Below are 57,109 nucleotides of genomic sequence, written 5' to 3'. Positions count from 1 at the left end.
GTGGCCACGCAGGCCAGCGCGAATGCCCCACAACCGGCCAGCAACAAAGGACGTCGACCGTAACGATCGGCCAGCGGACCGATCAGCCACTGCAGGACCACGCCGCCCAGCAGGTACAGGTTCAACGCATGCGGAATGTATTGCGGGCTGGCATCCAGGTGCTCGACCACCACCGGCATGGCCGGCATCACAGCGTCGCTGGCGAGGTACGTCAGCAGCTCGAACAGGGCCAGGGTCAAGCCGAACAGCAGGGCTCGCAAGGGAGTGATGTACAGCAGTGGTTTCATGGCGGCGTTTGGGGTGAAAGCAGGAGGGGTCAGGGTATATGCCAGAAATGGCGGAGGGTTACTGTGAACAAGTGTAAAAAGTCGGAAAAAGTCGGGGCCGCTCTGCACCCCTTCGCGCCGAAACGCCGCGAAGGGGTGCAGAGCGGCCCCGACCTGGAACAGGCGTTACTGCGCGGCAGTCTCCTGCACCACGCGGATCACCCGCTGCGGGAACGGAATATCGATGCCTTCGGCCTTCAGACGATCACGGGCCTGCTCGTTGAGCATGAACATCACGTCCCAATAATCGGCGGTCTTGGTCCACAGCCGCAGCGACACGGTGATCGAGCTGTCGCCCAAGGTCGACACCACTGCCTGGGGCGCTGGATCGGCCAGCACGCGTGGGTCCTGGGCCAATTCCAGCAACACATTGCGGGCGGTCTGCAGGTCGGCCTCGTAGTCCACGCCGACATCGAAGATCACCTTGCGCGTGGGCTGACGGTTGGTGTTGGTGATGATCCCGTTGGACAGCGTACCGTTGGGCAGGATGACGGTCTTGTTGTCACCGGTGCGCAGCACGGTATGGAAGATCTGGATACTGTCGACGGTACCGCTGACGCCCTGCGCCTCGATCCAGTCGCCGATGCGGAATGGACGGAACAGCAGGATCAGCACCCCGCCGGCGAAGTTCGCCAGACTGCCCTGCAGCGCCAGACCGATGGCCAGGGTGGCACCACCGATGGCCGCCACGAACGAGGTGGTCTCGATGCCGATCATCGAAGCCACGCTGATCGCCAGCATGATCTTCAGCACGACATTGGCCAGGGTGCGGATGAACCCTTGCAGGGCCGGATCTTGCACCTTCAAGCCGACCAGACGGGCCAGACGGTCGCTGACCAGGTTGGTGATCCACCAACCGATGGCCAGAGTCAACAACGCCAGCAACACACGGCTGCCGTACTCCATGATCAAGGGAACCCAGGTCTGTGACTCGCGAACCAGCTGGTCGACCTCAGCGTTCAAATCCATATCCATCTCCTGATGCGTTACGGCAACTGCGGGTGAAAACCGGCCGCGGGTCTAGCAGCGGCCTCGGAACCGGTGGACAGTGCCAGCGCCAGCTCGGTTCCGGAGTAAACCTGGCTCAGTCGCGGAAGTTGTTGAACTGCAGCGGCATGTCGAATTCCTTGGTGCGCAGCAGGGCAATGGCCTCCTGCAGATCGTCACGCTTCTTGCCGGTGACCCGGACCTGCTCACCCTGAATGGCCGCCTGAACCTTGAGCTTGGCGTCCTTGATGGTGGCGACGATCTTCTTGGCCAGATCCTTGTCGATGCCTTCGCGGAACTTGGCTTCCTGCTTCTTCTCTTTGCCGGAGGCGTAGGGGTCCTTGGTTTCCAGGCACTTGACGTCGATCTTGCGCTTGACCAGGGCCAGGCGCAGGATCTCCAGCATCGCCTCGAGCTGGAACTCTTCCTCTGCGGTCAGCACCACGGTCTGTTCCTTGTCCTTGAACTCGAAGCTGCCCTTGCCCTTGAGGTCGTAACGACGATCGAGATCCTTGATGGCGTTGTCGACTGCGTTCTGTACTTCGTGCTTGTCCAGTTCCGATACCACGTCGAACGACGGCATGGCTATCCTCCATAAAATGAGCGCGCGCTCGGACTGAAGATGGAGCGCGTCAGGGTTAGGGGGTTAAAATGCGAACTCATTATAACGGGTTGCGAAACGCAGATGAGCAGCACCTGGCATATTCTCGGCGCCGGTAGCCTCGGCAGCCTCTGGGCCTGCCGCCTGGCAGCTGCGGGCAAGGCCGTGCGAATGATTCTGCGCGACGATCGCCGCCTGCAGGCCTACCAGCGAGCCGGCGGCCTGACCCTGGTCGAGCACGATCAGGCGCGCCAGTACGCCATCCCCGGCGAAACTGCCGACGCGCCCGGACCGATCCACCGTCTGTTGGTAGCGTGCAAGGCCTACGACGCCGCCCCGGCCCTGGCCCGACTGGCCCCTCGCCTGGCCGAGGGCGCCGAGCTGGTATTGCTGCAGAACGGTCTGGGCAGCCAGGACGAAGTCGCCGACCAGGTTCCCCACGCCCGCTGCATATTCGCCTCCAGCACCGAAGGCGCGTTCCGCGAGGATGACTGGCAGGTACGCTTCGCCGGGCATGGTTTCAACTGGCTGGGTGACCCTGCCAACCCGACGCTGCCCGAATGGTTCGACGACCTGCAGGACGCCGGCATCCCTGGCCAATGGACCGTGGACATTCTCACTCGCCTGTGGCGCAAACTCGCACTGAACTGCGCGATCAACCCGCTGACCGTGCTGCACGAGTGCCACAATGGCGGGTTGCTGGAACATCTGGGCGAAGTCGAGGCGCTGTGTACAGAGCTGAGCCAACTGCTGCATCGGTGTGGCCAGCCGGAAGCGGCACAGGATCTTGGCGAGGAAGTGCAGCGGGTGATCCTCGCCACCGCCGCCAACTACTCTTCGATGTACCAGGACGTGCGCGCCAACCGCCGCACCGAAGTGCACTATCTGCTCGGCCATGCCTGCCGCGCCGCTGCCCGGCACGGCATGCACCTGGAGCGGCTGGAACGCCTGCACCAGCGCCTGGTCGATAATCTGCGGGCCCGTGGCTTGCCCAGCGACTGACGCTGGCACCTTGAATCGGATACGGACATTGCCTTGCCCATGACCTTGCGCAAACGCCTGGAAAACCTCCCGGTCGGGCAGAAGCTGCTGGCAGCCCTGTTGGTATTGCTGGTAACCATTCTGCTGGTGGCCAACCTGGCCTTTATCAGCGCCGCCTACTGGATCACCCAGGAAAGCATGGCGCCCCAGGCCCTGCAAACCATCGGACGGCTGGTCTCCAATCCTCAGCTGTCGGCTCGTGCCGGCGACACCCCCGAGTCAGCCACGGCGCTGCTCAGGGAACTGGATAGCTATACCCCATTGCGTGCCGCGGCCATCTATGGCGGTGACGGGCGACTGTTGGCCCAGTTGCAGCACGGCGAGCCGCTGGCGCTGCCCAAGCGCTACCGCAGTATCGATGGTTGGCGTCTGATGGAGTTTCGCAGCACCCAACTGGTGCGCCTGCCCCGCGATGCCAACCCTCCGGCCCATCTGCTGCTGGTGGCCAGCAGCGAACTACCCACCGCCTTCTACACCGGCACTCTCACCGCCAGCGCTGCGATATTGGTGTTCAGCATCCTGTTGTGGCTGCTCATCGCCCGGCAGATCAAACGCCTGATCACCCAGCCGATCAACCAGCTCGAAGAACTCAGCCGCCAGGTCACCCGCGAAGAAAGCTATGCCTTGCGCGCCACCCGTGGCAACGACGACGAGATCGGCAGCCTGGCCGAGGCGTTCAACACCATGCTGTCGCGTATCGAAGCCCGCGAGCAGCAGCTCAAGCGTACCCGCGACGAATTCCAGAATGCCTACGACCAGGCTCAGGGCCTGGCCGAGGAAACCCGCCACACCAACCGCAAGCTGGAACTGGAAGTCCAGGTCCGCAGCAAGATCGAGAAAAAACTCACGGGCTTCCAGAACTACCTCAACAGCATCATCGACTCCATGCCCTCGGCGCTCATCGCTCTCGACGAGCAGCTCTACGTCACTCAGTGGAATCACGAGGCCACGGTGCTTTCCGGCACTCCTCTGGACGAAGCGCTGAACCAGCCGATCTTCATCGCCTTCGAACCGCTCAAGCCTTTCCTGCCGCAACTCAAGGAAAGCGTCGAGAAACATCGGGTAGCCAAGATAGAGCGGGTCACCTGGCCCAAGGACGAGGATCTGCGGCACTACGCCCTGACCTTCTACCCGCTGATGGGCGGGGGCGGCCGTGGCGTGGTGATCCGTATCGACGACATCACCCAGCGCCTGTCGCTGGAAGAGATGATGGTGCAATCCGAAAAGATGCTCTCGGTGGGTGGCCTGGCCGCTGGCATGGCCCACGAGATCAACAACCCGCTGGGAGCGATTCTGCATAACGTGCAGAACATTCGTCGGCGCCTGTCACCGGAGCTGCCGCGCAACCAGGAGCAGGCTGCCGAGCTGGGCATTGACCTGCCCAGTGTCAACCGTTACCTCGAGAGCCGCGAAGTGCCGCAGTTGCTCGACGGCATCCAGCAGGCGGGGGCCCGGGCGGCCAAGATCGTCACCCATATGCTCAGTTTCAGCCGACGCAGCAACCGCCAGCTGGCCCCCTGCGATCTGCCCGCGCTGATCGACCAGGCGGTGGAAATCGCCAGCAACGACTTCGACCTGACCATTGGCTTCGATTTCAAGGGCCAGGCCATCGTTCGCCAGTTCGACCCCGAACTGGGTCCGGTACCGTGCACCGCGAACGAACTGGAACAGGTGCTGCTGAATCTGCTCAAGAATGCCGCCCAGGCCATTCATCAGCGCCCCCAGCCTAGCGAGCCCGGGCGTATCATCCTGCGGACGCGGCTCAATCCGCCCTGGGCGGAAATCCAGGTCGAGGACAACGGCATCGGCATGCCCGAAACGGTGCGCAAGCGGACCTTCGAGCCATTCTTCACCACCAAGGAAATCGGCCAGGGCACCGGGCTCGGCTTGTCGGTTTCGTACTTCATCATCACCAACAACCACAAGGGGCAGATGGAAGTGCAGTCCACGCCCGGCCAGGGCACTTGCTTCACGCTGCGCCTGCCCCTTGGCCAGCCGGCACCTGCAGTGACCGGCCAGACGGAGGCATGACCATGGGCTATCGCCTGTCGAAAATCTACACCCGCACCGGCGACCGTGGCGAAACGGGCCTGGGCGATGGCCGGCGGGTGCCCAAGGACCACCCGCGCATCGAGGCGATCGGCGAGGTCGACAGCCTCAACAGCCAGCTCGGGCTGCTGCTGGCCGGGCTGGCCGAACACGGGCTGGATGAGGTCAGTGAGGTATTGGCGCCGTGCCAGCATCGCTTGTTCGACCTTGGGGGCGAGTTGGCGATGCCCAGTTACCAGGCGTTGAACCAGGCCGAGGTGGAACGCCTGGAGATGGCGATCGATGTCTGGAATGAGGAGATGGGGCCGCTGAAGAACTTCATCCTCCCCAGTGGTTCGGCTCTGGTGGCCCAGGCCCATGTGTGCCGCAGCCTGGCGCGCAGCGCCGAGCGACGCTGCCAGCAACTGAATGCGCTGGAGCCGCTGGAGGGGCTTGGGTTGGCGTATATCAACCGGCTTTCGGATCTGCTGTTCGTCGCGGCGCGGATCATCGGGCGGCGGCAGGGGGTGGCTGAGGTCTTATGGCAGCCTGCGGATAAGCCTCAGGGCTGATATCGCTGGGGCTGCTTTGCAGCCCATTCGCGGGGCAAGCCCGCTCCCACAGGGGCTCTGCAAGCTAAAAGATCAAGGCGATATCTGTGGGAGCGGGCTTGTCCCGCGAATGGGCCGCAAAGCGGCCCCAGATACTCAGGTCTCAGGCCAGAATGCGCGAATTCCGGCAACCCCCTGGGCTCCGGCATTCCAGGCCTTCTCCCGCTCACCCGGCCCAACCCCTCCCAGCAGGTAAACCGGCTGGTTGAAGCCCGAAATCAAGCGCTGCGCCTCATCCCACCCCAATGGCACTGCCTCGGGATGAGTCTGGGTCGCCTGCACCGGCGAGAGGGTGACGAAATCGACGCCCATCTGCTGCGCAAGCGCCAGTTCCTCTGCGTTGTGGCAGGAGGCCGCCAGCCAGCGCGCGGTCGGAAATGGTCTACCGTTGGCGGCGTATTTGCGCAACTGCGCGGCGGTCAGGTGCCAGCCGGCCGCCGGGAAGTCCCCCAACCACTCCAGCGGCCCCTTGAGCATCAGTTGCGCCTTGCCCGCGCACAGCCCCACCGCATCCACCGCGACATCCCGATACTTGGGATCGTACATGTCCGGCGCCCGCAACTGGATCAGGCGGATACCACTGGCCACCGCCTTCTGGATGCCCTTGAGCAGTGCGGGCGTTTCCAGGCCATCGGGTGTTATCAGATAGCTATCCGGCAAGCGAGCAGCGGCGACGATGGGCTTGTTAGCTTCGGGAAAATCGTACTGGGCCAGGTCACGAGGCGCCACCCAGGCCAACGGCTGGCCTTCGGCGCCGTGCGGCTCGCCGCTGAATGCCTCGACCTCACGCACCTCCAGCAGTACGTGTTTGTCCGGGTAATCATGGCTGACCGCGATCAGCGGCCGCGACCGACTCACCTCGATCCCCAACTCCTCGCGCAGCTCACGGGCCAGGGCCGCCTCGACACTTTCTCCCGGCTCCACCTTGCCCCCGGGAAACTCCCAGAGTCCCCCTTGGTGTTGAGTATCGGCACGCCGAGCAATCAGGATGCGCCCGTCGGTGCCACGGATCACCGCGGCCGCTACATGAATCCGCTTCACCCTTCACGCTCCGCCAAGCCGGCTTTTTGCCAGACCTGGAAGGCCGGCCACTGGTAGATGGTCTCGATGTAGGCCGCGGCCTCGGCCGGTACTTCGACACGATAGGTACGCAGGCGCACGGCTACGGGGGCGAAGAATGCGTCGGCCAGGGTTGGTTTGCCGAACAGGAACGGCCCACTGTCCTTGGCCACCAGACGGCATTCGGACCACAGCGCGACGATCCGGTCGATATCGATCTGCACGTCCAGGGGTACCGATTCCAGCCCCTCGTCGCGTGACAGGTCGAACGGCATGGCACCGCGCAGGGCGAAGAAGCCGCTGTGCATCTGCGCGCACGCCGAGCGAGCCTGGGCTCGGGCGGCGACGTCCGCCGGCCACAGCTGGGCGTCGGGGTGCTGCTCGTTGAGGTATTCGGCAATGGCCAGAGAGTCGGCGATCACGCCATGCTCGGTCTTGAGCAGCGGCACCTTGCCGCTGGCGGAGAATGCGAGAAGGCGCTGGCGAGTGTCGGGCTGGTTGAGTTTGATCAGCGTTTCTTCATAAGGCACGCCGGCCAGCTCGAGGGCCAGCGCACCGCGCAACGACCAGGAGGAATACAGCTTGTCGCCGATGATCAGGTGATAGGTCATGGTTCGGCTCCATTTCCGAGGGTATTCGGGCTGCTTCGCAGCCATCGTCGGCGAGCCGGCGATGGCCGGGAAGCGGCTCTAGGATGGCATCAGGTACGGTATTCGGCGTTGATCTTCACGTACTCGTGGGACAGGTCGGTGGTCCAGATGGTTTCGCTGCACTGGCCACGGCCCAGCTCGATACGGATGGTGATTTCCTCCTGAGCCATCACCTTCGAACCCTGCTCTTCGGTGTAGCTCGGGCTGCGGCCACCCTGGCTGGCGATGCAGACGCTATCGAGGTAAACATCGATCAGGCTGACGTCCAGCGCCGGCACACCGGCACGGCCAACGGCAGCGAGAATGCGGCCCCAGTTCGGATCGGAGGCGAACAGCGCGGTCTTGATCAGCGGCGAGTGAGCCACGGCGTAACCAACGTCCAGGCACTCCTGATGGTTAGCACCGCCGTTGACCTGCACGGTGACGAATTTGGTAGCGCCTTCGCCATCCCGGACGATGGCCTGGGCCACTTCCATGCACACCTCGAACACCGCTTTCTTCAGGGCTTCGAACAGTGCGCCGCTGGCTTCGGTGACTTCCGGCAGGTTGGCCTTGCCGGTGGCGATCAGCATGCAGCAGTCGTTGGTCGAGGTATCGCCATCGATGGTGATGCGATTGAACGACTTGTTGGCACCGTCGAGCATCAGATCCTTGAGCACCTGGGGCGCGACCTTGGCGTCGGTGGCGATGTAGCCGAGCATGGTGGCCATGTTCGGACGAATCATGCCGGCGCCCTTGCTGATGCCAGTCACGGTGACGGTCACACCATCGTGCTGGAACTGGCGGCTGGCACCCTTGGGCAGGGTGTCGGTGGTCATGATGCCGGTGGCGGCCTCTGCCCAGTTGTTTTCCGACAGGTTGTCCAGCGCAGCCTGCAGCGCACCTTCGATCTTCTCGACCGGCAGCGGCTCGCCGATCACGCCGGTGGAGAACGGAAGCACCGACTCCGCCGGCACGCCGGCGAGCTCGGCCAACTTGGCGCAGGTGCGTTCGGCGGCAGCCAGGCCAGGTGCGCCAGTGCCGGCGTTGGCGTTCCCGGTGTTGGTCAGCAGATAACGCACGGTGCCTTGCACACGTTGCTTGGAGAGGATCACCGGTGCTGCACAGAAAGCATTGAGGGTGAACACACCCGCGACGCTGGAGCCCTCGGCACAACGCATGACCACCACATCCTTGCGCCCTGGACGCTTGATGCCGGCAGAAGCGATACCAAGTTCAAAACCCGGCACCGGGTGCAGGGTGGGCAAAGGACCAAGACCAACAGCCATTAGAGCGCTCCTAGAAATACGGTGAACAGTCGAAGGAAGAGCGGGGCCGCTTCGCGCCCCATTCGCGGCACAAGGCCGCTCCCACAGGGACCGCGCCTCATGCAAGGGGCGATTTCCCAGTGGGAGCGGCCTTGTGCCGCGAATGGGCCGCCCAGCGGCCCCGATGTTGTCAGATTACAGCGGATGGATCAGATCACTCAATCTGACCATGGCAGTGCTTGAATTTCTTGCCCGAACCACACCAGCACGGCTCGTTGCGGCCCAGCTTGAGGTCGTTGCGCACCGGTGCGGTGGCCACCGCTACCTCAGCACCCTCTTCGGCTTGTGTCTCGCTCTCCAGGCCAGGGGCTTCGGCATGCTGGAACTGCATGCGGCTGGCCAGCTCCTCGGCCTCGCGGCGCAGACGGGCCTCCTCCTCGACCGGATCTTCGCGACGGACCTGAACGTGCGACAGCACGCGAATGGTGTCGCGCTTGATCGACTCGAGCAGTTCCTGGAACAGGGCGAACGACTCGCGCTTGTACTCCTGCTTCGGGTTCTTCTGCGCGTAGCCACGCAGGTGGATACCGTGGCGCAGGTGATCCATGGTCGACAGGTGGTCCTTCCACAGGTCGTCCAGGACACGCAGCAGAATCTGCTTCTCGAAGGTACGCAGGGCTTCGATGCCGGCCTGGTCTTCCTTCTCGGTGTAGGCGCTGGTGATTTCGTTCAGCAGCTTCTCGCGCAGGGTCTCCTCGTAGAGGTGATCGTCCTCGTCGAGCCATTGCTGGATCGGCAGCTTGATGGCGAAGTCGCTGGCCAGCGATGCCTCGAGGCCGGCCACATCCCACTGCTCGGGCAGCGACTGCGGCGGAATGTGCTGGCTGATGGTGGCATCGAGCACTTCCTTACGGAATTCGACGATGGTGTCGCCGATGTTCTCGGCCGCCAACAGGCTGTTGCGCATGTGGTAGATCACCTTGCGCTGCTCGTTGGCTACGTCGTCATATTCGAGCAGTTGCTTACGAATATCGAAGTTGCGGCCTTCGACCTTGCGCTGGGCCTTTTCGATGGCATTGGTGACCATGCGGTGTTCGATGGCTTCGCCGGACTGCATGCCCAGGGCCTTCATGAAGTTCTTCACCCGGTCGGAGGCGAAGATACGCATCAGGCTGTCTTCCAGGGACAGGTAGAAACGGCTGGAGCCAGGGTCGCCCTGACGGCCGGAACGGCCACGCAGCTGGTTGTCGATACGGCGCGATTCATGGCGCTCGGAGGCGATCACGTGCAGACCACCGGACTCGATGACCTGCTGGTGACGCTTCTGCCAGTCGGCCTTGATCTGGGCGATCTGCTCGGCGCTGGGGTTCTCCAGAGCAGCCACTTCGGCTTCCCAGTTGCCACCCAGGAGGATGTCGGTACCACGGCCGGCCATGTTGGTAGCGATGGTCAGCGCGCCTGGGGCACCGGCCTGGGCGATGATCTCGGCTTCCTTCTCGTGGTACTTGGCGTTCAGTACCTTGTGGTCGATCCCTTCCTTCTTCAGCAGGTTCGACATGTGCTCGGAGGTTTCGATGGTCGCGGTACCCACCAGCACCGGACGGCCAACCACCATGCTTTCCTTGATGTCGGCGATGATCGCGGCGTACTTCTCGTCGGCGGTCAGGTACACCAGGTCGTTGAAGTCCTTACGCGCCAGCGGCTTGTTCGGCGGGATGACCATCACGTTGAGGCCGTAGATCGACTGGAACTCGAACGCCTCGGTGTCAGCGGTACCGGTCATGCCGGACAGCTTGGTGTAGAGACGGAAGTAGTTCTGGAAGGTGGTCGAAGCCAGGGTCTGGCTCTCGGCCTGGATGTTCAGGTTCTCTTTCGCCTCGATGGCCTGGTGCAGGCCTTCGGACAGACGGCGGCCTGGCATGGTACGACCGGTGTGCTCGTCGATGAGCAGGACCTGGCCGTCCTGGACGATGTACTCGACGTTGCGATGGAACAGCTTGTGCGCACGCAGGCCAGCGTAGACGTGGGTCAGCAGGCCGAGGTTGTGCGCCGAATAGAGGCTCTCGCCTTCGGCCAGCAGGCCGGCCTGGGTGAGCATTTCTTCGATGAACTGGTGACCGGCTTCGTTGAGCTCGACCTGGCGGCTCTTCTCGTCGATGGTGAAGTGGCCTTCCTGGGTGACCTGGCCTTCGACTTCCTCGATGTGCTGGGTCAGACGCGGGATCAGGCGGTTGATCTCGATGTACAGCTTGGAGCTGTCCTCGGCCTGGCCGGAGATGATCAACGGGGTACGGGCTTCGTCGATGAGGATCGAGTCGACTTCGTCGATCACGGCGAAGTTCAGCTCACGCTGGAACTTCTCTTCCTGGCTGAACGCCATGTTGTCGCGCAGGTAGTCGAAACCGAATTCGTTGTTGGTGCCGTAGGTGATGTCGGACGCATAGGCAGCGCGCTTCTCTTCCGGCGGCTGGAATGCCGAGACGATACCTACGGTCAGGCCGAGGAATTCGTACAGCGGGCGCATCCAGTTGGCGTCGCGGCGGGCCAGGTAGTCGTTGACGGTTACCACGTGCACGCCCTTGCCGGACAATGCGTTGAGGTAGACGGCCAGGGTACCGACCAAGGTCTTGCCTTCACCGGTACGCATTTCTGCGATCATGCCCTCGTGCAGGGTCATGCCGCCGATCAGCTGTACGTCGAAGTGGCGCATGCCCATCACACGCTTGCCGGCCTCACGGGCCACGGCGAAGGCTTCAGGCAGCAATTGGTCCAGTGTCTCGCCTTTGGCCAAACGCTCCTTGAACTCTGCGGTCTTGCCCCGCAGTTGCTCGTCGGAGAGGGCCACCATCTTCTCTTCGAAGGCATTGACGATAGCTACCGTCTTGAGCATGCGTTTGACTTCACGCTCGTTCTTGCTTCCAAAAAGTTTTTTTAACAAAGGCGCAAACATATCGGCAGGATCTTCCACACTTAGGGATGGAGGGCGGCCCCATGAGTCGCCCGTGCAGCCCTGAGGCCGCATGCGAACGAGCATTCTACCCGGAAACGATGGTGAGGAAAGTGGTGGATTTCCACGATGCTGGCACAGCGCTTTGGCAGGGGCTTTTCTAAGATAGGGGCATTTTGCGGGAGTTCAACCCGCTGTTTCATGAAAGGTAGCAAGAGTGACTCGTAACCTGCCCACCGAGAGCCAGTGCAGACTACAGAGGTGTTAGACTGCCAATCTTGTAATCTCATGCATACCTCCATGGCCTTCAAACCGTCCCCCGCCCAGCCGCCATCCGCCTTGTTGCGACAGGTTCGCCCGCTGCGCCTGCTGCTCAACCAGGCCGAGCGCTTGGAGCACTTGCAGCGGCTGCTGGAAAGCCAGCTGCAGCCGGCCGCACGTGCCCATTGCCACGTGGCCTCATGGCGCGATGGCACCTTGCTTTTGGTGGTTACCGACGGCCACTGGGCCACCCGCTTGCGCTACCAGCAGAAGCGACTGATGCGTCAACTGCAAGCGCTGGAGGCTTTCGGCAATCTGCAACGGATTCAGTACAAGGTGCAGCCGCCGCTGGTGCCGGCCAAGCGGGGGAGCAACATGACCGAGCTGTCCCAAAACGCCGCTGAAAGCCTGCGCGACACCGCCGAAGGCATCGCCGACCCCAAGCTGCGCGCCGCTCTTGAGCGCCTGGCTGCACATGGCAAGGGTAAGGGTTAGGGGGCTGGCTATGGTTTTGTGGTGGGGCGGCGCTCGATATCCGCTCCACCACAAAACCCAAGCCAATACCCATAAAAAAGGCCACCCGAAGGTGGCCTCAATGAACTAGAGAGTGTTCGAACTTACACGGCCGCAACAGGGCGCATGTACGAGATCGGTGCCGTACTGGCATCTTCGAAAGTGACCACTTCCCAAGCGTCTTTCTCGGCGATCAGCTTGCGCAGCAGCTGGTTGTTCAGCGCGTGTCCGGACTTGTAGCCCTTGAACTCGCCGATCAGGCTATTGCCCAGCAGATAGAGGTCGCCGATGGCGTCGAGGATCTTGTGCTTGACGAATTCGTCTTCGTAGCGAAGACCGTCTTCGTTGAGCACGCCGTCTTCGTCGACGACGATGGCGTTCTCGACACTACCGCCCAGCGCGAGGTTGTGCTTGCGCAGGTACTCGATGTCACGCATGAAACCAAAGGTCCGGGCGCGGCTGACTTCCTTCACGAACGAGGTGCTGGAAAAGTCGACGCTGGCACTCTGGGTCCGGTCGCGTAGCACCGGGTGATCGAAGTCGATCTCGAAGCTCACCTTGAACCCGTCGAACGGCAGGAAGGTAGCGCGCTTGTCGCCCTCCTCCACTGTCACTTCGCGCAGGATACGGATGAACTTCTTGGCTGCGTCCTGCTCTTCCAGGCCGGCAGACTGAATCAGGAATACGAAGGGACCGGCGCTGCCATCCATGATCGGCACTTCCGAGGCGGAGAGCTCGACGTAGGCGTTATCGATGCCCAGGCCCGCCATGGCGGAGAGCAGGTGCTCGACCGTATCGACTTTGACGTCACCGTTGACCAGGGTCGTCGACATGGTTGTCTCGCCGACGTTGGCCGCGCGCGCCGGGATTTCGACCACAGGGTCGAGGTCGGCGCGACGGAAGACGATGCCGGTGTCAACAGGTGCAGGCTTGAGGGTCAGGTAGACCTTCTCCCCGGAGTGCAGACCGACACCTGTGGCACGGATGGTATTCTTCAGGGTGCGTTGTCTAATCATGGCATTGGCCGCTTCAGCGCAAATTGCGAACAGGTATCAACAAAGGCTGGGGATGATAACAGACCCGGCCTTTGCTGAACACCAATCACCCCTATACCCCTGATAAATTCCATCAATCGGCCTGACGACGCAGGAAAGCCGGGATATCCAGATAGTCCAAGTCATCCTGAGGATTGAGTTTAGCTGCTGCTGCGGCACCTGCATGGGCCTGGTTGCGCATCACGGTCGGACGCTCCAGGTCACGGTAGTTCACCGAAGGCTGCTCCTGACGCGCCGGTGCCGGGTTGGATGCCTCGTAGGCCTGCTGGGCGGTCTGCAGGGTGTTGTCGACCACTTTCACCGGCTTCTCGATACGTGCGCCCAGGCCGGTCGCGACCACGGTCACATGCAGTTCGTCGCGCATGTCCGGATCGATCACGGTGCCGACCTTGACCATCGCGTGGTCGGAGGCGAAGGCTTCGATGATGCTACCGACATCGGAGTATTCACCCAGCGACAGGTCTGGACCTGCGGTGATGTTCACCAGGATGCCGCGGGCGCCCTGCAGGTTGACGTCTTCGAGCAGCGGGTTGCGGATGGCCGCCTCGGTGGCTTCGCGCGCGCGGTTCGGACCGCTGGCGCAACCGGTGCCCATCATCGCCATGCCCATTTCACCCATGACGGTGCGTACGTCGGCGAAGTCGACGTTGATCATGCCTGGGCGCTTGATGATATCGGAGATACCACGCACGGCGCCGGCCAGCACGTCGTCGGCCTTGGCGAAGGCGGACAGCAGGCTGGCATCCTTGCCCAGAATGGTCAGCAGCTTCTCGTTGGGGATGGTGATCAGCGAGTCGACGCTCTCTGCCAGCATACGGATGCCCTCGTCGGCGATCTGCATGCGCTTGCGGCCTTCGAACGGGAACGGACGGGTCACCACCGCGACGGTGAGAATGCCCATTTCCTTGGCGACTTCGGCGATGATCGGTGCAGCACCGGTTCCGGTACCGCCACCCATGCCAGTGGTGATGAACACCATGTTGGTGCCCTGCAGCACCTCGGCAATGCGCTCACGGTCCTCCAGCGCGGCCTGGCGGCCGACTTCCGGATTGGCGCCTGCGCCCAGGCCCTTGGTCACGCCGGTACCCAGCTGCAGAATGGTGCGCGCGCCAATGTTCTTCAGCGCCTGGGCATCGGTGTTGGCGCAGATGAACTCCACACCTTCGATGTTGCTTTTGACCATGTGGTTGACGGCATTGCCGCCACCACCGCCGACGCCGATCACCTTGATGACCGGGCTTTGCGGGACGTTGTCTACGAGCTCGAACATTTTCCCTCTCCTTTCAGTTCTCTAGTTGTCGCGCCTACCACTACTGCTTTGAAACTTAGAAGTTGCCCTGGACCCACCGCTTGAATCGCTCAAGCACTGGGGCCTTCGGTTCCTCGCCATAGCTGTTGTTGCTGCTGTTGCCGGTCAGGGGCAGGTCCTCGGACTGCTTTTGCAGCCCGTAGGTGAGCAGGCCCACGCCGGTGGAATAAATCGGGTTGCGTACCACGTCGCTCAGGCCCCGAACGCTGTGCGGCACGCCAAGGCGCACCGGCATGTGGAAGATTTCCTCGGCCAGTTCCACGGCCCCTTCCATCTTCGCGGTGCCGCCGGTAAGGACGATGCCGGCCGGCACCAGGTCCTCATAGCCGCTGCGGCGCAGCTCGGCCTGGATCAGGGTGAACAGCTCGTCGTAACGTGGCTCCACCACCTCGGCCAAGGCCTGGCGCGACAATTCGCGCGGTGGACGGTCGCCCACGCTCGGCACCTTGATGGTCTCGCCGGCACCGGCCAGCTTGGCCAGGGCGCAGGCATAGCGGATCTTGATTTCCTCGGCGTACTGGGTCGGCGTACGCAAGGCCATGGCGATATCGTTGGTGACCTGGTCGCCGGCGATCGGGATCACCGCGGTGTGACGGATCGCGCCCTCGGTGAAGATCGCGATGTCGGTGGTGCCACCGCCGATATCCACCAGGCAAACGCCCAGTTCCTTTTCGTCGTCGGTCAGCACCGAGTACGCCGAAGCGAGCTGCTCGAGGATGATGTCGTCGATTTCCAGGCCGCAGCGACGCACGCATTTCTCGATGTTCTGCGCCGCGTTGACCGCGCAGGTGACCACGTGAACCTTGGCTTCCAGGCGCACGCCCGACATGCCCAGCGGTTCGCGCACACCCTCCTGATTGTCGATCACGTAGTCCTGCGGCAGGGTGTGCAGCACGCGCTGATCGGCGGGAATGGCCACCGCCTGGGCGGCGTCGAGCACGCGCTCGAGGTCGGCGAGACTGACTTCACGGTCGCGGATGGCGACGATGCCGTGGGAGTTGAGGCTGCGGATATGGTTGCCGGCCACGCCGACGAACGCCGAGTGGATACGGCAGCCGGCCATCAGCTGGGCTTCTTCGACGGCACGCTGGATCGACTGCACGGTCGATTCGATGTTCACCACCACGCCCTTCTTCAGGCCGCGGGATGGATGGGTGCCGATCCCGACGATCTCCAGGGTACCGTCTTCGCCGACTTCACCCACCAGCGCCACCACCTTGGAGGTGCCAATGTCCAGCCCGACGATCATTTTTCCGCTATGCGCGTTTGCCATGGTCCTGCCTCTCTCTAATTCTTCGCAACGGCGGGTTGGGCCGTCGTCGGTGCAATCGGTTCCCGCCAACCAACGGCAAGTCCGTTGGCGTATCGCAGATCAATGCGGGCGATGTTGGTGATCTGCTCTTTGAGCGTCTTGTCGTAAATGGCAATGAAACGGCGCAATTTCTCCACCAGATGGTCGCGCCCCAGCAGCAACTCGATGCCCGGCCCGGCGCTGCCAGCACCGGTGGTCAGGAACCAGCTGCCTCGCTCGCGCAGCTCCAGGCGAGCGATGGAAAAGCCCAAGGGGCGCAGCATCTGGCTCAATACCTGATACTGCTGCATGACTTGCTGCTGAGCACGCTGCGGGCCGAACAGTTGCGGCAGATGCTCGTAGTTGGCCAGCTCGCGCGGGGTGAACGCCTGGCCCTGGTTGTTGAGCAAGGCTTCGTCGCCCCAGCGCGCCACCGGCAGCTGCTCTTCCAGACGCACCACCACTTCGTCCGGCCATACCCGGCGCACTTCGGCGTGGGCGATCCAGGGCATCTGTTCCAGCTCGGTACGCATGGCAGTGAGGTCGACGCTGAAGAAGCTGGCTGCGACGTACGGCGCGATTCGCTGCTGCACCGCCTGCTGGCTGATGTAGCTGAGGTCGCCCTGGACGGCGATCTTGGTGATCGGGCGGTCGGCGTATGGCATCAGGCGGATGGCGCCTTCGTAGGCACCGAAGCCTGCGGCGACCAGCAACACCGGCCATAGCAAACGCTTGAGGCCACCCAGGCTTGGCTTGGGCAGGCGCGACGACATCGGCTCATCGGCCACCAATCGGCTGGCGCCACGAGGCACCGGCTTGCTGCGGCCGGTGGCAGGTTGCTGATGACGTAACATCGCGCCTTGCATGGCTGTTAACCTCGCGTCTCGACGCTGTCGGCCAGGATCGCCAGCACCAGTTGCTGGAAGTCCAAGCCGGCCGCGCGGGCCGCCATGGGCACCAGGCTATGATCGGTCATGCCAGGTGCGGTATTGACTTCGAGCAGCCAGAACCGGCCCTGCTCGTCCTGCATCACGTCCAACCGGCCCCAGCCCTCGATGCCGATGGCATCGCAGGCGCGCGCGGTCAGGTCGATGAGCTCTTGCTCCTTGGCACTGTCCAGTCCGCAGGGAATGCGGTACTGAGTGTCATTGGCGATGTACTTGGCGTCGTAGTCGTAGAACACGTGTGGGGTGCCCAGGGCGATCGGCGGCAACACTTGGCCACGCAGTACCGCGATGGTGAACTCCGGGCCGTGAATCCATTGCTCGACCAGGACTTGCGAGTCGTAACGGGCGGCATCCCGCCAGGCAGCGACCAGCTCTTCCACGCTGTTCACCTTGGCCATGCCGATGCTGGAACCTTCATGGGCAGGTTTGACGATCAACGGGAAGCCCAGTTCCGTGCCGGCTGCAACGCAATCGTGCTCGCTGGCCAGCACTGCATGACGCGGGGTCGGAATGCCCAGGCTCTGCCACACCTGCTTGGTGCGCAACTTGTCCATGGCCAGGGCCGAGGCGAGGATGCCGCTGCCGGTGTAGGGAATCCCCAGGCATTCGAGCAGGCCTTGCATGCTGCCATCTTCACCGCCACGGCCGTGAAGGATGATGAAGGCACGGTCGATGCGCTCGTTCTGCAGGCGCACGAGCAGGTCGTCGCCGACGTCGATGGCGACCACGTCGACACCGGCGTCGGTGAGTGCCGCGATCACGGCGGCCCCGGACTTCAGCGAGACTTCACGCTCGGCACTCTTGCCACCGTAGAGCACGGCGACGCGGCCGAACGCCTTGGCATCCAGGGTCGTGTGCAGCTTGTCGTAGGCGCTGGTCATTTCGACTTCTCCTGCTTGGCGCCAGCGAACAGCGGGCTTTTCATCAGTTGCGGGGCCAGGCCGCCGACATCACCGGCACCCTGGCACAGCAGGATGTCGCCGGCACGCAGCAGCGGCTTGACCAGTGGCGCCAGCTCGGCGCCACGTTCGATGTAGATCGGGTCCAGCTTGCCGCGCTGGCGGATGCTGTGGCACAGCTGACGGCTGTCGGCGCCGGGGATCGGCTCCTCGCCGGCCGGGTAGACCTCCATCAGCAGCAGCACGTTGGCATCGCCCAGCACCTGGACGAAATCGTCGTACAGGTCGCGGGTGCGGCTGTAGCGGTGCGGCTGGTAGACGATCACCAGGCGCCGGCTCGGCCAGCCGCCACGCACGGCCTTGATCACCGCGGCGACCTCGGTCGGGTGGTGGCCGTAGTCGTCGACCAGCATCACGCTGCCACCTTCGACCGGCAGTTCGCCGTAGACCTGGAAGCGTCGGCCCACGCCCTGGAAGCCGGACAGGCCCTGGACGATGGCCTCGTCGCTGATGCCTTCGTCAGTGGCGATGGCGATGGTGGCCAAGGCATTGAGCACGTTGTGGTTGCCCGGCATGTTCACCGACACCTCGAGCGGCTCGCAGTCGCGGCGCAGCACGGTGAAATGGGTCTGCATGCCCTGCTGGCGCACGTTGATGGCGCGCACATCGGCCTCTTCGCTGAAACCGTAGGTGACGGTCGGACGCTTGACCTGGGGCAGGATCTCGCGCACCACCGGGTCGTCCAGACACATCACCGCCAGGCCGTAGAACGGCAGGTTGTGCAGGAACTCGACGAAGGTCTTCTTCAGCTTGTTGAAGTCACCTTCGTAGGTGGCCATGTGGTCGGCGTCGATGTTGGTGACCACGGCGACCATGGGCTGCAAGTGCAGGAAGCTGGCGTCGCTCTCGTCGGCTTCGGCGATCAGGTAGCGGCTGGTGCCGAGCTGGGCGTTGGTGCCGGCAGCGGTCAGGCGGCCACCGATGACGAAGGTCGGGTCCAGGCCACCGGCGGCGAATACCGAGGCCAGCAGGCTGGTGGTGGTGGTCTTGCCGTGGGTACCAGCCACGGCCACGCCGTGGCGATAGCGCATCAGCTCGGCGAGCATCTCGGCACGCGGCACGACCGGGATCCGACGTTCAAGTGCTGTGGCCACTTCCGGGTTGGCCGGGTTGATCGCGCTGGAAACCACCAGCACATCGGCATTGGCGGCATTCTCGGCGCGATGGCCGACGAAGATCTCGGCACCGAACGACTCCAGGCGCTCGGTGACCGGCGACACCTTGAGGTCGGAGCCGGACACTTCATAACCCAGGTTCAGCAGTACTTCGGCAATACCGCACATGCCCACGCCGCCGATACCGACGAAGTGGATACGACGGATACGGCCCATCTTCGGTTGAGGCATGGCTTTCTGGCTTTCAACCATGGGCCACCTCCAGGCAGATGTCGACCACGGTGCTGGTTGCTGCAGGTTTGGCCAGGCGCCGTGCGGTGCCGGCCATGGTGTGGAGTTTCTCGGGTTGCATCAGCACCTCGTTCAGGCGTTCAGCGAGCTGCGCTGCGCCAGTCGTAGCTTGTGGCATCAGGAAGGCGGCGCCCTCCCGAGCCAGGTATTGGGCATTGTGGGTCTGGTGATCGTCGATCGCGTGGGGCAAGGGCACCAGCATCGAGGGCAGGCCTGCCGCCGCCAGTTCGCTGACGGTCAGCGCACCGGCCCGGCAGACCACCATGTCGGCCCAGGCATAGGCCTGCGCCATGTCCGTGATGAATGGCTCGACCTGAGCCTCGACCCCCGCCTCGCGATAACGCTCGGCAGTGACCGCCGCGTGCTGCTTGCCGGCCTGATGGAAGACCATCGGTCGCAAGCTTTCCGGCACTTCGGACAGGGCCTTAGGCAACAATTTATTCAATGGTTCCGCGCCAAGGCTGCCACCGAGTACCAGCAGTCGCGCAGGCCGTTGACCAAGGGACTCTCGGGGCGTCTCGAGGAACAGTTCCGCGCGCACCGGATTGCCGGTGGTACGCAGCTTGTCGGTGCCCTGGAAGGTGCCGGGGAAGGCTTCGCAGACACGCGCCGACAATGGCACCAGCAAACGGTTGGCAGTACCCGCGCGGGCGTTCTGCTCATGGATGACCAGCGGCACACCACACAGGCGCGCGGCGACACCGCCGGGGCCGGTGACATAACCGCCGAAGCCCAGTACGCAGACCGGCTTGAGCTCACGGATGATGCGCCGCGCCTGCAGCACCGCTTTGACCAGGGTGAAAGGTGCCTTGAGCAACGACAGCTTGCCCTTGCCACGCAGGCCGCTGACCTGGATCAGGTGCAATGGCAAGCCTGCCTGAGGCACCAGCTCGTTCTCGATACCCCGCGGGGTGCCCAACCAATGCACGGCGTAACCCCGGGACTGGAACTCGCGGGCGCAAGCCAGGGCCGGGAACACGTGTCCACCGGTGCCACCGGCCATGATCAGTACGTTTTTGCCATCAGCGGCCATGACTGGTCTCCTCGGCAAAATCGCTCTCGTCGAACTCGTGCTCCTCGCTGCCCAGGTGCGTACGGCTCTCCCATTCGATGCGCAACAACAAGCCCACGCAGGCGCAGCAGATCACCAGCGAACTGCCGCCATAGCTGAGGAACGGCAAAGTCAGGCCCTTGGTCGGCAGCAGGCCGACGTTCACCCCGATGTTGATCAGGAACTGGCCGATCCACAGGAAGGCCAGGCCGAAGGCCATGTAGGCGGCGAAGAATTGCTTGGCCTTCTCGGCCCACAGCCCGATGTACAGTGCGCGCACGGTGACGAAAACGAACAGCGCGATGGTCACCAGCGAGCCGACCACGCCCAGCTCCTCGGCCAGCACCGAGAACACGAAGTCGGTGTGCGCCTCGGGCAGATAGAACTGCTTCTGCACGCTGTTGCCCAGGCCCACCCCGAGCCACTCGCCACGACCGAAGGCGATCAGCGCCTGGGTCAACTGGTAGCCGGAGCCGAACTGGTCGGACCAGGGGTCGGTGAAGGTGATCAGACGCGCCATCCGGTACGGCTGCGCCTGGACCAGAATGAACACCGCCACCACCGCCAGCACCACCATCAGGCTGAAGCGGAACAGCCCCACCCCGCCGAGGAACAGCATGGCCGCGGCTGCGCCCATCATCACCACGGTGGCGCCGAAGTCCGGCTCCATCAGCAGCAGGCCGGCCATCGGCAGCAGCACGATGAACGGCTTGAAGAAGCCCATCCAGCTCTCGCGCACCTCGGTCTGCCGGCGCACCAGATAGCCGGCGAGATAGATCACCACGAACACCTTGGCGATTTCCGAAGGCTGGACGTTGAAGAAACTGAAACCGATCCAGCGCATCGAGCCGTTGACCTCGCGCCCGATCCCCGGCACCAGCACCAGCACCAGCAGGCCGAAGGCGCCGATCAGCATCATGAAGCCCATGCGTTGCCAAGTGGCGATCGGCACCATCATGGTCGCGCCACAGGCGACCACGCCCAGGGCGACGTACACCAGGTGGCGGAACATGTGGTACAGCGGATTGCCCGATTGCAGGGCGGCCACTTCCGAAGACGCCGAGGTGATCATCACCAGGCCCAGGCCGAGCAGCGCCAAGCATCCGGCCAGGAAGGCGAAGTCCAGGTCGACGCCACGGCCGCTGATCAGCGGCGACGGGTAAGGCTTGAGAATGCCGAAGATCATGCCAACCCCTCCGCCGCCTGGGCGAACAGGCGCCCACGCTCTTCGAAGTTCTTGAACATGTCGAGACTGGCACAGGCTGGCGACAGCAGCACGGCATCGCCCTGTTGGGCCAGTTCGGCGCATTTGTGCACGGCCTCATCGAGGGTCTTGACCCGCACCAGTGGCACATCGTCACCCAAGGCATCAGCCAAGCGCTCGGCATCGCGACCGAGCAGCACCACGGCGCGGCAGAAACGCCTGACCGGTTCACGCAGGGCAGCGAAGTCGGCGCCCTTGCCATCGCCACCGGCGATCAGCACCAGCTTGCCTTCGATATCCGCACCCAGGCCTTCGATGGCGGCCAGCGCCGCACCGACGTTGGTGGCCTTGGAGTCGTCGTACCAGTTGACCCCGTCGCGCTCACGCACCCACTGACAGCGGTGAGCAAGGCCGGCAAATTCGCGCAGGGCCTGCAGCATCGGCTCAAACGGCAGCCCGACGGCATGCCCCAGGGCCAGTGCGGCCAGGGCATTGCTGTGGTTGTGCGCGCCACGGACCTTGAGCTCGCGAACCGGCATCAGGTTGCTGAACTCGTAGGCCAGGTATTTCTCGCCATCGACCTCACGCAGGCCGAACGCCTTGAAGTCGGGCTGGTTGAGACCGAAGGTCCAGCAAGGGCGACCCTCGACCGGCAGTGGCCGGCTCAGTGCGTCCTGGCGGTTGACCACCACCTGCCGCGCGCCGCGGAAGATCCGGTGCTTGGCCAGGTGATAGGCCGGCAGGCCACTGTAGCGGTCCATGTGGTCCTCGCTGATGTTCAGCACGGTGGCCACTTCGGCGTTGAGCTGATCGGTGGTTTCCAGCTGGAAGCTCGACAGCTCCAGGACATACAGTTCGACGTCGTCATCGAGCAGGTCCAGGGCCGGCGTGCCGAGATTGCCGCCAACGGCGACGCGCTTGCCGGCCTTGGCGGCCATCTCGCCGACCAGGGTGGTCACGGTGCTTTTCGCGTTGGAGCCGCTGATCGCGACGATCGGCGCCTTGGCATGCCGGGCGAACAACTCGATATCGCCCGACAGCACCACGCCGCGGGCAGCCGCCTGTTGCAGCGCCGGGGTGGCCAGGGCCAGGCCGGGGCTCACGTAGAGCTCGTTGGCGCGGCACAGGAAGTCGACATCCAGTTCGCCACAGCGTACTTCCACCTGCGGGTAATCACGGCGCAGGGTTTCCAGTTCCGGCGGTTGCTCGCGGGTGTCGGCGACCGCAAAGGCAATGCCCCGGTTCGCCAGGAAGCGAACCAAGGACATGCCGCTCTTGCCGAGGCCGACAACGATGCGGAATTGGTCGGAAGCGATCAGTGACACGCTCGTCTACCTCAGTTTCAGGGTTGCAAGGCCGACCAGCACCAGAATCACGGTGATGATCCAGAATCGGACGATCACCCGCGGCTCAGGCCAGCCCTTGAGTTCAAAATGGTGATGGATCGGCGCCATGCGGAAAACGCGCTTGCCGGTGAGCTTGAACGAGGCCACCTGGATCACCACCGACAGGGTTTCCATGACGAATACCCCGCCCATGATGAACAGCACGATTTCCTGGCGCACGATCACGGCGATGGTGCCCAGCGCGGCGCCGAGGGCCAGGGCGCCGACGTCGCCCATGAACACCTGGGCCGGATAGGTGTTGAACCACAGGAAGCCCAGGCCGGCGCCGATCAGCGCGCCGCAGAACACGATCAGCTCACCCGAGCCCGGTACGTACGGGATCAATAGGTACTCGGCGAATTTCACGTTGCCCGACAGGTAGCAGAAGATGCCCAGGGCACCACCCACCATCACCGTCGGCATGATCGCCAGGCCGTCGAGGCCATCGGTCAGGTTGACCGCGTTGCTCGAGCCGACGATGACGAAATAGGTCAGCACCACGAAGCCGATACCCAGCGGAATGGTGACGTCCTTGAGAAACGGTACGATCAACGTGGTTTCGACGCTGGTTGGCGCGGTCATGTACAGGAACACGGCAGCGCCCAGACCGAACACCGACTGCCAGAAGTACTTCCAGCGGCTCGGCAAGCCACGCGAGTTCTTTTCGATCACCTTGCGGTAGTCGTCGACCCAGCCGATGGCCCCGAACAACAGGGTGACGATCAGCACGACCCATACGTAGCGGTTGGTCAGGTCGGCCCACAGCAAGGTGCTGATGGCGATGGCGGACAGGATCAGCGCGCCACCCATGGTCGGGGTGCCGGACTTGGACAGGTGCGATTGCGGGCCGTCGTTACGAACGGCCTGACCGATCTGGCGGATCTGCAGGGTGCGAATCATCCACGGCCCCAGCCACAGCGCCAGGGACAACGCCGTCAGTACACCCAGGATGCCGCGCAGGGACAGGTACTGAAAGACCGCGAAGCCTTTATGGAACTGTTGCAGATACTCGGCCAACAGCAGCAGCATTAATGTTTCTCCCCGCTGGCACCGCACAGTGCGGCCACGACGTTTTCCATCGCAGCGCTGCGCGAGCCCTTGATCAAGATTGTGGTTTCGCTGGCAGTCTCGGCCAGAACGGCGTCGATCAGTTCAGCTTGAGTAGCGAAATGGCGCCCATTGGCGCCGAACGCCTGGACCGCGTGAATCATGTTGGTACCGACCGCATACAGAGCATCGACCTTGCCACGGGCATAGTCGCCCACCTGCCGATGACCCTCTTCGGCCCATTGTCCGAGCTCGCCGATATCGCCGAGCACCAGAACGGTGCGCCCGGAAAAGCCGGCGAGTATATCAATGGCCGCGCACATCGAGGTGGGATTTGCGTTGTAGCTGTCGTCGATCACCCGTACGCCGTTCGGCGCGATCTGCGCCACGCTCCGGCCCTTGACCGGCTGCACGGCGCTCAGGCCTGCGGCGATGCCGTTGAGAGTCAGACCAATGGCATGCGCGGCGGCGGCAGCGGCCAGGGCATTGCTGACGTTGTGGGTGCCGAGCAGGTTCAACTGCACGGCGACACTGCCATCGGGCCCATGCAGGGTGAACGAGGGGCAGCCACGGGCATCACGGCCGATATCGCTGGCATGGAAATCGGCTTGTGGGTTGTCCAGGGCGAAGCTCAGCACACGATGGCCGCCGGCACGCTTGCGCCAGATATCGAAGGCTTTGTCGGCCAGGTTGAGGATGGCCGTACCACCGTCGCTCAGGCCTTCGAGGATTTCACCCTTGGCCTCGACGATTTTCTCGGGGCCGCCGAACTCACCGACGTGGGCAGTTCCGGCATTGTTGATGACGACCACCTGCGGCTGGGTCAGGCCCACCGTATAGCGAATCTCGCCAATGCGCGAGGCGCCCAACTCGATCACCGCTGCACTGTGCTCCGGAGCGATTTCCAGCAGGGTCAGCGGCGCACCGAGGTCGTTGTTCAGGTTGCCCCGGGTGGCGTGTACCGGACCGCGGGTACGCAGGATACAGGCGAGCATTTCCTTGACCGTGGTCTTTCCGCTGGAGCCGGTGATGGCCACCACCGGCTTGTCGAACCGCGCACGGTTCAGCGCACCGAGCTGGCCCAGGGCCAGGCGGCTGTCGGCGACCACCAGCTGTGGCAGGGAGACGCCGCTGATTTCACGCTCGACCAGTGCCGCCACGGCACCCTTGGCCTGCACATCGGCCAGGTAGTCGTGGCCGTCGAAACGCGGGCCGGCCAGGGCAACGAACAGTTGTCCGGCGCCAACGCTGCGGCTGTCGATACTGACGCCGGTGAAGCGGGCGTCGCTGCCCACCAGACGCGCCTTCAACACGCCGGTCAATTGACTGAGAATCATGGGTTCAAGCATGGGGAGCCTCCCAGGCTGCAAGTGCCTTTTCGGCTTCGATCAGATCGGAGAAGGCATGGCGCTGGCCATGGATCTCCTGGTAGTCCTCATGCCCTTTGCCGGCCAGGACGATGACGTCGTCCGCCGCCGCAGTGGCGATCAGGTGGGCAATGGCTTCGCCACGACCTGCGACGAATTCGACGTTCTCCGGCTTGGCGAAGCCTGGGCGGATGTCGTCGAAGATGCCCAGCGGGTCTTCGGTGCGCGGATTGTCGTCGGTGACCAGCACGCGGTCGGCCAGGCGCTCGGACACCTCGGCCATCAGGGGACGCTTGCCACAGTCACGGTCGCCGCCACAGCCGAACAGGCACAACAAGCGGCCGTGGGCGTGCGGGCGCAGCGCTTCGAGCACCTTCTCGAGGGCATCGGGGGTGTGCGCGTAGTCGACCACCACCAGAGGTTTGTCACCGCCACCCAGGCGCTGCATGCGGCCCACAGGGCCCTGCAGTTGCGGGGTGACCTTGAGGATCTCGTCCAGCGGATATTCCAGCGCCAACAGCGTGGCGACTGCAGCGAGCATGTTGCTCAGATTGAAGCGGCCCAACAGCTGGCTGCGCAGGGTCCGCTCGCCTTGGGCGGTGACCAGTGTCGCGCGTACGCCATCGTCGCTAAACTGCGCTTGGCGGCAGTACAGCGAGGCCTCAGGGTCGTCCAGGCTGTAGCTGAGCAGGCGCGTCTCGACGTGTTCGACACTTGGACGGCGGGCGAAATCGGCGGCCAGTCGGCGGCCGAAATCGTCGTCCAGGTTCACCACCTGACAGCGCAGGTTCGGCCACGCGAACAACTTCGCCTTGGCCGCCTCATAGGCCTGCATGCTGCCATGGTAATCGAGGTGGTCACGTGACAGGTTGGTCATCACCGCGATGTCGAACGCCAGCGCCGCGACACGACCCTGCTCCAGGGCATGGGAAGAGACCTCCATCGCCACAGCCTTGGCACCGGCCTTTTTCAGGTCGTTCAGGGTCGACTGCACGGTGATCGGATCCGGCGTGGTCAGGCGTCCGCTTTGCAGCTCGCCATAGAAACCCGTGCCCAGGGTGCCGATCAGCCCGCAAGGCTTGCCCAGGGCGTCGAGCGCCTGCGCCACCAACTGGGTCACGCTGGTCTTGCCATTGGTGCCGGTGACTCCGACCAGGTCGAGTTGGCGGCTGGGCTCGCCATAGAAACGACCGGCGATATCCGACAGTTGCGCGACCAGACCTTTGACCGGAATCAGCGGCACATCGGTCAGTGGCAGCACAGTGGCACCGTGCTCTTCATAGGCCACAGCGGCAGCCCCCCGCGCCAACGCGTCGGCAATATGCTCGCGGCCGTCGACCTTGGCCCCCGGCACGGCCAGGAACAGATCCCCCGGACGCACCTGGCGGCTGTCGAGGGTGAGCTCACGGATCAACGGGTCGCGGCTGGCGTGGGCGAACAGCTTGCTCAATGGCATCGTCATCATCCACGCCCTCCCTTGGCGGGTACCGTACTGGCTGGCGCCGCGTTGACCTGCTGCTGCTCGCTCGGCGGCGGCAGGTTGTCGGGAGCCACGTTCATCAGGCGCAGGGTGCCCGACATGACCTTGCTGAATACCGGTGCCGATACCAGACCGCCGAAGTAACCGCCTTTTCTCGGCTCGTCGATCACCACGACGATCGCGTAGCGCGGATCGCTCATTGGGCCGAAGCCGGCAAACAGCGAGCGGTAGGCATTCTCGGTGTAACCCTTGGACCCCACGGTGGCTTTACGCGCCGTACCCGACTTGCCGGCCACGTGGTAGAACGGCACCTGGGCGCGATACACACCACGAGGCGCCTCGATCACTTGCTGCAGCATGCCCTGGATGGTCTTGGCGGTATCCTTGGGAATCGCCTGCACCGCCTCCGGCGTCTTGTCGACCTTGAGGATCGACAGCGGCACCATTTTGCCGTCGTTGGCCAGCGCTGCGTAGGCATGCACCAGTTGCAGGGCGGTGACCGACACGCCATAGCCATAGGACAAAGTGGCCGTCTCGGCTTTGCGCCACTCACGGTGGTTGGGCAGGTTGCCCACGCGCTCGCCAGGGAAGCCCAGGCCGGTGTATTGACCCAGCCCCAGCTGCGACATGACCCGATAGATCGCCTCGCCGCCGATATCGAAGGCCACCTTGCTCATGCCGACGTTACTGGAGTTGATCAGAATGCCGGTCAGGTCGAGGATCGGCCCCTCGCTGCGGGAGACGTCCCTGATGGTATAGCGACCGATCTGCAGGCTGCCCGGATAGACTTCGACCTTGTCGGTGGGCTTCCAGCGGCCGCTTTCCAAGGCAGCGCTCATGGAAATCGGCTTGACCGTCGAGCCGGGCTCGAACACGTCGATGATGGCGCGGTTGCGCATCGCCGAGGGGAACATGCTACGGCGGTTGTTCGGGTTGTAGGTCGGCTGGTTGACCATGGCCAGCACTTCGCCAGTCTTGACGTCCATGATCACCAGGCTGCCAGCCTTGGCATCCTGCTCGGCGATGGCGTTGCGCAGTTCGCGGGTAGCCAGGTATTGCAGGCGCAGGTCTATCGACAACGCCAAGGTCTTCCCGGCCTTGGCGTTCTTGGTTACCTGGATGTCCTTGATCAGCCGACCGCGCCGGTCCTTGATGACCTGGCGCTTGCCAGGCACCCCGGCGAGCCATTCGTCATAGGCCAGCTCCACCCCTTCGCGACCGTGGTCGTCCAGGTCGGTGAAGCCGACCATGTGCGCCGTGACATCGCCGGCAGGATAGAAGCGGCGAAACTCTTCAAGACCATAGACACCGGGCACTTTCAGATCGAGCACATGCTGGCCCTGCTCCGGGGTCAGGCCACGGACCAGGTAGATGAATTCCTTGTTCGCCTGTTGGGTCAGGCGATCGGCCAATTGCTGGGGATTCTGCCCAAGTGCGGCGGCCAGTTGCGGCCAGCGCTCCTTCGATGCCTGCATCTCCTTGGGGTTGGCCCACAGGGTGGTGACTGGGGTACTCACCGCCAACGGCTCGCCATTGCGGTCGGTGATCAAGCCACGATGTGCAGGAATGGCAATGTGCCGCAAACTGCGCGCATCGCCCTGGCCCTTCAGGAAGTCGCGATCGACCACCTGCAGGTCGATGATGCGCCAGCAGATAGCACCGACCATCAGCGCCAGCAGGCCGAGGACTACGCGGAAGCGCCAGGGGTAGAGTGCGCCCTCGAGTTTCATCATGGCGCCACCATCCGCACTTCGTCAGCAGCGGGTACCCGCATCTTCAACTGTTCGGTGGCCAGGGTCTCGATCCGACTGGAGGCGGTCCAGGTACTTTGCTCGAGAATCAGCCGCCCCCACTCGGCCTGGGCCTTGTCGCGCTCGTTCAGCTCGCCGTACAGCGTATTGAGCAACTGGCGATTCCAATGCGCGCTATAGGACACCGCGATGGCCGAAATCAGGACAGCGACGAACAGCAGGAGCATCAGGAAGCTCCCGCCCGGCAAAGGCTTGGCGAACAGCCGGCTCACCGAAGCTTCTCCGCCACCCGCATGACGGCGCTGCGCGCCCGCGGATTGGCCTTGAGCTCGGCGTCGGAGGCGAACTGCGCCTTGCCGATGAGGCGGATCTTCGGCTCGAAGGCCTTGTGCTGGACCGGCAGGTTGCGCGGCAGATTATCGGCCTCGCCCTTGACCAGCTTGCGCATGAACAGCTTGACGATGCGATCTTCAAGCGAGTGGAAGCTGATGACCACCAGACGGCCACCCACTTCCAGTGCTTCGAGCGCGGCGTCCAGACCCGCCTCGAGGTCGCCCAGTTCGTTGTTGACGTGGATGCGCAAGCCTTGGAACGCCCGGGTGGCAGGGTTCTTGCCCTTTTCCCAGGCCGGATTGGCGACCTTGAGCACTTCGGCCAGATCGGCGGTACGGGTGAAAGGCTGGGTTTCCCGGCGTTCGACGACGGCCCGGGCCATGCGCCCGGCAAAGCGTTCTTCGCCGTACTCCTTGAACACCCGGGCGATCTCCTCCACCGGCGCCGTGGCGATGAACTCGGCGGCGCTGATGCCCTGATTCGGGTTCATGCGCATGTCCAGCGGGCCGTCATTGAGGAAGCTGAAGCCACGCTCGGGGTCGTCGAGCTGTGGCGAGGACACACCCAGGTCGAGCAGCACACCGCTGACCTTGCCACTAAGGCCGCGCGCGGCGACTTCGTCACCCAGCTCGGCAAAGCTGCGCTGCACAATGACAAAGCGGCCGTCTTCGGCCGCCAGCGCTTGCCCGGTGGCAATCGCTTGAGGATCTTTGTCGAACCCCAGCAGCCGCCCTTGCGGCCCGAGTTTACTGAGGATCAGCCGGCTGTGCCCGCCACGTCCGAAGGTGCCGTCCAGATAGCAACCGTCGGCGCGCAGGGCCAATGCCTCGACAGCTTCGTCGAGCAGGACGGTGATGTGGTTGAAGCCGCTATCTATGGTCACAGGATCAGGTCACGCAAATCGTCGGGCATCGCGCCCGGTTGTTGGATAGCTGCGAGGTCGGCTGCCGAAACCGCGTTCCAGGCTTCCTCATCCCACAGCTGGAATTTGTTCAGTTGCCCCACCAGCATCGCCTTCTTGTCGAGCTTGGCGTACTCGCGCAGACGGGGCGGTACCAGGAAACGGCCACTGCCGTCGAGCTCCAGGTCCACCGCATTGCCGATCAGCAAACGCTGCAGGCGACGGTTTTCCTCACGCAACGACGGCAACGCTCGCAACTTGGCTTCTATCTGTTCCCATTCATCGAGGGGATAAACACATAAGCAGGGGTCAACTGCGTCGATGGTCACGATCAGCTGGCCATTGCAACGCGAATCGAGCTCGTCGCGGTACCGGCTCGGCATGGCGAGACGGCCCTTTGCATCGAGGCTGACGGCGTTGGCTCCGCGGAACACGGCTGCGATTCCTCACAATGGTAGCGTTTTTGTGCCAGAAAACCCACTTCATCCCACTTTCTGCCACTTGCGCACACTATAGGAATCCGTCCGCTGCACCGTCAAGGTACGTTCATAAGGAAAACCCTTACAGGACCGAGATTTAGCGCAATAAAGGAAGGGAGAAGGATTGCCAGGACAAGAAAAAAGCGTGAAAAATCAAACCCACTCAAACGGATCGAGTTCAAAGTTAAAGTGATTTATCAAGAGTAAGATCTTTTCGGTATTACCAGGAGGCTTCTGCTATCGATTCAAGCAGGAGGGGGAAGGTGGAGAGTCGATCTGTAAGCCGGGTTTTGTCGAGGACAGTCATTCCTCTACGACGGCCATCACTGGACGCCTCTAGCAACCTACCCGGTTCCGACGCGGGCCACGCCTGATGGAACCCTATTTGGTCTTGCTCCGAGTGGGGTTTACCTAGCCACGAACTGTTGCCAGACGTGCGGTGCGCTCTTACCGCACCTTTTCACCCTTACCGGCACCGAAGTGCTTAGGCGGTTATTTTCTGTGGCACTTTCCGTAGGCTCGCGCCTCCCAGGCGTTACCTGGCACTCTGCCCTATGGAGCCCGGACTTTCCTCCCCCTGCTGCTACACAACAAAAGTTGCGGAACAAAAGCAGGCAGCGACTGTCCGATCGACTCTCCGCCGACAAGGTTACCGGCAGGCACGCCCAAGAACAAGCGATACCGTTACACCTTCATTGGCTTTTCTGTTTTTCCAGGGCCGCCTGGTACAGCAGGTTCTTGCGCACACCGGTGATTTCCGCGGCCAGTGCAGCTGCGCGCTTGAGTGGCAACTCGGCCAGCAACAGATCCAGCACACGCATGGCCTCGCCACTGATGGCCTGCTCAGCCTCAGGCGGCGTCCAGCCACCGACCAGCACCACGCACTCTCCCCGCTGCTGATTACTGTCGCCCGCGACGAAGGCGCGCAACTCGGCCAGCGGCAGCCCTTTGAGCGTCTCGAAGGTCTTCGTCAGTTCACGGGCCAGTAGCGCCGGACGCTCGCCGCCGAATACCGCCTCCATGTCCTCGAGGCACTCGAGGATGCGATGGGGCGCCTCGTAGAAAATGAGCGTACGCGCCTCTTCCTTGACTTGTTCCAGGCGAGCACGACGCCCGACCGCCTTGGCTGGCAGAAACCCTTCGAAGATGAAACGATCCGACGGCAGGCCGGCCGCCGACAGGGCGGCGATCAGCGCGCACGCTCCCGGCACCGGAACCACGTTGACCCCGGCCGCCCGAGCCTGACGCACCAGGTGGTAACCGGGATCGGAAATCAGCGGCGTACCGGCATCGGAGACCAGTGCCACATCCTCTCCGGCCAGCAGCTTGGTGATGAAACGCCCGCCTTCGTCGCGCTCGTTGTGCTCATGACAGGCCGCCAGTGGCGTGTCGATACCGAAGTGCTGCAGCAGACGGATGGAGTGCCGGGTGTCCTCGGCGGCGATCAACGCCACGCCTCCCAGCACCTTCAGCGCGCGGGCGCTCATGTCGTCGAGATTGCCGATCGGGGTCGCGACCACGTACAGCGTCCCCATCACGGATTTCGAAGCCCCTGCCACATCAGTCACTGCACGCACCTGCCTTTCGGATCAAAGGCGTCATTGTAGCCCGAGCGCTTGTCACAGCGCGCAAAGAACTTGGCGAGCATCCCGTTTTCAGCCACCTATAGTGAAGGTTCGACGCCGCCAAGATCGCGCCCGGGCCCCGGCTTGGGTACAATTGCCGGCCAACTTGATCGAGTAACAGGACTTTTACATGATCGCTTGCCTGCGGCTGTTCACAGCCCTCTGCTTCGCTGCCCTGCTCGCAGCCTGCGCCAGCTCGCCCTCATCCAGCCTGGGCGAACTGCCACGCACCCCGGATGCCAGCATCGAACAGCTGCTCGACAAGGCGGCCAACAGCAAGTCGCCCGAGGATGCTGCGCTGCTGCGCCTGAGCGCCGCGGACCTTGCCTACAAGCAGAAGGACTACCCGCGCTCGGCAGGTATTCTCCAGCAGGTACCGCTGGACAGCCTCAAGCCGGCCCAACAGGTGTTCGCCAGCACCCTGGCGGCCGAACTGGCCATGAGCCGCAACCAGCCCAAGGCAGCACTGAGCGCGCTGTCGCACCCAAGCCTGGCACGTCTCGCCGAACTCCCCGAGGCACAGCAGGCACGCACCTACAACGTTCACGCCGCCGCCCTCGAAGCCGACGGCCAGACCCTGGCCGCCGCCCAGCAGCGCGTGCTGCTCGCACCGCTGCTCAGCGGCCAGGCGGCCGACGCCAACGCCGACTCTATCTGGGCCCTGGTGGCCTCGCTGCCAGCCGAGCAACTGCAACAACCCACCAATGACGCCACCCTGGCCGGCTGGACCAGCCTGGCACTGGCGGTGAAAACCGCCGGCACCCTGGAGCAGCAACAGGCCGCCATCGATACCTGGCGCACCCAACACCCCGACCACCCTGCCGCCAAGCAATTGCCCTCGGCACTGGTCAAGCTCAAGGAACTGGCCAGCCAGCCGCTGACCAAGATCGCCCTGCTGCTGCCCCAGGAAGGCCCTCTGGCCAATGTTGCCCGTGCCTTGCGTGACGGCTTCATGGCCGCGCACTTCCAAGCCCAGCAGAGCGGCCAGCCGGCCCCCGCCGTGCAGGTCTTCGACAGCTCGCGCATCGGTTCCCTGGATGACTTCTACCGTCAAGCGCAGGCTGCTGGCGTGCAACTGGTCGTCGGCCCCCTGGAAAAGTCGCTGGTGAAGAAGATCGCCGCCTACCCGCAACTGCCGATCACCACCCTCGCCCTGAACTATGCCGACGCCGGCCAGAAGGCCCCGCCGCAACTGTTCCAGTTCGGCCTGGCCGCCGAAGACGAAGCCCGCGAAGTGGCTCGCCGCGCCCACGCCGACGGCATGGTCCGCGCCGTGGCCATGGTGCCGAGCGGCGAATGGGGCGATCGGGTACTCGCCGCATTCCGCCAGGACTGGGAAGCCAACGGCGGCACCCTGCTCGCCGCCGAACGTATTGCACAGCCGGTAGCGCTGGCCCAGCAGATCGCCGACCTGTTCCAGCTGCGCCAGAGCGAAGCCCGCGCCAAGAGCCTGCAAAGCACGGTGGGCGGCAATCTTTCCGCACAGCCATCGCGCCGCCAGGACATCGACTTCCTGTTCCTCGCCGCCACCCCGCAGCAGGCCCAGCAGATCAAACCGACCCTGAATTTCCAGTACGCCGGCGACGTACCGGTCTATGCCACCTCGAACCTGTACAGCGCCAGCGGTGACGTCAACCAGTACAACGACATGAACGGTATCCGCTTCTGCGAAACGCCGTGGCTGCTCGACACCAGCAACAGCCTGCGCCAGCAGGTGGTGCAACAGTGGCCGCAAGCCGCCGGTAGCCTGGGTCGCCTGTACGCCATGGGCGTCGATGCCTACAGCCTGGCCCCCCGTCTGGATCAGCTCAAGGCGCTGCCCGACAACCGCATCCAGGGCCTGTCCGGCAGCCTGAGCATCAACCCTGCACAGCGCATCGAGCGTCAGCTGCCATGGGCCGAATTCTCCGGCGGCCAAGTCAAGCGCCTGCCGGACACTCCACGCTGATGACGCAGGCATCGCCTGCGAGCGCCGGTAACAGCGCAGAAAACCAGGCCCTTGGCTTCCTCCAGGGGCAGGGCTTGCGCCTACTGACACGCAACTGGCGATGCAAAGGCGGTGAGCTTGATCTGGTCATGCTCGACGCCGATACAGTAGTATTCGTCGAAGTCCGCTATCGGCTACACGCGAGCTTCGGCGGCGCCCTCGGGAGTATCGACGGGCGCAAGCAGAAAAGGCTGGTGCATGCCGCCAGCCTGTTTCTACAAAGGGAGCCCCGCTGGGCAGAACACCCCTGCCGCTTCGACGTTGTCGCCCTGCAGGGCAGCCACCACGCAGGCCAACCGCTGCAATGGTTGAAGAACGCCTTCGAATGCTGAACCCAATCCGTTTTTTTGCTCTATGTTTCGCGGGCTGGTCCCTGTTGCGCGTCGCGCCGGCCACCGCCCCACTTAAGGTCACCAGATGGACATGCAATCCCGAATTCGCCGGCTCTTCCAAGCCAGCATCGACACCAAGCAACAGGCAATGGACATCCTGGCACCGCACATCGAGCAGGCCAGCCTGGTCATGGTCAACGCCCTGCTCAACGAGGGTAAGATGCTCGCCTGCGGCAATGGCGGCTCGGCCGGCGACGCCCAGCATTTTTCCTCCGAGCTGCTCAACCGCTTCGAGCGCGAGCGCCCGAGCCTGCCAGCCATCGCGCTGACCACCGACAGCTCGACGCTGACCTCGATCGCCAATGACTACAGCTACAACGAAGTCTTCTCCAAGCAGATCCGCGCACTGGGCCAACCCGGTGACGTGCTGCTGGCGATTTCCACCAGCGGCAACTCGGCCAACGTGATTCAAGCGATCCAGGCGGCACATGATCGCGAAATGATTGTCGTAGCTTTGACTGGACGTGACGGAGGCGGCATGGCCTCGCTGTTGCTGCCGGAGGACGTGGAGATCCGCGTTCCTTCGTCGGTGACCGCACGCATCCAGGAAGTCCACCTGCTGGCGATCCACTGCCTATGCGACCTGATCGACAGCCAACTGTTCGGGAGTGAAGAATGATCCCCAAGCGCCTCGGCCTGATGGCCCTGACCCTTTGCCTGAGCGTTACCGGCTGCAGCTCGGTACTGACCTCGACCCGCAACTCACCGATCGAGGATGATCGCGGCACACGCACCATTGGTAGCAAGATCGACGACTCGCTGATCGAAACCAAGGCCGCGGTGAACATCGCCAAGGCCAGCCCCGACCTGGACAAGGGTTCGCACATCGTCGTCAGCAGCTACAACGGTATCGTTCTTCTGGCCGGGCAGACGCCACGCGCCGATCTGAAGAACCTGGCCGAGCAGACCGCCAGCCAGGTACAACGGGTCAAGAAGGTCCACAACGAACTGCAGGTGATGCAGCCCTCCTCGATCCTGGCGCGCAACAACGACGCCTGGCTGACCACCAAGATCAAGACCCAGATGCTGACCGACAGCGCCGTGCCCAGCTCGCGCATCAAGGTCATCACCGAAAACGGTATCGTCTACCTGTTGGGCCTGGTGACCCAGCAGGAGGCCAACTCTGCCACCGCCGTGGTACAAGGCGTGTCGGGCGTACAGAAGATCGTCAAGCTGTTCGAGTACATCGACTGACGCGTCGGGACAGGCCCTAAAGAAAAGGCGATCCGAACGGGTCGCCTTTTTTGTTACTTGACCACTTTCAGACTCGGTCGGCCACTGGGACGCGGAGGCTGCCCGCCACCATTGGGCGGACCATCGTCATCCGGCTCGACACCCTCGTCTTCGGGCTCATCATCATCCATGACCGGCGGCTCGAGCTCGAACACCATGCCCTGGCCGTTCTCCCGGGCATAGATGCCAAGGATGGCGCCAGCTGGCACGTAAAGCGAATGGGCGACACCGCCGAAACGGCCTTCGAAGCTGACCGCGTCGTTGTCCATGTGCAGGCTACGCACGGCACTGGGTGAGATATTCAGGACGATCTGGCCGTCACTGGCGAAACCCTGTGGCACCTGGACCGCCGGGTATTCGGCATTGACCAGCATATGGGGGGTGCAATCGTTGTCGACGATCCACTCGTACAGTGCTCGAACCAGATAGGGGCGACTGGAGTTCATCAACGGCTCCTTAAAACTTGCGCATTTCACGCTCTGCGGAGGACAGGCTCGCCTGGAAAGGCTCGCGGGCGAACTGCCGCTCCATGTATTCCAGCAGCGGCTTGGCTTGCCGCGGCAACTCGATACCCAATACCGGCAAACGCCATAATATGGGCAATAGACAACAGTCGACCAGGCTTTGCTCCTCACTCATGAAGCAGGAGAACTCGGCAAAAACCGGAGAAACGCCGGTCAGACTCTCGCGCAACGCTTTGCGTGCGTCGGCCCGAGCGGCATCGCTGCTGCGCGGGTCGAGCACGATATCCGCCAGCGCGCACCAGTCGCGCTGGATGCGGTGGATCAGCAAGCGGCTGTTGCCACGTGCCACCGGATACACCGGCATCAACGGAGGGTGCGGGTAACGTTCTTCGAGGTACTCCATTACCACGGTCGACTCATACAACGCCAGGTCGCGGTCGACCAGGGTCGGCACGCCACCATAGGGGTTCGCCTCAAGCAGCTTGGGCGGCAAACGAGCGGGGTCGACATCGATGATCTGCACGCCGATGCCTTTCTCGGCGAGCACCAGGCGCACGCGGTGAGAATAGTGATCGGCGGGATCGGAATAGCAGGCTAACCTGTTGGTCGCGCCCATGTACGGCTCCTCGCATGGGGATGCTTGTAAAACTGCAAATGCAAACGCGCCCTGGGAGCTGCCGCGCTGTAATGCGGCAGCGCCCAGGGCGCGTTCAACTAACCAGAACTACTGCGTGATCAGTGCACGTCCTTCCAGTATTCGCGCTTGAGCAAATAGGCGAATACGAAGAAGAAAGCCAGGAACAGCAACACGTAGGTACCGATGCGCTGACTTTCCAGTTTGACCGGGTTGGCCGAATAGGCCAGGAAGGTCACCAGGTTCTTGACCTTCTCGTCGAACTGCTCGGTGGTCAGGGTACCGGAATTCGGCGTGATGGTCAGCTGGTCACAGGCTTCATGGGTGAGCGGCGTGCCAGTTAGCGGGTCGAATTGCTTCTTGCCATCGACCACGCTCTGCACCTGCTTGCAACCGATCACCTGGTTGCCCTGCAGGCCAGCCAGCACGTTAGGCATGCCGACGTTGGGGAAGACCTTGTTGTTCACCCCGTAAGGCCGCGACTTGTCCTCGTAGAAGCTGCGCAGGTAGCTGTAAAGCCAATCGTTGCCGCGCACCCGCGCCACCAGGGTCAGGTCCGGCGGGGCTGCACCGAACCAGGTCTTGGCATCGCTCGGCTGCATACCGATCTTCATGTGATCGCCGATCTTGGCGCCGGTGAACACCATCTTTTCCAGCATCAGTTCGTGCGGGATGCCCAAGTCATCGGCGACCCGCTCGTAGCGTTGGAACTTGGCGCTGTGGCAGCCCATGCAATAGTTGACGAAGGTGTGCGCACCATCCTGCAAGGCCGCCTTGTCGGTGAGGTCGACATCGACCTTGTCCAGCTCCAGGCCATGTTCGGCAGCGAGGGCGAAGGCCGGCATCACTGCCAGCAGTAATACTGCAATCAACTTTTTCATCAGCCAGTCACCCTTTCCGGAACCGGTTTGGTCTTCTCGAGCCTTGTGTAGAACGGCATCAGCAGGAAGTAGGCGAAGTACAGCACCGTACAGACCTGCGACAACAAGGTACGCCCCGGGGTTGGCGCCAGCACGCCCAGGATGCCGAGGATGACGAAGGCCACGCAGAACACCAGCAGGAAGATCTTGCTCAGCCAGCCCTTGTAGCGCATGGAACGCACAGGGCTGCGGTCGAGCCAGGGCAATACGAACAGCACGGCGATGGCTGCACCCATGGCGATGACCCCCATCAGCTTGTCAGGCACGGCGCGCAAGATCGCGTAGAACGGTGTGAAGTACCAGACCGGCGCGATGTGTTCTGGCGTCTTGAATGCGTTGGCCTGCTCGAAGTTAGGCTTCTCGAGGAAGTAGCCGCCCATTTCCGGGAAGAAGAACACGACAGCACAGAACACGAAGAGGAACACCACCACGCCGACGATATCCTTGACGGTGTAGTACGGATGGAACGGGATACCGTCGAGGGGAATGCCGTTTTCATCCTTTTTCTTCTTGATGTCTACACCATCAGGGTTGTTCGACCCCACTTCGTGCAGGGCCAGAATGTGCAGCACCACCAGGCCGAGGATCACGATCGGCAGTGCCACGACATGCAAGGCGAAGAAGCGGTTCAAGGTGATGCCTGAAATCAGGTAGTCACCACGAATCCATTGCGTGAGGTCAGCACCGATCACCGGGATGGCACCGAACAGCGAGATGATCACCTGGGCGCCCCAGTACGACATCTGGCCCCACGGCAGCAGGTAGCCCATGAAGGCTTCCGCCATCAGCGCCAGGTAGATCAACATGCCGAACAGCCAGACCAGCTCGCGCGGCTTCTGGTAGGAACCATAGAGCAGACCGCGGAACATGTGCAGGTAAACGACGATGAAGAACGCCGAAGCGCCGGTTGAGTGCAGATAGCGCAGGATCCAGCCGTACTCGACGTCGCGCATGATGTATTCGACCGAGGCGAAGGCCTCCTCGGCCGACGGCGTGAAGCTCATGGTCAGCCAGACGCCAGTGACGATCTGGTTCACCAGCACCAGCAGTGCCAGGGAACCAAAGAAATACAGGAAGTTGAAATTTTTCGGCGCGTAGTACTTGCTCAGGTGGTCTTCCCACATCTTGGTGGCGGGGAAGCGAGCATCGATCCAGTCCATGAACTTGCTCATCATGCGTTCTCCTGATCAACGCCGATGACGATGATGTCGTCAGACTCGTACGAATGCGGCGGCACCGGCATGTTCAGCGGAGCCGGCTGGGACTTGTAGACGCGCCCCGCGAGGTCGTAGTGGGAACCATGGCAAGGACAGAAGTAACCACCGACCCACTTCGGCCCCAGGTCGGCAGGCGCCACCTCGGGACGGAACGTAGGCGAGCAACCCAGATGAGTACACAGGCCGACGATGAGCAGGATTTCCGGCTTGATCGAGCGCACCTCGGGGTCGACGTACTTTGGTTGTACCGAAGCCTTGGATTCGGGGTCGGCGAGCTCACCGGCGATTTTCTTCAGGTTGCCGAGGATTTCCTGGGTTCGCCGCACGATGAACACCGGTTGGCCGCGCCATTCGGCCACCATCTGCTGGCCGGGTTCGACCTTGGCGACGTTGACCTTCACCGGTGCACCGGCAGCCTTTGCCTTGGCACTGGGAAACCATGACCCCACGAACGGTACCGCAGCCCCCACTGCCCCCGCCGCCCCGACCACGGATGTCGCGGCTACGAGGAAGCGGCGCCGGCCTGCGTTGACGCCGTCATTGCTCATTCAGTCCTCTCCCATCAGCTTGCTTGGCCTGTTGAACCAGGCCTCTACTTAGGTTGTGTCAGTGGCATCAAAAACGGTCGCCATGGTAAGAAACAAATCCACACAGTGACAAGGTGATTACCCCGACCTGGGGCGACAACCCGCGCTTTGCTTGATCTGCGTCTATGCGACAAGTGGTCACCGACATGCTGACAGGTTAGTTCAAGCCCAAAAAAAAAGCCCGGTTCCAAGGAACCGGGCTTTTCTCGACTGCCGAAGCGGTATTAACGCTTGGAGTACTGAGGACGCTTACGCGCTTTACGCAGACCCACTTTCTTACGCTCGACTTCACGAGCATCGCGGGTGACGTAGCCAGCACGACGCAGAGCGCCACGCAGGGTTTCGTCGTATTCCATCAGAGCGCGGGTGATACCGTGACGGATCGCACCGGCTTGACCGCTGACACCACCACCGGCGACGGTGACGTAGATGTCGAACTTCTCAACGGTCTCGGTCAGCTCCAGCGGCTGGCGAACAACCATGCGAGCGGTTTCGCGGCCGAAGAAGGTGTCCAGAGGACGGTTGTTGATGGAGATGTTACCAGTACCCGGACGCAGGAAAACGCGAGCGGTTGCGGTCTTGCGACGGCCAGTGCCGTAATTTTGAGTCGCCGACATAATGAACTATCCCGTTAGATCTTCAGTTCTTGAGGCTGCTGAGCAGTGTGTGGGTGAGCAGCACCCGCGTACACTTTCAGCTTACGGTACATGTCGCGACCCAGCGGGTTCTTAGGCAGCATGCCTTTGACCGCGGTTTCGATAACACGCTCAGGGGCCTTGGCGATCAACTTCTCGAAGTTGATTTCCTTGATACCGCCCGGGAAACCGGAGTGGGAGTAGTACATCTTGTCGGAAGACTTGGCACCAGTCACACGAACCTGCTCGGCGTTGATGACGACGATGTAGTCGCCGGTGTCAACGTGAGGGGTGTATTCTGGTTTGTGCTTGCCACGCAGACGGCTAGCGATTTCGGTAGCCAGACGACCCAGGGTCTGGCCAGCGGCGTCGACTACGAACCACTCGCGCTTTACTGTTTCCGGTTTAGCAGTAAAAGTTTTCATTCTCTAAAGCCTCAGAGGCCGCCCAGCGAAAAATAGACGGCGAATCTTACTGGATAGTGCACGGCTTGCCAAGGGCAAGCGCGCAGCCGAACACTGACGCTATTGGGGGCTCGGGTCGGGCACGCCAATGTTCGACGGGGTTCTTCCTGCATGGCGGTGCATCACTTCCGCCATACGGAGAGCTGCCGAATTATCCAGATTGCACGAAAAATTTCAACCTGCTTTTATGGGCTTCTTTGCCAGGAGAGTCTTCCCGATGGAATACCGCAAGCTCGGTCGTACCGACCTCGACGTCAGCGCCCTGTGCCTGGGCACCATGACCTGGGGCGAGCAGAACACCCAGGATGAGGCCTTCGAGCAGATTTCCCGGGCCAAGGCCCACGGCATCAACTTCATCGATACCGCCGAGATGTACCCGGTGCCACCGCGTCCGGAGACCTATGCTGCCACCGAGCGCATCATCGGCAACTGGTTCCGCACGCAAGGCGACCGCGACGACTGGGTGCTAGCGAGCAAGGTCGCCGGTCCGGGCAATGGCATCAGCCACATTCGCGACGGCCAGCTCAAGCACAACCGCCAGCACATCGTCGCCGCGTTGGATGCCAGCCTGGAGCGCCTGCACACCGACCGCATCGACCTGTACCAATTGCATTGGCCAGAACGCAGCACCAACTTCTTCGGCAAACTGGGCTACCAGCACCTTCCCCAGGACCTTTTCACCCCTCTGGAGGAAACCCTAGAGGTGCTGGATGAACAGGTCAGGGCTGGCAAGATCCGCCATATTGGCCTGTCCAACGAAACCCCCTGGGGCACCATGAAGTTCTTGCAACTGGCCGAAAGCCGCGGCTGGCCGCGCGCGGTGTCGATCCAGAACCCGTACAACCTGCTCAACCGCAGCTTCGAGGTGGGCCTGGCAGAAGTGGCGATCCGTGAGCAATGCGGGTTGCTGGCGTACTCCCCGCTGGCCTTCGGCATGCTCTCGGGCAAGTACGAAAACGGCGCTCGCCCGGCAAACGGCCGCCTGACCCTGTTCAGCCGCTTCGCCCGCTACTCCAACCCACAGACGGTCGCGGCCTGCAGCCGCTATGTGCAATTGGCCAAGGACCACGGACTGGACCCGGCGCAGATGGCCCTGGCCTTCGTCACCCGTCAGCCGTTCGTCACCAGCAACATCATCGGCGCCACCAGCCTGGAACAACTGGACAGCAACCTGGCGAGCCTGGACCTGAGCCTCAGCGACGAGTTGCTGGCGGCGATCGAGGCGATTCACCAGGACCAGCCGAACCCGGCGCCTTGAGCTGAGTTCAGTGTCGCCTGCTTCGCGGCGGTTCGGCGCCGCGAAGAATGCGACGCGGTCTATCGGGGTAGACACACCGGCCAAAAAATAAGACGATCCAGCCGGTGATTGACCACTCTACCCTATAAGAACAACGACAATGATGTTTACCCAACCCTCGGCGTCATTGCGCCGCGTCAGCATCCTGGCCATCGACAAGGTATTCGCTTCTACCCTGATGCAGGCCAAGGATTTCTTCCACCTGGCCAGCCTGCGCTACAGCAAGCAAATGGGCCTGGGCCTGCAACCGATGTTCGAGATCGCCCTGGTGAGCCCGGATGGGCAACCGGTGGACAGTTTCAGCAATGTGCAACTACCGGTCGACGGCACCCTGGACGATGCCGATGTGATCATTCTTCCCGCCTTCTGGGACGACTTCGACAACCTGTTGCAACGCTATCCGCAAGTGCTGCCCTGGTTGCGTGAGCAGCATGCCCGCGGGGCGGTGCTGTGCGCCGAGGCCAGCGGAGTGTTCTGGCTGGCCGAGGCAGGGCTGCTCGACGGCAAGGAGGCGACCACCTACTGGCGCTTCTTTGGCAGTTTCGCCGAACGCTTCCCACAAGTCCGGCTCAACCAGGACAAGCACCTGACCGATGCCGACAACCTCTATTGCGCCGGCGGCACCACCTCGGCCTGCGACCTTTACATCTATCTGATCGAACGCTTCTGCGGCGCCAACGTGGCCCGTGCCGTGTCGCGTGACATCCTCTACGAAGTGCAGCGCAACTACACCCCGGGACGCATGGGCTTCGGCGGCCAGAAGCTGCACCAGGATCTGATCATCCTGCAGATTCAGCACTGGCTGGAGGAGCACTTCGCCGACAAGTTCCGCTTCGAGGACGTGGCGCGCAACCATGGCATGAGCATCCGCAACTTCATGCGCCGTTTCCAGGGCGCCACCGGCGACAAGCCGCTGCATTACCTGCAGCGGCTGCGGATCGAAACGGCCAAGGGCCTGCTGTCGAGCACTCGCAAGAGCATCAAGACCATCAGCTACGAAGTGGGCTACGACGATGCCAGCTTCTTTGCACGGTTGTTCCGCCAGCACACCGAGTTGTCACCCAACCAGTACCGGCAGCAGTTCATGCAGGAGGCATGACAGCAGCTTGAGGCTTGCGTTGCTGCCCTTCAGGGCTTGTGTGCCCGCGACAGGAACTCGTGGGACTGCATCTCCAGCAAGCGGCTCAGGGTACGCTGGAACTCGAAGGCCAGGCGCCCACCGGTGTATAGGTCCTTGAGTTCGACCTCGGCCGAGATGATCAGCTTGACGTTGCGGTCGTAGAACTCGTCCACCATGTTGATGAACCGGCGGGCAATGTCGTCGGTGGTCACGCCCATCTGCTCGACGTTGCTTAGCAGCACGGCGTGGAAGATCTTGCCCAGTTCGATGTAGTCATTCTGGCTACGCGGCCCGTCGCACAGGGCACGGAAGTCGAACCAGGCGACGTCGTCGCAGGTCCGCAGGGCTGTGATCGGACGATTTTCGATCATCAGCACGTCGTTCTCGACAGCCTGGGTGCACTCCGGGGTCAACGCCTTGAAGCTGGCGCGCATGCTCTGGTGCGCCGCCTCGTTGAGCGGATGGTGGAACAGTTCGGCCTGTTCCAGATGACGCAGGCGATAATCGACCCCGCTGTCGACGTTCACCACGTCGGTGTACTGCTTGATCATGGCGATGGCAGGCAGGAAGCGCGCCCGCTGCAGGCCGTCTTTATAAAGGCCGTCCGGGACGATGTTGGAGGTCGCCACCAGCGATACGCCGTTCTTGAACAGCTCCTCCATCAAGGTGCCGAGGATCATCGCATCGGTGATGTCGGACACGAAGAACTCGTCGAAGCAGATCACCTTGGCCTCTTCGCTGAAGCGCTTGGCGATGATGGTCAGCGGATTCTTCTCACCCTTGAGAGTCTTCATTTCCTCATGCACACGCTTCATGAAGCGGTGGAAGTGCGTCCGCATCTTCTGCTTGAACGGCAGTGCCTCGAAGAAGGTATCGACCAGATAGGTCTTGCCACGACCCACCCCACCCCAGAAGTACAGGCCCTTGACCGGCGTCTGGTCCTTCTTGCCGAACAGCTTGCCGAACATGCCGGGCTTGTTGTTCTGCGCGTGCACCAGGTCATCGTACAGGCGCTGCAGGTGACGCACCGCAGTTTCCTGCGCCGCGTCATGGAAGAAGTCGGGACGTTTCAGATCTGCTTGATATCGTTCTAGGGGCGTCATGATTCGTTAGCGAGGCAACAAAAAACGGGCCGTCACTGTAGCGACCGGCCCGCCTTATGGCAATCAGACTTGCGTCAATATGCCTCAGTCCACTTGCGGGGCAAGCGCCTCGCGTAGGGTCTGGATGGCCGCGTCACGGGCCTCGGCGGCCTCGAACTGCGGTCCGTCGGCTACCTGCTCGCCGTTCAACCACAGACTGAAACCAAGCCCCTCGACCCGCACATCGGCCTCGCCACCCTGCTGCAACTGCTTGCTGACGGAACCCGCGCTCTTGCCGTCGGCGAAGCTGCGCGACAGCAGCAATTGCTCGCCATCGGCGCCCAGCAGGCGGAAGCGGAAGCTGCCATCTTCGTCGCGGAAGCTGACGAACCGCGCAGTCTTGGTGGCCTTCTTCTTGACCTCGGCAGTGGCCTGCACGCTACTGCGGAATGAACGCAGGCCAACGGCTTCACGCAACTGCTCGAGGAACGGCGTGGCGATCTTGCGTGCCTTGGCAGCACCGGCCAGGAGAATGTCCTCCAGGTCAGATGGGCGCGAGATGAGTTGGTGATAGTGCTCACGCTTCTCTGCCAGCTGGCCGTCGAGCAGCTGGAACAGACGCTGCTTGGCTTCGCCCCAACCCAACCCCTGCAATAGCTCGTCGCGGAACTCGGCGCACTGCGCCGGGGTGGAGAAGGCCTGGAACAGGGTGAACAGGTGCGCGTTGTCCGGATCCTTGGCCTCACCGGGCGCGCGCGAGTCGGTGACGATGCGCGAGATGGCGTCTTTCATGTCCTTGGCGCTGGTGAACAGCGGGATGGTGTTGTCGTAGCTCTTGGACATCTTGCGGCCGTCCAGCCCAGGAAGGGTCGCCACGCTTTCTTCGATCACCGCCTCAGGCAGGGCGAAGAAATCCTTGCCCTGGCCGAACAGGTGATTGAAGCGCTGGCCGATGTCGCGAGCCATCTCGACGTGCTGGATCTGGTCACGGCCAACCGGCACCTTGTGGGCGTTGAACATCAGGATGTCGGCGGCCATCAGCACGGGGTAGCTGAAAAGCCCCATGGTCACACCGGCGTCCGGGTCTTCGCCGTTTTCCACGTTCTTGTCCACCGAGGCCTTGTAGGCATGGGCGCGATTGAGCAGGCCCTTGGCAGCGACACAGGTGAGCAGCCAGGTCAGCTCGGGAATTTCGGGGATATCGGACTGACGGTAGAAGGTCACCTTGTTCGGGTCCAGCCCACCGGCCAGCCAGGTAGCAGCGATTTCCAGACGCGAACGCTGGATGCGCAGCGGGTCGTCGCACTTGATCAGGGCGTGGTAGTCGGCCAGGAAATAGAACGAGTCGGCACCCGGCTGCTGGCTGGCGACGATCGCCGGACGGATGGCCCCGGCGTAGTTGCCCAGGTGCGGAGTGCCGGTGGTGGTGATACCGGTGAGAATGCGCGTGGTCATGGTGTTCGCTTATTCAGGCTTGGCTCAGTTCGAAAGGCGCGGCAGCAGCAGATCCTTCAGATCGGTCAGCTTGCCATGGAAGAAGTGTCCGCATTCTGCCACTTTCAGCAGCTCATGGGGGCGACCGAGTGCGTCGGACCAGGCGTAGACCAGCTGGGGGTCAACCACTTCATCCGCATCAGGCTGAACCAGGCTGATCGGGCACCGTTGCGGCAGTGGGAACTCGGGCGTCAGTCGCATCACTGCCGGAGCGATCATGAACAGATGCTGCAAGGTCTCGCCCTGGCTTTCCAGGCGACCGGCCAGGCTGGTGGCGACGAAGCCGCCGAACGAGAAGCCCATCAGCACCAATGGTAGTTGCGGGTGGCGCTCGCGCAGCCAGGCAGCGGCGGCTTCGGCATCGGCCACCTCGCCAGCGCCCATGTCATGGCTGCCCGCGCTCTGGCCAACGCCCCGGTAGTTGAAGCGCAAGGTCACGTAGCCGGCATCACGGGCGGTGCGTTGCAGGGTCGAAACCACCTTGTTGAGCATGGTGCCGCCCTGGACCGGGTTGGGATGGCAGATCAGGACCGCGCCGCGGGCATCGGCCACGTCCAGGTACAAGGCTTCCAACTGGCCACAAGGGCCGTCGATGAACAAGGGGGTTTCGCGCACGAGCAAGGTACTACTCCGTGACCTCGGGTTGGGTCTATTCGTCTAGCTGAAGAATTCTGTTCTGATTTGCGATCGCTCGCGGTATACAGCGCAGGTCTGAGCCGTTAACGTAAAGCAAAGCCGTTTATAGAGGAAGGACTCGTGGAACTCTCGCTCCTTGTTTGGTTGTTGCCAACCCTGGCCCTGGTCATTGGCGTGGCGGTCGGTTTCATCGCGGCCCGCCTGCTGCCCAATGCTGCGCCAAGCAGTACCCAGCGTCAGCTGGACGATATTCAGAAGCGCTTCGACAACTACCAGCACGAAGTGGTGACCCACTTCAACAGCACTGCCGTGCTGGTGAAAAAACTGACCCAGAGCTACCAGGACGTCCAGGATCACCTGGCCGACGGCGCCAACACCCTGGCCCTCGACGACCTGACCCGTCAACGCCTGCTGGCCGCCCTGCACTCCGAAGCTGCGCAAGGCCAGCGCGACCGCCTGACGCCACCGAAGGACACCGCCGAAGTGCCACGCGACTATGCGCCGAAAACGCCGAACTCGCCGGGCATGCTCGATGAGAGCTACGGGCTGAAGCGTTGATTCGCTGAAATAGAATGCAAGAAGGCCTCGTGAGAGGCCTTTTTTGTGGGCGATATCACTGGCCCCTTCGCGGGCAAGCCCGCTCCCACAGGCGCACCGTCGAATCCCGTGGTTACCTGTGGGAGCGGGCTTGCCCGCGAAGGGGCCCGCACCGCAAACCTAGCTACACGCCTCCAACGCCTGCTCGATATCCCCCAGCAAATCCTCCACATCCTCCAACCCCACCGACAACCGCACCAACCCCTCGGAGATCCCGTGGTGCGCCCGCTCCTTGGGCGTATAGCTCGAATGAGTCATGCTTGCCGGATGTTGCGCCAGCGACTCGGCATCTCCCAGGCTCACCGCCCTGGCGAACAATTGCAGGGCGTTCATGAAACGCCGCCCAGCCTCGATCCCACCCTTGAGCTCGAACGCGATCATCCCGCCCGGCTGGCGCATCTGCCGCTGGGCCAGGTCGAACTGGGTGAACGAGGGCAGTCCGGGATAGTGAATCAGTTCAACCTGCGGCTGGCGGGCAAGAAACTCGGCTACCTGCTGCGCATTGCCGCAGTGGCGGTCCATGCGCAATGCCAGGGTCTTGATGCCACGCATCAGCAACGCCGCATCGTGGGGCGACAATACCGCCCCGGTCATGTCCTTGAGGCCCTCCAGTCGAATCCTGTCGATCAACGCCTTGCGTCCGACCACCAGGCCGGCGGTGATATCGCCATGGCCGCTGAGATACTTGGTGGCCGAATGCACCACGAGGTCCGCCCCTAGCTCCAGGGGCCGCTGCAGGTAAGGCGTGCAGTAGGTGTTGTCGACCACTACCTGCAGATCGTGCCCCCGCGCGGCCTCCACCACTGCCGCGATATCGACCAGTTGCATGTTCGGGTTGGCCGGGGTCTCGAAGTAGATCATTCGCGTCTTAAGGGTGATCGCTGCTTTCAACGCCTTGGGGTCATTGAGATCGACATGGCGCACCTTGATCCCGAACTCGCCAAGGCCATGGTGCAGGTAGGCGAACGTGCAGCCGTAGACGGTACGCCCAACGATCAGCTCGTCGCCGGGACGCAGCAGGGTCCACAAGGTCGAGGTAATGGCCCCCATGCCCGACGCGAGCGCCAACCCCGCTTCGCCGCCCTCCAGTGAGGCCATGCGCTGCTCCAGCAGGGCCAGGGTCGGGTTGGAGATTCGGCTGTAGAAATGCCCACCCTCCTCCCCGGCAAAGCACGCGGCGCCGTACTCGACGGTCGGAAAGGCGTAGGTGGCGGTCTGGTAGACCGGCGGCACCAAGGCGCCGCCATGGGAGAGCGGGTCGTAGCCGTGATGGATGGCTCGCGTGGAAAAACCGCTGTTGTTATGGGAGGCGCGCATGGCAACAACCTCTGGTGGTTTGTTCTAAGCTTATGCCACCAGGCAGCCCGAATCTTTCCAAAATTGCCCACGCAATCAGGTTGGTTTTGGAATGAAAACAATAAAAAACCCTTCAGGAGGGCACCAAATGCCAAACACGCTCGACCGTACCGATCGCGCCCTGCTCGCCGCCTTGCAGGACAACGCCCGGCTGACCATTTCCGAACTTGCCGATCAGGTGGCGCTGACCACCTCGCCGTGCTGGCGGCGGGTCAAGTTGCTCGAGGACAATGGCTACATAACAGGGTATCAGGCCATTCTGTCACCCAAGTCGTTGGGATTTGGCGTGACGGCGTTCGTCAGCATCATGATGGATTCGCATACCAAGGAGATGGCGCTGGCGTTCGAGCGGCGGTTGATGGAGATACCAGAGATCGTCGCCTGCCATAACATTTCTGGGCGATATGATTTTTTGCTGGAGATATTGGCGCGGGATTTGGAATCATTTGGGGAATTTACGCGCGAAGTGCTGCAGCGATTGCCAGGAGTGAAGGAGATCTATTCGAGCTTTTCTTATAAGGCGACGAAGGAAAAGCGGGTGATCCCAGTGACAAAAATGCACATATGAGGCAACTATCATACCTTTTTACACACCTTCAACCCAAAATTTTAGTCCGGCCTCCACGGCATCACGCGATACTCAACCATTAAAACTCTGCAACCATGCACAAGCCGATAGACACAAAATTCTAACGTGTAATTTTTCGTATACCAAAAAGAAACATTTCCTACTAAAGCGGTAGAAAACCAAAGTATCCAGCGAAATAGCCCGCAACCAAAATGGCGCGACCTTTAGATATGTGAGCACGCCATGAAACCACTAGGCCTAATAATTTTAATATTTATCTCCGGATGCAGCAACAGTTGGTCATGGGATCCAAACAACAAAAACACAACATTTAAATGCGACATGGACCCATACCGACCAGGCTGCAAAAGAGACATAGACTACAAAGAATATTATCGTTCACTGCAGACACCCCAAACCTGATCCAACCCTGCAACGACTACAACCACAATGTCTCCAAGTCATGCCAACTACAATATTCACTGGCTCGACTTGGAGCCATTGCGGCCTAATCTAAATCCTAAAACTTACGGATAATTATGCTTCAACTCAAATTGTGGATCGAGTATAGGCAGATCAACATGTGGAAATATCTTCTCCCGGCGACGAAGTCGGCCTGGTACAAATCCTGTCCGCGCCCACCTGATATCCCCGTTCCTACCATCATTAATTTCTATATTCCCTATGTCTGTGACGGCTAGATGGTTATGGCGCCAATAGGATGTATCCCGGGTTTCAGTGGCTTGGGCCGACCATATCCGGCTTCGAGAAGGGTCATAGAGGAACCCTGAATTTTTTACTATAAAGTGAAGCGTCTCCCGCTTTCTTAGTTTAAACGTATAGCTATGCGGCTGCTTCTCATTAGCCACCCAGATCACAACACCACGATCCTCTAGCACTAAGTTTCCATCAGGACGAAGACGCAAAATATAGCGTCCGTTTGGAGATCTTATGAAATCCCCTGCACTCATCGCCTGGTTCGGGGGAAGCACAACGCCCCCAGAACCGCGGAACCGCGGAACCGCGGAACCGCGGAACCGCTCGACATGAACTTTTCTGTATTTAGCCATCTTTATATACCTTAATCAAGAATCAGTGAAATCTGAAAGCAATCGTCTAGCGAGGCTCAGGCAGTCATAATTCCAGATCAGACAAAGGCGAAGCCACTCGGAAAGATCACCTAATCAGCACCTCGAATTTTCCTACGATCAGGATTGAAATTTCACGCACAAAACCGTCCTTCTTCACTTCCTATTCTATGACAGAGTGATCTGACGTACCCCCAAGGACAAGGAGAGCAGCCAACATGAAATACATTATTGTCTTGTGCACCCTGCTTTCGGGCTGCGGCGGCAGATGGCTTCTATACGAACACAACCATGAAAAGCAATTCAAGTGCGATATGGACCCCCACATGCAGTTCTGCTTAAACCCAGCAGAACTGGTCCGTTACATTGAAAGCCAAGAACAACGGAATGCTATAGACGAAATAGCGCCCGCTCTACAATGAGGCAGTACGCCACGAAGCGACTAAACCTTAGAATTTTAAACACTCTTATAATGCTATCCAGATACAGCAGTAGTTGGTCGTGGGACCCTAACGACAAGAACACGACGCTCAAGTGCGACATGGACCCATACCGACCAGGCTGCAAAAGAGATATAGACTATCAAGAACACTACCGATCACTGCAAATTTCACAAAGCTGAACTCCCCGCATCGATAACAGTTTCAAGAGGGCGTCCTTCGGAATGGCGAGATGGGCCGCTGGTGCTTGCCTTAGTTGCAGTGGCGCTCAATCTCAAACCCGCCAAAAATCCTCCGACGAGCCCCACCCCACCCAACCCAAAAACGAAAAAAACCCCGCCGAAGCGGGGTTTCTCACACAACATCAACGCTTAGATAGCACCACGCTGACGCAACGCATCCAGCACCTGCTTCACACCTTCCTCGACGCTGGTGACCTGGGTATCGATCACAACATCGGCATCCAGCGGTACATCGTACGGGAAGCTCTCGCCCGGGATGTTGTCGCCGCCAGCGGCGTACAGGCCTTGCGGGTCACGCTCGCGGCAGGCCAGTGGCGAGGCCTGGACGTAGACGGTGACCAGACGGTCCTTGCCGATCAGCGCCTTGGCCTGCTCGCGGCCCTCGGCGTCAGGGGCCACGAAGGCGGCCAGGGTCAGCATACCGGCTTCGTTGAACTGACGCGCCACGTGAGCGGCGCGGCGCCAGTTCTCGGTGCGACCGGCGCGATCCTGGGGCAGCCCCTTGTTCAGATCGTGACGCAGGTTCTGGCCATCGAGCACGTACACCGCTCGCCCCATGTCGAACAGCTTGCGCTCCACGGCATAGGCCAGGGTGCTCTTGCCAGCGCCGGACAGGCCGCTGAACAGCACGGTGGCCGGCTGCTGGCCGAAGCGCAGGGCACGCTCTTCGGTGGACACGTGAGCCTGCTTGCCGTGCTGGCCGGTGCTGCCGTGCGGCAGTACTGGCGGGGCGATGATCATGCCGGCGCCGACGGTGCCGTTGGTCAGGCGGTCGATGACGATGAACGCACCGGTGGTGCGGTTGCTGTCATAGCCGTCCAGGGCGATGGCGCTGTCCAGGGATACCTTGACGCGACCGATCTCGTTCAGTTGCAGCGCGCTGGCAGCGTCCTTCTCGAGGGTGTTCACATCGACCTTGTGGGTGATGCTGGCAATCGAGCCCGGTACATAGCTGGTGGCGCGCTTGATGTCGTATTTCTTGCCCGGGAGCATCGGCTCCTCGGCCATCCACACCAACATGGCGTCGAACTGGTCGGTCACCGGCGGCACGTTGTCGGCATGCACCAGCAGGTCGCCACGGGAGATGTCGATTTCGTCTTCCATGGTCAGGGTCACGGCCTGGCCAGGACCTGCGTTTTCCAGTTCACCTTCGTAGGTGACGATGGACTTGACCCGGCTGCTCTTGCCCGACGGCAGGACCACGATCTCGTCGCCCTTGTGCACCACGCCACTGGCGAGGGTGCCGGCGAAGCCGCGGAAGTTCAGGTTCGGGCGGTTGACGTACTGCACCGGGAAACGCAGATCGGTGAAGTTGCGGTCGGCCGCGACCTCGACGGTCTCGAGAATTTCCATCAGCGCAGGGCCGGTGTACCACGGCGAACGCTCGCTGCGGTTGACCACGTTGTCGCCCTTGAGCGCCGACATCGGTACGAAGTGCAGGCTGCTCGGAGTCAGGTTGATGGCCTCGGCGAACTTCAGGTAATCGGCCTTGATCGACTCGAAGACCTGCTCATCGAAGCCCTTGAGGTCCATCTTGTTGACCGCGACGACGATGTGCTTGATGCCCAGCAACGAAGCGATGTAGCTGTGCCGACGGGTCTGGGTCTGCACGCCATAGCGGGCATCGACCAGGATGATCGCCAGGTCGCAGGTCGAAGCGCCGGTAGCCATGTTGCGGGTGTACTGCTCGTGGCCCGGGGTGTCGGCGATGATGAACTTGCGCTTGGCGGTGGAGAAGTAGCGGTAGGCGACATCGATAGTGATGCCTTGCTCGCGCTCGGCCTGCAGGCCGTCGACCAGCAGCGCCAGGTCGACTTCCTCGCCAGTGGTGCCGGACTTCTTCGAATCACGGGTGATGGCCTCGAGGTGGTCCTCGTAGATCATCTTGGAGTCGTGCAGCAGGCGCCCGATCAGGGTGCTCTTGCCATCATCCACGTTGCCGCAGGTGAGGAAACGCAGCAGTTCTTTACGCTCGTGCTGAGCCAGATAAGCGAGGATGTCTTCGCTGATCAAATCGGATTGGTGCGACATGGAGTAACCCTGAAAATTAGAAGTAGCCCTGACGTTTCTTGTCTTCCATGGAACCGGCGCCATCGTGGTCGATGACTCGGCCCTGGCGCTCGGAAGTGCGCGTCAGGAGCATTTCCTGAATGATGTCGGTGAGCGTCTCGGCTTCCGACTCGACAGCGCCCGTCAATGGGTAGCAGCCGAGGGTACGGAAACGGACCTTCTTCTTGACGATGCGTGCCTTCTCTTCCTCGGAGAGGTGTTCGAGGATGCGATCGTCGTCGATCATGATCAGGGTGCCGTTCTTCTCGATGACTTCGCGTTCGGCGGCGAAGTACAGCGGCACGATCGGGATGCCTTCGAGGTAGATGTACTGCCAGATGTCCAGCTCGGTCCAGTTCGACAGCGGGAAGACGCGGATCGACTCGCCTTTGTTGACCTTGCCGTTGTACACGTTCCACAACTCGGGACGCTGGTTCTTCGGATCCCAGCGGTGCTTGCTGTCACGGAACGAGTAGACGCGCTCCTTGGCCCGGGACTTCTCTTCGTCGCGGCGGGCACCACCGAAGGCGGCATCGAAACCATGCTTGTCCAGCGCCTGCTTGAGGCCCTGGGTCTTCATGATGTCGGTGTGCTTGGAGCTGCCATGAGTGAACGGGTTGATGCCCTGCGCCACACCCTCTGGGTTGACGTGGGTGATCAGCTCCAGGCCCATTTCCTCGACCATCTTGTCGCGGAAGCGGTACATCTCCTGGAATTTCCACTGGGTGTCGACATGCATCACCGGGAATGGCAGCTTGCCTGGGAAGAAGGCCTTGCGCGCCAGGTGCAGCATCACGGCGGAATCCTTGCCGATCGAGTAGAGCATCACCGGGTTGTCGAACTCGGCGGCCACCTCGCGGATGATATGGATGCTTTCCGCCTCCAGCTGTTTCAAGTGCGTCAGTTTGTCGACCATGGCTACTCACGAAAAACGATCTTATGGACGGCCTGCGGGCCGTGTTCGAGCGAGCCACTTTATCACAGCGGATAATTCTATTTAGGCGGCGGACTAGACCGAAAAGGTCTAACCATATGACTGGGGGTTTGGGCCAGCGTCGTCAGATTGGATTCGGACAATCGATGAACAGATGTTCCAAGGCAAAGCGCCGCGCCAGGTAGTCGCCCAAGGCCTGCACGCCATAGCGCTCGGTGGCATGGTGGCCGGCGGCGATAAAGCTGATGCCGTTCTCACGGGCACTGTGGAAGGTCTGCTCCGACGCCTCGCCACTGATGAACAGGTCGACCCCGGCAGCGATCGCCGTGTCGATGAAGCCCTGCCCGCCACCGGTGCACCAGCCGACCCGACGGATCACCTCGTCTCCTTCGACCAGCAGCGGCTCGCGCCCCGTCACTTCCTGTACCCGTCGAGCGAAATCGCGGGGGGTCACAGGCTCGGCGAGCGAGCCGACCAGCCCGACCACCTTGGCATCGTTCGGGTCCAGCGCGCCTTCGACGGTGATGTCCAGCTGGCGCGCCAATTGCACGTTGTTGCCGACGTCCGGATGCACGTCCAAAGGCAGGTGGAAGGCCAGCAGGCTGATGTCGTGCTTGAGCAGGGTCTTCAGGCGGCGCTGCTTGATCCCTGTGATGCACGGGTTCTCGCCCTTCCAGAAGTATCCATGGTGCACCAGGACGAGGTCGGCCCCGGCCTCAACCGCGGCGTCCAGCAAGGCCTGACTGGCGGTCACGCCACTGACGATGCGGCTGACCTGGGGGCGGCCTTCGACCTGCAGGCCGTTGGGACAGTAATCCTGGATTTTGGTACTGCCCAGGTAGCGCTCTGCTTCCTCGACCAGGGTATTGAGTGCAACGGCCATGGAAAATCTCCTCGAAATCTGCGCTTTTCTTGGGCTCAACGCCCGTATAATGCCCGCCATTATGGGCCGTCGCTGGCATCGGGGAAACCGGTGTATGATCGCGCGCGTTCGCGACGTGTCGCGCAGCCATTGGCCCCCGCCTCTCTCAGGAATCGTTCATGTTCAAGGCTTTGCGTTACTTTGGATGGCCCCTGTTCACCGGTGTATTGATCGCCATACTGATCATCCAGCGCTTCCCGGAATGGGTCGGGCTGCCCAGCCAGGACGTCAACTTGCAGCAGGCGCCGCAGACCTCGCAGATCATGCAGGGCCCGGTGTCCTACGCCGAGGCCGTGACGCTCGCCGCCCCGGCCGTGGTCAACCTGTACACCACCAAGGTGGTCAACAAGAGTGCCCACCCGCTGTTCGAAGACCCTCAGTTCCGCCGTTTCTTCGGCGACAACCTGCCCAAGCAGCGGCGCTGGGAATCGAGCCTGGGCTCGGCGGTGATCATGAGTCCCGAGGGCTACCTGCTGACCAACAACCACGTCACCAGCGGCGCCGACCAAATCGTGGTGGCGCTCAAGGATGGTCGCGAAACCCTGGCCAGGGTCATCGGCAGCGATCCCGAGACCGATCTCGCGGTGCTGAAGATCGACCTGAAGAACCTGCCGGCGATCACCATCGGCCGCTCCGACAACATCCACATCGGCGACGTCTCGCTGGCCATCGGCAACCCGTTCGGGGTCGGCCAGACCGTGACCATGGGCATCATCAGCGCCACTGGGCGTAACCAACTGGGCCTGAACAACTACGAAGACTTCATCCAGACCGACGCGGCGATCAACCCGGGCAACTCCGGGGGCGCCTTGATCGATGCCAACGGCAACCTGATCGGCATCAACACGGCGATCTTCTCCAAGTCCGGTGGCTCACAAGGCATCGGCTTCGCCATTCCGGTGAAGCTCGCCCTGGAAGTGATGAAATCGATCATCGAGCATGGCCAGGTCATCCGTGGTTGGCTGGGCATCGAGGTGCAGCCACTGAGCCAGGAACTGGCCGAATCGTTCGGCATGGAGGGACGCCCGGGCATCGTGGTTGCCGGGATCTTCCGCGACGGTCCGGCGCAGAAGGCGGGACTGCATCTGGGCGACGTGATCCTGAGCATCAACGGCGAGCCGGCCGGTGACGGGCGCAAGTCGATGAACCAGGTCGCGCGGATCAAGCCCAACGAGAAGATCACCATCGAGGTGATGCGCAACGGCCAGCAACTGAAACTGATCGCCGAGGTGGGGCTGCGACCGCCACCTGCGCCGGTGGCCACGCCGGAAGAGAAGTAGTTGGGTTGGTTGGGGCCGCAAAGCGGCCCCGGTTACATCAATGCAGGATCTGGCTGAGGAACAGCTTGGTCCGATCGCTACGTGGCCGATCGAAGAACTCATCCGGTGACGCCTGCTCGACGATTTCCCCCTTGTCCATGAAGATCACCCGGTTCGCCACGGTGCGGGCGAAGCCCATCTCATGGGTCACGCAAAGCATGGTCATGCCATCCTCGGCCAGCCCCACCATGGTGTCCAATACCTCCTTGACCATTTCCGGGTCCAGCGCCGAAGTCGGCTCGTCGAACAACATGATCTTAGGTTTCATGCAAAGCGCACGGGCAATCGCCACACGCTGCTGTTGGCCACCGGACAACTGCCCCGGGTACTTGTGCGCCTGCTCAGGGATGCGCACCCGCTCCAGGTAATGCATGGCGATTTCCTCGGCCTTGCGCCGTGGCATCTTACGGACCCACATCGGCGCCAGGGTGCAGTTCTCGAGGATGGTCAGGTGCGGGAACAGGTTGAAATGCTGGAACACCATGCCCACTTCGCGGCGAATCGCCTCGATCTGCTTGAGGTCGTTGGTCAGTTCCACACCATCGACGACAATGCGGCCCTGTTGGTGCTCCTCCAGGCGGTTGAGGCAACGGATGGTGGTCGACTTGCCCGACCCCGACGGACCACAGAGCACGATGCGCTCACCTTGGCGCACGTTCAGGTTGATGTCTTTCAGAACGTGGAACTGGCCGTACCATTTGTTCACGCCCTGCATCTGGATGATGCCTTCGGGGCCGGCAGGCTGCTTGATCGCTTCACTCATGACGAAACTCCTAACGCTTGTGGCCAGTGTCCAGCTTGCGCTCCAGATGCATGGAGTAGCGGGACATACCGAAACAGAAAATCCAGAACACCAGGGCCGCGAACACGTAGCCCTCGGTTGCCATGCCTAACCACGCGGGGTCGGCCGCCGCCTGCTTGACGCTGTTGAGCAGGTCGAACAGGCCGATGATGATCACCAGGCTGGTGTCCTTGAACAGTGCGATGAACGTATTGACGATGCCGGGTATCACCAGTTTGAGCGCCTGCGGCAGGATCACCAGGCCCATCGAGCGCCAGTACCCCAGCCCCATGGCCGCGGCCGCTTCGTATTGCCCCTTGGGAATAGCCTGCAGCCCGCCGCGCACAACCTCGGCGACATAGGCCGACTGGAACAGGATCACCCCGATCATTGCCCGCAGCAGCTTGTCGAAGCTCATGCCTTCGGGCAGGAACAACGGCAACATCACCGACGACATGAACAGCACGGTGATCAGCGGCACGCCGCGCCAGAACTCGATGAAGGTGACGCACACGACCTTCACCGCCGGCATCTGCGAACGTCGTCCCAGTGCCAAGAGGATGCCCAGCGGCAAGGCGCCGGCGATGCCCACGGTGGCGATCACCAGGGTCAGCATCAGGCCGCCCCACTGGCTGGTGGCGACGTTCCTCAGCCCGAAATAACCGCCATGCAGCAGGATGTAGGCAAGGATCGGGTACAGCACCAGGAAGCACAGGCCGTATACCGCCTTGCGCGGGAAACGGTTGATGAACAGCGGCGCAGCACCCAGCACCGCCAACCACACGGTGAG

The 57,109-nt window shown here is 62.2% G+C and carries 53 protein-coding genes and 1 other RNA gene (2 of these 54 running past the window's edge); 13 read left to right on the top strand and 41 right to left on the bottom strand.

Going from position 1 to position 57,109, the window contains the following annotated elements:
• The 3 genes from E2H86_RS17010 to E2H86_RS17000 all read right to left on the bottom strand — a co-directional run.
• A protein-coding gene (locus tag E2H86_RS17010) for an MFS transporter (RefSeq protein WP_133329887.1) crosses the window boundary here: on the bottom strand, positions 1-287 show its 5' end (the start). The gene continues 952 nt to the left of window position 1, outside the view; 287 of the gene's 1,239 nt are visible here — the first part of the coding sequence; it begins with the start codon at positions 285-287; the stop codon falls past the left edge of the window.
• A 165-nt stretch (positions 288-452) separates the two neighbouring features.
• Positions 453-1,295, bottom strand: a complete 843-nt coding sequence (locus E2H86_RS17005) for a mechanosensitive ion channel family protein (protein ID WP_133329885.1) — start codon at positions 1,293-1,295, stop codon at positions 453-455.
• A 115-nt stretch (positions 1,296-1,410) separates the two neighbouring features.
• The gene (locus E2H86_RS17000) at positions 1,411-1,896 is read right to left on the bottom strand and encodes a YajQ family cyclic di-GMP-binding protein (RefSeq protein WP_133329883.1); all 486 of its coding nucleotides are present in this window, start codon (positions 1,894-1,896) and stop codon (positions 1,411-1,413) included.
• A 102-nt stretch (positions 1,897-1,998) separates the two neighbouring features.
• Here E2H86_RS17000 and E2H86_RS16995 point away from each other — a divergent pair, with 102 nt between their 5' ends.
• From E2H86_RS16995 to E2H86_RS16985, 3 genes are read left to right on the top strand one after another with little or no spacing between them, the layout of a single operon-like run.
• Entirely contained in the window at positions 1,999-2,916 is a 918-nt protein-coding gene (locus E2H86_RS16995) for a putative 2-dehydropantoate 2-reductase (RefSeq protein ID WP_133329881.1), read from the top strand.
• Between the two features lie 39 nt (positions 2,917-2,955).
• Positions 2,956-4,986, top strand: coding sequence for a sensor histidine kinase (locus E2H86_RS16990; RefSeq protein ID WP_133329879.1), 2,031 nt, complete (start codon positions 2,956-2,958; stop codon positions 4,984-4,986).
• Between the two features lie 2 nt (positions 4,987-4,988).
• Complete coding sequence (locus E2H86_RS16985; RefSeq protein WP_133329877.1) at positions 4,989-5,555, top strand: cob(I)yrinic acid a,c-diamide adenosyltransferase; 567 nt, start codon at positions 4,989-4,991, stop codon at positions 5,553-5,555.
• 135 nt (positions 5,556-5,690) lie between these two features.
• Here the strand turns inward: E2H86_RS16985 and E2H86_RS16975 are convergent, their stop codons facing one another.
• The 4 genes from E2H86_RS16975 to secA all read right to left on the bottom strand — a co-directional run bounded on the left by E2H86_RS16975 (position 5,691) and on the right by secA (position 11,500).
• The gene (locus E2H86_RS16975; protein WP_133329873.1) at positions 5,691-6,635 is read right to left on the bottom strand and encodes a Nudix family hydrolase; all 945 of its coding nucleotides are present in this window, start codon (positions 6,633-6,635) and stop codon (positions 5,691-5,693) included.
• Positions 6,632-7,264 carry a glutathione S-transferase family protein gene (locus E2H86_RS16970; RefSeq protein ID WP_133329871.1) on the bottom strand — a complete coding sequence of 211 codons (633 nt, stop codon included), beginning with the start codon at positions 7,262-7,264 and terminating at the stop codon, positions 6,632-6,634. The genes E2H86_RS16975 and E2H86_RS16970 overlap by 4 nt, the downstream gene beginning before the upstream one ends.
• An 89-nt stretch (positions 7,265-7,353) precedes the next feature.
• Positions 7,354-8,571 carry a bifunctional glutamate N-acetyltransferase/amino-acid acetyltransferase ArgJ gene (gene argJ, locus E2H86_RS16965; RefSeq protein WP_133329869.1) on the bottom strand — a complete coding sequence of 406 codons (1,218 nt, stop codon included), beginning with the start codon at positions 8,569-8,571 and terminating at the stop codon, positions 7,354-7,356.
• 193 nt (positions 8,572-8,764) lie between these two features.
• Positions 8,765-11,500, bottom strand: coding sequence for a preprotein translocase subunit SecA (secA, locus tag E2H86_RS16960; RefSeq protein ID WP_133329866.1), 2,736 nt, complete (start codon positions 11,498-11,500; stop codon positions 8,765-8,767).
• A gap of 297 nt (positions 11,501-11,797) precedes the next feature.
• On the opposite strand from secA, the gene E2H86_RS16955 reads away from it, so the two are divergent.
• The gene (locus E2H86_RS16955; RefSeq protein WP_133330022.1) at positions 11,798-12,253 is read left to right on the top strand and encodes a DUF721 domain-containing protein; all 456 of its coding nucleotides are present in this window, start codon (positions 11,798-11,800) and stop codon (positions 12,251-12,253) included.
• A gap of 122 nt (positions 12,254-12,375) precedes the next feature.
• Here E2H86_RS16955 and lpxC read toward each other — a convergent pair whose 3' ends face one another.
• The 18 genes from lpxC to rsmI all read right to left on the bottom strand — a co-directional run bounded on the left by lpxC (position 12,376) and on the right by rsmI (position 31,771).
• Entirely contained in the window at positions 12,376-13,287 is a 912-nt protein-coding gene (gene lpxC, locus E2H86_RS16950; RefSeq protein ID WP_133329864.1) for a UDP-3-O-acyl-N-acetylglucosamine deacetylase, read from the bottom strand.
• A 112-nt stretch (positions 13,288-13,399) separates the two neighbouring features.
• Positions 13,400-14,596, bottom strand: a complete 1,197-nt coding sequence (gene ftsZ / locus E2H86_RS16945; protein WP_133329862.1) for a cell division protein FtsZ — start codon at positions 14,594-14,596, stop codon at positions 13,400-13,402.
• A 55-nt stretch (positions 14,597-14,651) separates the two neighbouring features.
• Complete coding sequence (gene ftsA / locus E2H86_RS16940) at positions 14,652-15,908, bottom strand: cell division protein FtsA (RefSeq protein ID WP_133329860.1); 1,257 nt, start codon at positions 15,906-15,908, stop codon at positions 14,652-14,654.
• A gap of 14 nt (positions 15,909-15,922) precedes the next feature.
• Positions 15,923-16,792, bottom strand: coding sequence for a cell division protein FtsQ/DivIB (locus E2H86_RS16935; protein WP_133329858.1), 870 nt, complete (start codon positions 16,790-16,792; stop codon positions 15,923-15,925).
• 5 nt (positions 16,793-16,797) lie between these two features.
• Complete coding sequence (locus E2H86_RS16930) at positions 16,798-17,754, bottom strand: D-alanine--D-alanine ligase (RefSeq protein WP_133329856.1); 957 nt, start codon at positions 17,752-17,754, stop codon at positions 16,798-16,800.
• The gene (gene murC, locus E2H86_RS16925) at positions 17,751-19,199 is read right to left on the bottom strand and encodes a UDP-N-acetylmuramate--L-alanine ligase (protein ID WP_133329854.1); all 1,449 of its coding nucleotides are present in this window, start codon (positions 19,197-19,199) and stop codon (positions 17,751-17,753) included. Before murC ends, E2H86_RS16930 begins: the two co-directional genes overlap by 4 nt.
• Positions 19,192-20,271, bottom strand: a complete 1,080-nt coding sequence (murG, locus tag E2H86_RS16920) for an undecaprenyldiphospho-muramoylpentapeptide beta-N-acetylglucosaminyltransferase (RefSeq protein ID WP_133329852.1) — start codon at positions 20,269-20,271, stop codon at positions 19,192-19,194. The genes murC and murG overlap by 8 nt, the downstream gene beginning before the upstream one ends.
• Positions 20,261-21,475 carry a putative lipid II flippase FtsW gene (ftsW, locus tag E2H86_RS16915; RefSeq protein WP_133329850.1) on the bottom strand — a complete coding sequence of 405 codons (1,215 nt, stop codon included), beginning with the start codon at positions 21,473-21,475 and terminating at the stop codon, positions 20,261-20,263. The genes murG and ftsW overlap by 11 nt, the downstream gene beginning before the upstream one ends.
• Positions 21,472-22,818: a UDP-N-acetylmuramoyl-L-alanine--D-glutamate ligase gene (murD, locus tag E2H86_RS16910; protein ID WP_133329848.1), complete on the bottom strand. Its 1,347-nt coding sequence runs from the start codon at positions 22,816-22,818 to the stop codon at positions 21,472-21,474. The genes ftsW and murD overlap by 4 nt, the downstream gene beginning before the upstream one ends.
• A gap of 6 nt (positions 22,819-22,824) precedes the next feature.
• Positions 22,825-23,907: a phospho-N-acetylmuramoyl-pentapeptide-transferase gene (mraY, locus tag E2H86_RS16905; RefSeq protein ID WP_133329847.1), complete on the bottom strand. Its 1,083-nt coding sequence runs from the start codon at positions 23,905-23,907 to the stop codon at positions 22,825-22,827.
• On the bottom strand, positions 23,907-25,274 hold the full coding sequence (locus E2H86_RS16900; RefSeq protein WP_133329845.1) for a UDP-N-acetylmuramoyl-tripeptide--D-alanyl-D-alanine ligase: 1,368 nt from the start codon (positions 25,272-25,274) through the stop codon (positions 23,907-23,909). Before E2H86_RS16900 ends, mraY begins: the two co-directional genes overlap by 1 nt.
• A complete protein-coding gene (locus E2H86_RS16895; protein ID WP_133330020.1) occupies positions 25,267-26,754 on the bottom strand; it encodes a UDP-N-acetylmuramoyl-L-alanyl-D-glutamate--2,6-diaminopimelate ligase in 1,488 nt (495 codons plus the stop codon). Before E2H86_RS16895 ends, E2H86_RS16900 begins: the two co-directional genes overlap by 8 nt.
• A complete protein-coding gene (locus E2H86_RS16890) occupies positions 26,754-28,502 on the bottom strand; it encodes a peptidoglycan D,D-transpeptidase FtsI family protein (RefSeq protein WP_165976084.1) in 1,749 nt (582 codons plus the stop codon). The genes E2H86_RS16895 and E2H86_RS16890 overlap by 1 nt, the downstream gene beginning before the upstream one ends.
• Positions 28,502-28,795, bottom strand: coding sequence for a cell division protein FtsL (gene ftsL / locus E2H86_RS16885; protein ID WP_133329841.1), 294 nt, complete (start codon positions 28,793-28,795; stop codon positions 28,502-28,504). The genes E2H86_RS16890 and ftsL overlap by 1 nt, the downstream gene beginning before the upstream one ends.
• Positions 28,792-29,739: a 16S rRNA (cytosine(1402)-N(4))-methyltransferase RsmH gene (gene rsmH / locus E2H86_RS16880; RefSeq protein WP_133329839.1), complete on the bottom strand. Its 948-nt coding sequence runs from the start codon at positions 29,737-29,739 to the stop codon at positions 28,792-28,794. The genes ftsL and rsmH overlap by 4 nt, the downstream gene beginning before the upstream one ends.
• The gene (gene mraZ / locus E2H86_RS16875; protein WP_133329837.1) at positions 29,736-30,191 is read right to left on the bottom strand and encodes a division/cell wall cluster transcriptional repressor MraZ; all 456 of its coding nucleotides are present in this window, start codon (positions 30,189-30,191) and stop codon (positions 29,736-29,738) included. The genes rsmH and mraZ overlap by 4 nt, the downstream gene beginning before the upstream one ends.
• 308 nt (positions 30,192-30,499) lie before the next feature.
• Positions 30,500-30,873, bottom strand: an RNA gene (gene rnpB / locus E2H86_RS16870) — RNase P RNA component class A.
• A 55-nt stretch (positions 30,874-30,928) separates the two neighbouring features.
• Positions 30,929-31,771, bottom strand: a complete 843-nt coding sequence (gene rsmI / locus E2H86_RS16865; protein ID WP_165976083.1) for a 16S rRNA (cytidine(1402)-2'-O)-methyltransferase — start codon at positions 31,769-31,771, stop codon at positions 30,929-30,931.
• 220 nt (positions 31,772-31,991) lie between these two features.
• Here rsmI and E2H86_RS16860 point away from each other — a divergent pair, with 220 nt between their 5' ends.
• From E2H86_RS16860 to E2H86_RS16845, 4 genes are all read left to right on the top strand, one after another.
• Positions 31,992-33,809 (top strand): penicillin-binding protein activator, encoded by a 1,818-nt coding sequence (locus E2H86_RS16860; RefSeq protein ID WP_133329833.1) that lies wholly within the window; start codon positions 31,992-31,994, stop codon positions 33,807-33,809.
• Complete coding sequence (locus tag E2H86_RS16855; RefSeq protein WP_133329831.1) at positions 33,809-34,180, top strand: YraN family protein; 372 nt, start codon at positions 33,809-33,811, stop codon at positions 34,178-34,180. Before E2H86_RS16860 ends, E2H86_RS16855 begins: the two co-directional genes overlap by 1 nt.
• Positions 34,181-34,265: 85 nt before the next feature.
• Positions 34,266-34,859, top strand: coding sequence for a phosphoheptose isomerase (locus E2H86_RS16850; protein WP_133329823.1), 594 nt, complete (start codon positions 34,266-34,268; stop codon positions 34,857-34,859).
• Positions 34,856-35,434, top strand: coding sequence for a BON domain-containing protein (locus tag E2H86_RS16845; protein ID WP_133329821.1), 579 nt, complete (start codon positions 34,856-34,858; stop codon positions 35,432-35,434). The genes E2H86_RS16850 and E2H86_RS16845 overlap by 4 nt, the downstream gene beginning before the upstream one ends.
• A 53-nt stretch (positions 35,435-35,487) precedes the next feature.
• Here the strand turns inward: E2H86_RS16845 and E2H86_RS16840 are convergent, their stop codons facing one another.
• The 7 genes from E2H86_RS16840 to rplM form a co-directional block, all read right to left on the bottom strand.
• The gene (locus tag E2H86_RS16840; RefSeq protein ID WP_133329819.1) at positions 35,488-35,919 is read right to left on the bottom strand and encodes a ClpXP protease specificity-enhancing factor; all 432 of its coding nucleotides are present in this window, start codon (positions 35,917-35,919) and stop codon (positions 35,488-35,490) included.
• 10 nt (positions 35,920-35,929) lie between these two features.
• Positions 35,930-36,553 carry a glutathione S-transferase N-terminal domain-containing protein gene (locus E2H86_RS16835; protein ID WP_133329817.1) on the bottom strand — a complete coding sequence of 208 codons (624 nt, stop codon included), beginning with the start codon at positions 36,551-36,553 and terminating at the stop codon, positions 35,930-35,932.
• A gap of 119 nt (positions 36,554-36,672) precedes the next feature.
• Positions 36,673-37,452, bottom strand: coding sequence for a cytochrome c1 (locus tag E2H86_RS16830; protein ID WP_133329815.1), 780 nt, complete (start codon positions 37,450-37,452; stop codon positions 36,673-36,675).
• Positions 37,452-38,663 (bottom strand): cytochrome b, encoded by a 1,212-nt coding sequence (locus tag E2H86_RS16825; RefSeq protein ID WP_133329813.1) that lies wholly within the window; start codon positions 38,661-38,663, stop codon positions 37,452-37,454. Before E2H86_RS16825 ends, E2H86_RS16830 begins: the two co-directional genes overlap by 1 nt.
• A complete protein-coding gene (petA, locus tag E2H86_RS16820; protein ID WP_133329811.1) occupies positions 38,663-39,256 on the bottom strand; it encodes a ubiquinol-cytochrome c reductase iron-sulfur subunit in 594 nt (197 codons plus the stop codon). The genes E2H86_RS16825 and petA overlap by 1 nt, the downstream gene beginning before the upstream one ends.
• Before the next feature lie 263 nt (positions 39,257-39,519).
• Entirely contained in the window at positions 39,520-39,912 is a 393-nt protein-coding gene (rpsI, locus tag E2H86_RS16815; protein WP_054893989.1) for a 30S ribosomal protein S9, read from the bottom strand.
• Between the two features lie 14 nt (positions 39,913-39,926).
• Positions 39,927-40,355 carry a 50S ribosomal protein L13 gene (gene rplM / locus E2H86_RS16810; RefSeq protein ID WP_003260798.1) on the bottom strand — a complete coding sequence of 143 codons (429 nt, stop codon included), beginning with the start codon at positions 40,353-40,355 and terminating at the stop codon, positions 39,927-39,929.
• 256 nt (positions 40,356-40,611) lie between these two features.
• Here rplM and E2H86_RS16805 point away from each other — a divergent pair, with 256 nt between their 5' ends.
• Together E2H86_RS16805 and E2H86_RS16800 are read left to right on the top strand one after the other, a co-directional pair.
• Complete coding sequence (locus tag E2H86_RS16805) at positions 40,612-41,652, top strand: NADP(H)-dependent aldo-keto reductase (RefSeq protein ID WP_133329809.1); 1,041 nt, start codon at positions 40,612-40,614, stop codon at positions 41,650-41,652.
• Between the two features lie 241 nt (positions 41,653-41,893).
• Positions 41,894-42,790, top strand: a complete 897-nt coding sequence (locus E2H86_RS16800; RefSeq protein WP_165976082.1) for a GlxA family transcriptional regulator — start codon at positions 41,894-41,896, stop codon at positions 42,788-42,790.
• 29 nt (positions 42,791-42,819) lie between these two features.
• On the opposite strand, the gene zapE is transcribed toward E2H86_RS16800, so the two are convergent.
• The 3 genes from zapE to E2H86_RS16785 all read right to left on the bottom strand — a co-directional run bounded on the left by zapE (position 42,820) and on the right by E2H86_RS16785 (position 46,008).
• The gene (gene zapE, locus E2H86_RS16795; RefSeq protein ID WP_133329807.1) at positions 42,820-43,914 is read right to left on the bottom strand and encodes a cell division protein ZapE; all 1,095 of its coding nucleotides are present in this window, start codon (positions 43,912-43,914) and stop codon (positions 42,820-42,822) included.
• Positions 43,915-43,998: 84 nt separating this feature from the next.
• Entirely contained in the window at positions 43,999-45,348 is a 1,350-nt protein-coding gene (locus tag E2H86_RS16790; RefSeq protein ID WP_133329805.1) for a tryptophan--tRNA ligase, read from the bottom strand.
• A gap of 24 nt (positions 45,349-45,372) precedes the next feature.
• Positions 45,373-46,008, bottom strand: a complete 636-nt coding sequence (locus E2H86_RS16785) for an alpha/beta hydrolase (RefSeq protein WP_133329803.1) — start codon at positions 46,006-46,008, stop codon at positions 45,373-45,375.
• A 135-nt stretch (positions 46,009-46,143) separates the two neighbouring features.
• On the opposite strand from E2H86_RS16785, the gene E2H86_RS16780 reads away from it, so the two are divergent.
• Positions 46,144-46,581 carry a YhcB family protein gene (locus E2H86_RS16780; RefSeq protein WP_133329801.1) on the top strand — a complete coding sequence of 146 codons (438 nt, stop codon included), beginning with the start codon at positions 46,144-46,146 and terminating at the stop codon, positions 46,579-46,581.
• Positions 46,582-46,740: 159 nt separating this feature from the next.
• Here the strand turns inward: E2H86_RS16780 and E2H86_RS16775 are convergent, their stop codons facing one another.
• Complete coding sequence (locus E2H86_RS16775; RefSeq protein ID WP_133329799.1) at positions 46,741-47,937, bottom strand: methionine gamma-lyase; 1,197 nt, start codon at positions 47,935-47,937, stop codon at positions 46,741-46,743.
• Positions 47,938-48,064: 127 nt separating this feature from the next.
• On the opposite strand from E2H86_RS16775, the gene E2H86_RS16770 reads away from it, so the two are divergent.
• Positions 48,065-48,544: an Lrp/AsnC family transcriptional regulator gene (locus E2H86_RS16770; protein WP_133329798.1), complete on the top strand. Its 480-nt coding sequence runs from the start codon at positions 48,065-48,067 to the stop codon at positions 48,542-48,544.
• A gap of 1,899 nt (positions 48,545-50,443) precedes the next feature.
• Here E2H86_RS16770 and cysN read toward each other — a convergent pair.
• The 3 genes from cysN to E2H86_RS16750 all read right to left on the bottom strand — a co-directional run bounded on the left by cysN (position 50,444) and on the right by E2H86_RS16750 (position 54,180).
• Positions 50,444-52,345: a sulfate adenylyltransferase subunit CysN gene (cysN, locus tag E2H86_RS16760; protein ID WP_133329796.1), complete on the bottom strand. Its 1,902-nt coding sequence runs from the start codon at positions 52,343-52,345 to the stop codon at positions 50,444-50,446.
• Between the two features lie 16 nt (positions 52,346-52,361).
• Positions 52,362-53,279, bottom strand: coding sequence for a sulfate adenylyltransferase subunit CysD (gene cysD, locus E2H86_RS16755; protein WP_054884652.1), 918 nt, complete (start codon positions 53,277-53,279; stop codon positions 52,362-52,364).
• 142 nt (positions 53,280-53,421) lie between these two features.
• Entirely contained in the window at positions 53,422-54,180 is a 759-nt protein-coding gene (locus E2H86_RS16750; protein WP_133329795.1) for a Nif3-like dinuclear metal center hexameric protein, read from the bottom strand.
• A gap of 158 nt (positions 54,181-54,338) precedes the next feature.
• Between E2H86_RS16750 and algW the strand changes: the two genes are divergently transcribed.
• On the top strand, positions 54,339-55,499 hold the full coding sequence (gene algW, locus E2H86_RS16745; RefSeq protein ID WP_133329793.1) for a Do family serine endopeptidase AlgW: 1,161 nt from the start codon (positions 54,339-54,341) through the stop codon (positions 55,497-55,499).
• A 37-nt stretch (positions 55,500-55,536) separates the two neighbouring features.
• On the opposite strand, the gene E2H86_RS16740 is transcribed toward algW, so the two are convergent.
• Together E2H86_RS16740 and E2H86_RS16735 are read right to left on the bottom strand one after the other, a co-directional pair.
• On the bottom strand, positions 55,537-56,301 hold the full coding sequence (locus tag E2H86_RS16740; protein WP_133329791.1) for an amino acid ABC transporter ATP-binding protein: 765 nt from the start codon (positions 56,299-56,301) through the stop codon (positions 55,537-55,539).
• 10 nt (positions 56,302-56,311) lie between these two features.
• Positions 56,312-57,109, bottom strand: partial view of an amino acid ABC transporter permease gene (locus E2H86_RS16735; RefSeq protein WP_133329789.1) — the 3' portion only. Its footprint extends 300 nt past the window's final position; the window shows 798 of its 1,098 coding nt (coding positions 301-1,098); the start codon falls outside the window, past its right edge; it ends in the stop codon at positions 56,312-56,314.

This window comes from Pseudomonas putida, from assembly GCF_004357765.1.
GTDB lineage: Bacteria > Pseudomonadota > Gammaproteobacteria > Pseudomonadales > Pseudomonadaceae > Aquipseudomonas > Aquipseudomonas putida_U.
This window is presented reverse-complemented; position numbering and strand designations above follow the sequence as displayed.

Bases quoted from the DNA above. Each gene is read 5' to 3' on its own strand.
- secA (WP_133329866.1), bottom strand. From the start codon at position 11,500: ATGTTTGCGCCTTTGTTAAAAAAACTTTTTGGAAGCAAGAACGAGCGT.
- E2H86_RS16845 (WP_133329821.1), top strand. From the start codon at position 34,856: ATGATCCCCAAGCGCCTCGGCCTGATGGCCCTGACCCTTTGCCTGAGC.
- E2H86_RS16895 (WP_133330020.1), bottom strand. From the start codon at position 26,754: ATGACGATGCCATTGAGCAAGCTGTTCGCCCACGCCAGCCGCGACCCG.
- rplM (WP_003260798.1), bottom strand. From the start codon at position 40,355: ATGAAAACTTTTACTGCTAAACCGGAAACAGTAAAGCGCGAGTGGTTC.
- E2H86_RS16990 (WP_133329879.1), top strand. From the start codon at position 2,956: ATGACCTTGCGCAAACGCCTGGAAAACCTCCCGGTCGGGCAGAAGCTG.
- E2H86_RS16985 (WP_133329877.1), top strand. From the start codon at position 4,989: ATGGGCTATCGCCTGTCGAAAATCTACACCCGCACCGGCGACCGTGGC.
- E2H86_RS16955 (WP_133330022.1), top strand. From the start codon at position 11,798: ATGGCCTTCAAACCGTCCCCCGCCCAGCCGCCATCCGCCTTGTTGCGA.
- E2H86_RS16930 (WP_133329856.1), bottom strand. From the start codon at position 17,754: ATGACCAGCGCCTACGACAAGCTGCACACGACCCTGGATGCCAAGGCG.
- algW (WP_133329793.1), top strand. From the start codon at position 54,339: ATGTTCAAGGCTTTGCGTTACTTTGGATGGCCCCTGTTCACCGGTGTA.
- zapE (WP_133329807.1), bottom strand. From the start codon at position 43,914: ATGACGCCCCTAGAACGATATCAAGCAGATCTGAAACGTCCCGACTTC.
- E2H86_RS16935 (WP_133329858.1), bottom strand. From the start codon at position 16,792: ATGCAAGGCGCGATGTTACGTCATCAGCAACCTGCCACCGGCCGCAGC.
- E2H86_RS16740 (WP_133329791.1), bottom strand. From the start codon at position 56,301: ATGAGTGAAGCGATCAAGCAGCCTGCCGGCCCCGAAGGCATCATCCAG.
- E2H86_RS16770 (WP_133329798.1), top strand. From the start codon at position 48,065: ATGCCAAACACGCTCGACCGTACCGATCGCGCCCTGCTCGCCGCCTTG.
- E2H86_RS16860 (WP_133329833.1), top strand. From the start codon at position 31,992: ATGATCGCTTGCCTGCGGCTGTTCACAGCCCTCTGCTTCGCTGCCCTG.
- cysD (WP_054884652.1), bottom strand. From the start codon at position 53,279: ATGGTCGACAAACTGACGCACTTGAAACAGCTGGAGGCGGAAAGCATC.
- mraY (WP_133329847.1), bottom strand. From the start codon at position 23,907: ATGCTGCTGCTGTTGGCCGAGTATCTGCAACAGTTCCATAAAGGCTTC.
- rpsI (WP_054893989.1), bottom strand. From the start codon at position 39,912: ATGTCGGCGACTCAAAATTACGGCACTGGCCGTCGCAAGACCGCAACC.
- E2H86_RS16855 (WP_133329831.1), top strand. From the start codon at position 33,809: ATGACGCAGGCATCGCCTGCGAGCGCCGGTAACAGCGCAGAAAACCAG.
- rsmI (WP_165976083.1), bottom strand. From the start codon at position 31,771: ATGGGGACGCTGTACGTGGTCGCGACCCCGATCGGCAATCTCGACGAC.
- E2H86_RS17005 (WP_133329885.1), bottom strand. From the start codon at position 1,295: ATGGATTTGAACGCTGAGGTCGACCAGCTGGTTCGCGAGTCACAGACC.
- argJ (WP_133329869.1), bottom strand. From the start codon at position 8,571: ATGGCTGTTGGTCTTGGTCCTTTGCCCACCCTGCACCCGGTGCCGGGT.
- E2H86_RS16750 (WP_133329795.1), bottom strand. From the start codon at position 54,180: ATGGCCGTTGCACTCAATACCCTGGTCGAGGAAGCAGAGCGCTACCTG.
- cysN (WP_133329796.1), bottom strand. From the start codon at position 52,345: ATGTCGCACCAATCCGATTTGATCAGCGAAGACATCCTCGCTTATCTG.
- E2H86_RS16790 (WP_133329805.1), bottom strand. From the start codon at position 45,348: ATGACCACGCGCATTCTCACCGGTATCACCACCACCGGCACTCCGCAC.
- E2H86_RS16970 (WP_133329871.1), bottom strand. From the start codon at position 7,264: ATGACCTATCACCTGATCATCGGCGACAAGCTGTATTCCTCCTGGTCG.
- E2H86_RS16900 (WP_133329845.1), bottom strand. From the start codon at position 25,274: ATGCTTGAACCCATGATTCTCAGTCAATTGACCGGCGTGTTGAAGGCG.
- E2H86_RS16995 (WP_133329881.1), top strand. From the start codon at position 1,999: ATGAGCAGCACCTGGCATATTCTCGGCGCCGGTAGCCTCGGCAGCCTC.
- E2H86_RS16775 (WP_133329799.1), bottom strand. From the start codon at position 47,937: ATGCGCGCCTCCCATAACAACAGCGGTTTTTCCACGCGAGCCATCCAT.
- murC (WP_133329854.1), bottom strand. From the start codon at position 19,199: ATGGTTGAAAGCCAGAAAGCCATGCCTCAACCGAAGATGGGCCGTATC.
- E2H86_RS16805 (WP_133329809.1), top strand. From the start codon at position 40,612: ATGGAATACCGCAAGCTCGGTCGTACCGACCTCGACGTCAGCGCCCTG.
- E2H86_RS16835 (WP_133329817.1), bottom strand. From the start codon at position 36,553: ATGGGCGCGACCAACAGGTTAGCCTGCTATTCCGATCCCGCCGATCAC.
- E2H86_RS17000 (WP_133329883.1), bottom strand. From the start codon at position 1,896: ATGCCGTCGTTCGACGTGGTATCGGAACTGGACAAGCACGAAGTACAG.
- petA (WP_133329811.1), bottom strand. From the start codon at position 39,256: ATGAGCAATGACGGCGTCAACGCAGGCCGGCGCCGCTTCCTCGTAGCC.
- ftsZ (WP_133329862.1), bottom strand. From the start codon at position 14,596: ATGTTCGAGCTCGTAGACAACGTCCCGCAAAGCCCGGTCATCAAGGTG.
- lpxC (WP_133329864.1), bottom strand. From the start codon at position 13,287: ATGATTAGACAACGCACCCTGAAGAATACCATCCGTGCCACAGGTGTC.
- E2H86_RS16850 (WP_133329823.1), top strand. From the start codon at position 34,266: ATGGACATGCAATCCCGAATTCGCCGGCTCTTCCAAGCCAGCATCGAC.
- murG (WP_133329852.1), bottom strand. From the start codon at position 20,271: ATGGCCGCTGATGGCAAAAACGTACTGATCATGGCCGGTGGCACCGGT.
- E2H86_RS16840 (WP_133329819.1), bottom strand. From the start codon at position 35,919: ATGAACTCCAGTCGCCCCTATCTGGTTCGAGCACTGTACGAGTGGATC.
- E2H86_RS16825 (WP_133329813.1), bottom strand. From the start codon at position 38,663: ATGAGCAAGTTCATGGACTGGATCGATGCTCGCTTCCCCGCCACCAAG.
- ftsA (WP_133329860.1), bottom strand. From the start codon at position 15,908: ATGGCAAACGCGCATAGCGGAAAAATGATCGTCGGGCTGGACATTGGC.
- E2H86_RS16890 (WP_165976084.1), bottom strand. From the start codon at position 28,502: ATGAAACTCGAGGGCGCACTCTACCCCTGGCGCTTCCGCGTAGTCCTC.
- E2H86_RS16830 (WP_133329815.1), bottom strand. From the start codon at position 37,452: ATGAAAAAGTTGATTGCAGTATTACTGCTGGCAGTGATGCCGGCCTTC.
- ftsW (WP_133329850.1), bottom strand. From the start codon at position 21,475: ATGATCTTCGGCATTCTCAAGCCTTACCCGTCGCCGCTGATCAGCGGC.